The organism is Streptosporangium sp. NPDC002524 (assembly GCF_040295985.1).
Classification (GTDB): domain Bacteria; phylum Actinomycetota; class Actinomycetes; order Streptosporangiales; family Streptosporangiaceae; genus Streptosporangium.
Genome location: NZ_JBEOWK010000007.1, coordinates 230,687 through 286,155, shown reverse-complemented (window position 1 = coordinate 286,155; position 55,469 = coordinate 230,687). Strand labels below are relative to the sequence as shown.

The 55,469-nt window shown below is 71.9% G+C and carries 55 protein-coding genes, 3 tRNA genes and 1 pseudogene (2 of these 59 running past the window's edge); 20 read left to right on the top strand and 39 right to left on the bottom strand.

Going from position 1 to position 55,469, the window contains the following annotated elements; translation table 11 throughout:
• Positions 1-30, bottom strand: partial view of a phosphate acetyltransferase gene (pta, locus tag ABT053_RS14795; RefSeq protein ID WP_350969523.1) — the beginning only. The gene continues 2,013 nt to the left of window position 1, outside the view; the window shows 30 of its 2,043 coding nt (coding positions 1-30); the start codon lies at positions 28-30; its stop codon lies beyond the left edge, outside the window.
• 99 nt (positions 31-129) lie between these two features.
• Positions 130-888: an alpha/beta hydrolase gene (locus tag ABT053_RS14790; RefSeq protein ID WP_350969522.1), complete on the bottom strand. Its 759-nt coding sequence runs from the start codon at positions 886-888 to the stop codon at positions 130-132.
• Positions 889-1,149: 261 nt separating this feature from the next.
• Here ABT053_RS14790 and typA point away from each other — a divergent pair, with 261 nt between their 5' ends.
• From typA to ABT053_RS14775, 3 genes are all read left to right on the top strand, one after another.
• Entirely contained in the window at positions 1,150-3,003 is a 1,854-nt protein-coding gene (gene typA, locus ABT053_RS14785; RefSeq protein WP_350969521.1) for a translational GTPase TypA, read from the top strand.
• Between the two features lie 205 nt (positions 3,004-3,208).
• Positions 3,209-3,829, top strand: a complete 621-nt coding sequence (locus tag ABT053_RS14780) for a superoxide dismutase family protein (RefSeq protein WP_350969520.1) — start codon at positions 3,209-3,211, stop codon at positions 3,827-3,829.
• A gap of 27 nt (positions 3,830-3,856) precedes the next feature.
• Positions 3,857-4,006 (top strand): hypothetical protein, encoded by a 150-nt coding sequence (locus ABT053_RS14775; protein ID WP_350969519.1) that lies wholly within the window; start codon positions 3,857-3,859, stop codon positions 4,004-4,006.
• A gap of 245 nt (positions 4,007-4,251) precedes the next feature.
• Here ABT053_RS14775 and ABT053_RS14770 read toward each other — a convergent pair whose 3' ends face one another.
• From ABT053_RS14770 to ABT053_RS14760, 3 genes are all read right to left on the bottom strand, one after another.
• Complete coding sequence (locus tag ABT053_RS14770; protein ID WP_350969518.1) at positions 4,252-5,406, bottom strand: sensor histidine kinase; 1,155 nt, start codon at positions 5,404-5,406, stop codon at positions 4,252-4,254.
• The gene (locus ABT053_RS14765; RefSeq protein WP_350969517.1) at positions 5,403-6,059 is read right to left on the bottom strand and encodes a response regulator transcription factor; all 657 of its coding nucleotides are present in this window, start codon (positions 6,057-6,059) and stop codon (positions 5,403-5,405) included. Before ABT053_RS14765 ends, ABT053_RS14770 begins: the two co-directional genes overlap by 4 nt.
• A gap of 246 nt (positions 6,060-6,305) precedes the next feature.
• Entirely contained in the window at positions 6,306-6,482 is a 177-nt protein-coding gene (locus ABT053_RS14760) for a hypothetical protein (protein WP_350969516.1), read from the bottom strand.
• On the opposite strand from ABT053_RS14760, the gene ABT053_RS14755 reads away from it, so the two are divergent.
• On the top strand, positions 6,471-7,769 hold the full coding sequence (locus ABT053_RS14755) for a hypothetical protein (RefSeq protein WP_350969515.1): 1,299 nt from the start codon (positions 6,471-6,473) through the stop codon (positions 7,767-7,769). The two genes, ABT053_RS14760 and ABT053_RS14755, sit on opposite strands and share 12 nt — an antisense overlap.
• Here ABT053_RS14755 and ABT053_RS14750 read toward each other — a convergent pair.
• The 4 genes from ABT053_RS14750 to ABT053_RS14735 form a co-directional block, all read right to left on the bottom strand.
• Positions 7,711-8,163: a hypothetical protein gene (locus tag ABT053_RS14750; RefSeq protein WP_350969514.1), complete on the bottom strand. Its 453-nt coding sequence runs from the start codon at positions 8,161-8,163 to the stop codon at positions 7,711-7,713. The genes ABT053_RS14755 and ABT053_RS14750 overlap by 59 nt on opposite strands.
• Positions 8,160-8,708, bottom strand: coding sequence for an RNA polymerase sigma factor (locus ABT053_RS14745; protein ID WP_350969513.1), 549 nt, complete (start codon positions 8,706-8,708; stop codon positions 8,160-8,162). The genes ABT053_RS14750 and ABT053_RS14745 overlap by 4 nt, the downstream gene beginning before the upstream one ends.
• Before the next feature lie 108 nt (positions 8,709-8,816).
• Complete coding sequence (locus tag ABT053_RS14740; protein WP_350969512.1) at positions 8,817-9,731, bottom strand: polysaccharide deacetylase family protein; 915 nt, start codon at positions 9,729-9,731, stop codon at positions 8,817-8,819.
• Positions 9,732-9,986: 255 nt separating this feature from the next.
• Positions 9,987-10,565, bottom strand: a complete 579-nt coding sequence (locus ABT053_RS14735) for a helix-turn-helix domain-containing protein (protein WP_350969511.1) — start codon at positions 10,563-10,565, stop codon at positions 9,987-9,989.
• A gap of 85 nt (positions 10,566-10,650) precedes the next feature.
• Here ABT053_RS14735 and ABT053_RS14730 point away from each other — a divergent pair, with 85 nt between their 5' ends.
• Both ABT053_RS14730 and ABT053_RS14725 read left to right on the top strand, forming a co-directional pair.
• Positions 10,651-11,487 (top strand): EamA family transporter, encoded by an 837-nt coding sequence (locus tag ABT053_RS14730; RefSeq protein ID WP_350969510.1) that lies wholly within the window; start codon positions 10,651-10,653, stop codon positions 11,485-11,487.
• A 213-nt stretch (positions 11,488-11,700) separates the two neighbouring features.
• Complete coding sequence (locus tag ABT053_RS14725; protein WP_350969509.1) at positions 11,701-12,639, top strand: anti-sigma factor RsbA family regulatory protein; 939 nt, start codon at positions 11,701-11,703, stop codon at positions 12,637-12,639.
• Positions 12,640-12,814: 175 nt separating this feature from the next.
• On the opposite strand, the gene ABT053_RS14720 is transcribed toward ABT053_RS14725, so the two are convergent.
• From ABT053_RS14720 to smc, 3 genes are all read right to left on the bottom strand, one after another.
• Positions 12,815-13,411 carry a sigma-70 family RNA polymerase sigma factor gene (locus ABT053_RS14720; RefSeq protein WP_350969508.1) on the bottom strand — a complete coding sequence of 199 codons (597 nt, stop codon included), beginning with the start codon at positions 13,409-13,411 and terminating at the stop codon, positions 12,815-12,817.
• 638 nt (positions 13,412-14,049) lie between these two features.
• A complete protein-coding gene (gene ftsY / locus ABT053_RS14715; RefSeq protein WP_350969507.1) occupies positions 14,050-15,240 on the bottom strand; it encodes a signal recognition particle-docking protein FtsY in 1,191 nt (396 codons plus the stop codon).
• Between the two features lie 418 nt (positions 15,241-15,658).
• A complete protein-coding gene (gene smc / locus ABT053_RS14710) occupies positions 15,659-19,423 on the bottom strand; it encodes a chromosome segregation protein SMC (protein WP_350969506.1) in 3,765 nt (1,254 codons plus the stop codon).
• Between the two features lie 185 nt (positions 19,424-19,608).
• On the opposite strand from smc, the gene ABT053_RS14705 reads away from it, so the two are divergent.
• Positions 19,609-20,412, top strand: a complete 804-nt coding sequence (locus tag ABT053_RS14705) for an alpha/beta hydrolase-fold protein (protein ID WP_350969505.1) — start codon at positions 19,609-19,611, stop codon at positions 20,410-20,412.
• Positions 20,413-20,489: 77 nt separating this feature from the next.
• Here the strand turns inward: ABT053_RS14705 and ABT053_RS14700 are convergent, their stop codons facing one another.
• From ABT053_RS14700 to ABT053_RS14655, 10 genes are all read right to left on the bottom strand, one after another.
• Positions 20,490-20,684, bottom strand: coding sequence for a hypothetical protein (locus ABT053_RS14700; protein ID WP_344748163.1), 195 nt, complete (start codon positions 20,682-20,684; stop codon positions 20,490-20,492).
• Between the two features lie 192 nt (positions 20,685-20,876).
• Positions 20,877-21,152 (bottom strand): acylphosphatase, encoded by a 276-nt coding sequence (locus ABT053_RS14695; RefSeq protein WP_350969504.1) that lies wholly within the window; start codon positions 21,150-21,152, stop codon positions 20,877-20,879.
• The gene (gene mutM, locus ABT053_RS14690; protein ID WP_350969503.1) at positions 21,149-22,024 is read right to left on the bottom strand and encodes a bifunctional DNA-formamidopyrimidine glycosylase/DNA-(apurinic or apyrimidinic site) lyase; all 876 of its coding nucleotides are present in this window, start codon (positions 22,022-22,024) and stop codon (positions 21,149-21,151) included. Before mutM ends, ABT053_RS14695 begins: the two co-directional genes overlap by 4 nt.
• A 122-nt stretch (positions 22,025-22,146) precedes the next feature.
• Positions 22,147-22,830 carry a ribonuclease III gene (gene rnc / locus ABT053_RS14685; protein WP_329094214.1) on the bottom strand — a complete coding sequence of 228 codons (684 nt, stop codon included), beginning with the start codon at positions 22,828-22,830 and terminating at the stop codon, positions 22,147-22,149.
• Positions 22,831-23,094: 264 nt separating this feature from the next.
• Positions 23,095-23,274, bottom strand: a complete 180-nt coding sequence (gene rpmF, locus ABT053_RS14680; RefSeq protein WP_012894381.1) for a 50S ribosomal protein L32 — start codon at positions 23,272-23,274, stop codon at positions 23,095-23,097.
• 1 nt (position 23,275) lies between these two features.
• Entirely contained in the window at positions 23,276-23,827 is a 552-nt protein-coding gene (locus ABT053_RS14675; protein ID WP_350969502.1) for a YceD family protein, read from the bottom strand.
• A 66-nt stretch (positions 23,828-23,893) separates the two neighbouring features.
• Positions 23,894-24,370: a pantetheine-phosphate adenylyltransferase gene (gene coaD / locus ABT053_RS14670; RefSeq protein WP_344894246.1), complete on the bottom strand. Its 477-nt coding sequence runs from the start codon at positions 24,368-24,370 to the stop codon at positions 23,894-23,896.
• Between the two features lie 15 nt (positions 24,371-24,385).
• The gene (rsmD, locus tag ABT053_RS14665) at positions 24,386-24,991 is read right to left on the bottom strand and encodes a 16S rRNA (guanine(966)-N(2))-methyltransferase RsmD (RefSeq protein WP_350969501.1); all 606 of its coding nucleotides are present in this window, start codon (positions 24,989-24,991) and stop codon (positions 24,386-24,388) included.
• A gap of 455 nt (positions 24,992-25,446) precedes the next feature.
• The gene (gene recG / locus ABT053_RS14660; RefSeq protein ID WP_350969500.1) at positions 25,447-27,618 is read right to left on the bottom strand and encodes an ATP-dependent DNA helicase RecG; all 2,172 of its coding nucleotides are present in this window, start codon (positions 27,616-27,618) and stop codon (positions 25,447-25,449) included.
• Between the two features lie 68 nt (positions 27,619-27,686).
• Positions 27,687-29,273, bottom strand: a complete 1,587-nt coding sequence (locus ABT053_RS14655) for a DAK2 domain-containing protein (RefSeq protein ID WP_350969499.1) — start codon at positions 29,271-29,273, stop codon at positions 27,687-27,689.
• Positions 29,274-29,638: 365 nt separating this feature from the next.
• Here ABT053_RS14655 and rpmB point away from each other — a divergent pair, with 365 nt between their 5' ends.
• Positions 29,639-29,824, top strand: a complete 186-nt coding sequence (gene rpmB / locus ABT053_RS14650; RefSeq protein ID WP_012894387.1) for a 50S ribosomal protein L28 — start codon at positions 29,639-29,641, stop codon at positions 29,822-29,824.
• Positions 29,825-30,072: 248 nt separating this feature from the next.
• Here the strand turns inward: rpmB and thiD are convergent, their stop codons facing one another.
• The 3 genes from thiD to ABT053_RS14635 form a co-directional block, all read right to left on the bottom strand.
• Entirely contained in the window at positions 30,073-30,882 is an 810-nt protein-coding gene (gene thiD / locus ABT053_RS14645; RefSeq protein ID WP_350969498.1) for a bifunctional hydroxymethylpyrimidine kinase/phosphomethylpyrimidine kinase, read from the bottom strand.
• Between the two features lie 404 nt (positions 30,883-31,286).
• Complete coding sequence (locus ABT053_RS14640; protein WP_350969497.1) at positions 31,287-32,108, bottom strand: hypothetical protein; 822 nt, start codon at positions 32,106-32,108, stop codon at positions 31,287-31,289.
• Between the two features lie 366 nt (positions 32,109-32,474).
• Positions 32,475-33,431: a thiamine-phosphate kinase gene (locus ABT053_RS14635; protein WP_350969496.1), complete on the bottom strand. Its 957-nt coding sequence runs from the start codon at positions 33,429-33,431 to the stop codon at positions 32,475-32,477.
• Between the two features lie 51 nt (positions 33,432-33,482).
• On the opposite strand from ABT053_RS14635, the gene ABT053_RS14630 reads away from it, so the two are divergent.
• A complete protein-coding gene (locus ABT053_RS14630) occupies positions 33,483-33,716 on the top strand; it encodes an Lrp/AsnC family transcriptional regulator (RefSeq protein WP_344749082.1) in 234 nt (77 codons plus the stop codon).
• A gap of 132 nt (positions 33,717-33,848) precedes the next feature.
• A complete protein-coding gene (locus ABT053_RS14625; RefSeq protein WP_350969494.1) occupies positions 33,849-34,295 on the top strand; it encodes a DUF3515 family protein in 447 nt (148 codons plus the stop codon).
• A 116-nt stretch (positions 34,296-34,411) separates the two neighbouring features.
• On the opposite strand, the gene ABT053_RS14620 is transcribed toward ABT053_RS14625, so the two are convergent.
• The 4 genes from ABT053_RS14620 to ABT053_RS14605 form a co-directional block, all read right to left on the bottom strand.
• A complete protein-coding gene (locus ABT053_RS14620) occupies positions 34,412-35,521 on the bottom strand; it encodes a D-alanine--D-alanine ligase family protein (RefSeq protein ID WP_350969493.1) in 1,110 nt (369 codons plus the stop codon).
• Positions 35,522-35,571: 50 nt separating this feature from the next.
• Complete coding sequence (locus ABT053_RS14615) at positions 35,572-36,786, bottom strand: trans-sulfuration enzyme family protein (protein WP_350969492.1); 1,215 nt, start codon at positions 36,784-36,786, stop codon at positions 35,572-35,574.
• Between the two features lie 28 nt (positions 36,787-36,814).
• Positions 36,815-37,825, bottom strand: a complete 1,011-nt coding sequence (locus ABT053_RS14610) for an NAD(P)H-dependent glycerol-3-phosphate dehydrogenase (RefSeq protein ID WP_350969491.1) — start codon at positions 37,823-37,825, stop codon at positions 36,815-36,817.
• Between the two features lie 252 nt (positions 37,826-38,077).
• Complete coding sequence (locus tag ABT053_RS14605; RefSeq protein WP_350969490.1) at positions 38,078-38,800, bottom strand: lysophospholipid acyltransferase family protein; 723 nt, start codon at positions 38,798-38,800, stop codon at positions 38,078-38,080.
• A 67-nt stretch (positions 38,801-38,867) separates the two neighbouring features.
• On the opposite strand from ABT053_RS14605, the pseudogene cofC reads away from it, so the two are divergent.
• Together cofC and ABT053_RS14595 are read left to right on the top strand one after the other, a co-directional pair.
• Positions 38,868-39,527 (top strand): annotated as a pseudogene (gene cofC / locus ABT053_RS14600) (2-phospho-L-lactate guanylyltransferase); the annotation flags it as partial.
• Between the two features lie 254 nt (positions 39,528-39,781).
• Entirely contained in the window at positions 39,782-39,985 is a 204-nt protein-coding gene (locus ABT053_RS14595) for a hypothetical protein (RefSeq protein ID WP_350969488.1), read from the top strand.
• A gap of 88 nt (positions 39,986-40,073) precedes the next feature.
• Here the strand turns inward: ABT053_RS14595 and ABT053_RS14590 are convergent, their stop codons facing one another.
• From ABT053_RS14590 to leuC, 4 genes are all read right to left on the bottom strand, one after another.
• Positions 40,074-40,373: an HU family DNA-binding protein gene (locus ABT053_RS14590; protein WP_350969487.1), complete on the bottom strand. Its 300-nt coding sequence runs from the start codon at positions 40,371-40,373 to the stop codon at positions 40,074-40,076.
• A gap of 163 nt (positions 40,374-40,536) precedes the next feature.
• On the bottom strand, positions 40,537-40,791 hold the full coding sequence (locus ABT053_RS14585) for an SCO5555 family protein (protein WP_350969486.1): 255 nt from the start codon (positions 40,789-40,791) through the stop codon (positions 40,537-40,539).
• Entirely contained in the window at positions 40,770-41,357 is a 588-nt protein-coding gene (gene leuD, locus ABT053_RS14580; protein WP_350969485.1) for a 3-isopropylmalate dehydratase small subunit, read from the bottom strand. The genes ABT053_RS14585 and leuD overlap by 22 nt, the downstream gene beginning before the upstream one ends.
• A gap of 12 nt (positions 41,358-41,369) precedes the next feature.
• On the bottom strand, positions 41,370-42,746 hold the full coding sequence (gene leuC / locus ABT053_RS14575; protein ID WP_350969484.1) for a 3-isopropylmalate dehydratase large subunit: 1,377 nt from the start codon (positions 42,744-42,746) through the stop codon (positions 41,370-41,372).
• A 70-nt stretch (positions 42,747-42,816) separates the two neighbouring features.
• On the opposite strand from leuC, the gene ABT053_RS14570 reads away from it, so the two are divergent.
• Both ABT053_RS14570 and ABT053_RS14565 read left to right on the top strand, forming a co-directional pair.
• Positions 42,817-43,533 (top strand): IclR family transcriptional regulator, encoded by a 717-nt coding sequence (locus ABT053_RS14570; RefSeq protein ID WP_329085241.1) that lies wholly within the window; start codon positions 42,817-42,819, stop codon positions 43,531-43,533.
• Between the two features lie 293 nt (positions 43,534-43,826).
• Positions 43,827-45,569 carry a hypothetical protein gene (locus ABT053_RS14565; RefSeq protein ID WP_350969483.1) on the top strand — a complete coding sequence of 581 codons (1,743 nt, stop codon included), beginning with the start codon at positions 43,827-43,829 and terminating at the stop codon, positions 45,567-45,569.
• Positions 45,570-45,861: 292 nt separating this feature from the next.
• Here ABT053_RS14565 and ABT053_RS14560 read toward each other — a convergent pair whose 3' ends face one another.
• The 4 genes from ABT053_RS14560 to ABT053_RS14545 all read right to left on the bottom strand — a co-directional run bounded on the left by ABT053_RS14560 (position 45,862) and on the right by ABT053_RS14545 (position 46,990).
• Positions 45,862-46,374, bottom strand: a complete 513-nt coding sequence (locus tag ABT053_RS14560) for a PaaI family thioesterase (protein WP_350969482.1) — start codon at positions 46,372-46,374, stop codon at positions 45,862-45,864.
• A gap of 320 nt (positions 46,375-46,694) precedes the next feature.
• A tRNA-Glu gene (locus tag ABT053_RS14555) sits at positions 46,695-46,767 on the bottom strand.
• 13 nt (positions 46,768-46,780) lie between these two features.
• A tRNA-Glu gene (locus ABT053_RS14550) sits at positions 46,781-46,856 on the bottom strand.
• Between the two features lie 62 nt (positions 46,857-46,918).
• Positions 46,919-46,990, bottom strand: a tRNA-Gln gene (locus ABT053_RS14545).
• Between the two features lie 175 nt (positions 46,991-47,165).
• Between ABT053_RS14545 and ABT053_RS14540 the strand changes: the two genes are divergently transcribed.
• Positions 47,166-49,145, top strand: coding sequence for a M3 family metallopeptidase (locus tag ABT053_RS14540; RefSeq protein WP_350969481.1), 1,980 nt, complete (start codon positions 47,166-47,168; stop codon positions 49,143-49,145).
• A gap of 110 nt (positions 49,146-49,255) precedes the next feature.
• Positions 49,256-50,905, top strand: a complete 1,650-nt coding sequence (locus ABT053_RS14535) for a carboxylesterase/lipase family protein (protein WP_350969480.1) — start codon at positions 49,256-49,258, stop codon at positions 50,903-50,905.
• Positions 50,906-50,960: 55 nt separating this feature from the next.
• Here ABT053_RS14535 and gltX read toward each other — a convergent pair whose 3' ends face one another.
• Positions 50,961-52,292: a glutamate--tRNA ligase gene (gltX, locus tag ABT053_RS14530; protein WP_350969652.1), complete on the bottom strand. Its 1,332-nt coding sequence runs from the start codon at positions 52,290-52,292 to the stop codon at positions 50,961-50,963.
• A gap of 28 nt (positions 52,293-52,320) precedes the next feature.
• The gene (locus ABT053_RS14525; protein WP_344749100.1) at positions 52,321-53,097 is read right to left on the bottom strand and encodes a fumarylacetoacetate hydrolase family protein; all 777 of its coding nucleotides are present in this window, start codon (positions 53,095-53,097) and stop codon (positions 52,321-52,323) included.
• Positions 53,098-53,332: 235 nt separating this feature from the next.
• Here ABT053_RS14525 and ABT053_RS14520 point away from each other — a divergent pair, with 235 nt between their 5' ends.
• From ABT053_RS14520 to ABT053_RS14505, 4 genes are all read left to right on the top strand, one after another.
• Positions 53,333-53,827, top strand: coding sequence for an Asp23/Gls24 family envelope stress response protein (locus ABT053_RS14520; RefSeq protein ID WP_436760117.1), 495 nt, complete (start codon positions 53,333-53,335; stop codon positions 53,825-53,827).
• Between the two features lie 899 nt (positions 53,828-54,726).
• Entirely contained in the window at positions 54,727-54,909 is a 183-nt protein-coding gene (locus tag ABT053_RS14515) for an Asp23/Gls24 family envelope stress response protein (RefSeq protein ID WP_350969479.1), read from the top strand.
• On the top strand, positions 54,906-55,094 hold the full coding sequence (locus ABT053_RS14510; protein WP_344749107.1) for a hypothetical protein: 189 nt from the start codon (positions 54,906-54,908) through the stop codon (positions 55,092-55,094). The genes ABT053_RS14515 and ABT053_RS14510 overlap by 4 nt, the downstream gene beginning before the upstream one ends.
• Positions 55,091-55,469, top strand: partial view of an Asp23/Gls24 family envelope stress response protein gene (locus ABT053_RS14505; protein WP_350969478.1) — the 5' portion only. 296 nt of this gene lie beyond the right edge of the window; the window shows 379 of its 675 coding nt (coding positions 1-379); it begins with the start codon at positions 55,091-55,093; the stop codon falls past the right edge of the window. The genes ABT053_RS14510 and ABT053_RS14505 overlap by 4 nt, the downstream gene beginning before the upstream one ends.

Sequence of the window (55,469 nt, the reverse complement as noted above, 5' to 3'; positions counted from 1 at the left end):
CCCAAGACCCGCAACGTAGATGCTCCGCATGTGTCCCTTTCCTCGCCGCCGCCCGCCGCCGTCACATCCACATCGCCGTCCGGTCAATCCTCACGAGGCCGTCCGGTCAATCCTCACGAGGCCGTCCGGTCAATCCTCACGAGGATAGACATTCTCCGGATGACCGGACCGGGCCGCCGCCCATCTCCCGATCCGGCGGACCAGCTCCGGGGTGGCCGCCGACTCCGCGTGGCCGAAGCCGGGCTCGATCCACAGCTCTTTCGGCTCGTTCGCGGCCTCGTAGATCTGGTACGCGTGGTCGAGGGGGAAGAACCGGTCCGCGTCGCCGTGCACGACCAGGAGCGGCGCCGGTGAGATCTTCGCGGCGGCCTCGTACGGCGCCAGCGGCAGCGGGTCCCACACGCCCTTCATGATCCGGGTGCGCTTGCCCAGCCGCGCGGCCAGCCGCCCGATCGGCCGCTCGATCGCCCAGTGCACCTGGCGCATCGGCCTGGTTCCCCGGTAGTACCAGCGCGCGGGCGCGCTCACCGACACCACCGCGTCCGGGCCGCCCATCACCCCCGCGTGCCGTACGGCCACCGCCCCGCCCATGGAGAACCCGACGGTCACGACCCGCCGGTAGCCGACCAGCCGCGCGTGCCGCACCGCCGCCTCCACGTCGAGGATCTCCAGGTCCCCCACGGTCGAGTGGCCCCCCGAGCGGCCGTGTCCCCTGAAGTCGAACGCCACCACCCCGCCGAACCCGCTGAGCACGTGGGCGATGCGGCGCGTGGCGCGGTCCCTGAGCGATCCGGTGAACCCGTGGGCCAGGACGATCCCGAGGTCGTCCGCGCCGCGCGAGGGGGTGTGGGCGGCGTCTATCCGCAGGTTGTCCCGGGTTCTGAGCATTACGGGAAACGACGGTGCGAGAGGCATGGATCCGAGCTTAGGGAGTGCCGGAGGCCCTGCCACGCCTCGCCCGCGCCCCCGGCGCGGCCCGCTCCCGCCGTACACGCCAAGGGTCCCGGCAGGGGGGTCGCGAAGGTGTCCGGAGGGTGAATTGGCGCACTTCATCTGCCGGAGGCGTGAGAGCGATTGTCCGGATCAACTAAAATGGGAAGGCCGCACTGTCCGCGGCCAGCCTCCACGATCACAGAGTGAGACTCCATCATGCCTTTGAACAGCCGCGACGACCTGCGGAACATCGCGATCATCGCGCACGTCGACCACGGCAAGACCACTCTCGTGGATGCCATGCTCTGGCAGTCGGGCGCCTTCCGCGTCAACCAGGACGTGGACGACCGCGTCATGGACTCCAACGACCTCGAACGCGAGAAGGGCATCACCATTCTCGCGAAGAACACCGCCGTCAAGCACGGCGGCATGACGCTCAACATCATCGACACCCCCGGCCACGCCGACTTCGGCGGTGAGGTCGAGCGGGGCCTGTCCATGGTCGACGGTGTCGTGCTGCTGGTCGACGCCTCCGAGGGGCCGCTGCCGCAGACCCGCTTCGTGCTGCGCAAGGCGTTCGCCGCCAAGATGCCGGTCATCCTGTGCATCAACAAGGTCGACCGCCCCGACGCCCGGATCAAGGAGGTCGTGGACGAGGTCTACGAGCTCTTCATCGACCTGGACGCCACCGAGGACCAGATCGACTTCCCGATCGTCTACGCCTCGGCCAAGGCCGGGCGCGCCTCGCTCAACCGTCCCGAGGACGCGGGCATGCCGGACTCCGAGGACCTGGAGCCGCTGTTCGACGTCATCAAGAGCACGATCCCGGCCCCGGTGTACGACCCCGAGGCCCCGCTGCAGGCGCACGTCACCAACCTCGACGCCTCGTCCTACCTGGGCAGGATCGCGCTGTGCCGCGTCCACCAGGGCACCATCAAGAAGGGCCAGCAGGTCGCCTGGTGCCGCACCGACGGCAGCATCCAGCGGGTGAAGATCACCGAGCTGCTGATGACCGACGCGCTGGAGCGCAAGCCCGCCGAGGAGGCGGGTCCCGGCGACATCATCGCGATCGCCGGAATCCCGGACATCATGATCGGCGAGACCCTCGCCGACCCCGAGGACCCGCGCCCGCTGCCCCTGATCACGGTCGACGAGCCCGCGATCTCCATGACCGTCGGCACCAACACCTCGCCGCTGGTCGGCCGGGTGAAGGGCTCCAAGGTCACCGCCCGCATGGTCAAGGACCGGCTCGACAAGGAGCTCGTCGGCAACGTGTCGCTGCGCGTCCTGCCGACCGACCGCCCCGACGCGTGGGAGGTGCAGGGCCGTGGCGAGCTGGCGCTGGCCATCCTGGTCGAGCAGATGCGCCGCGAGGGCTACGAGCTGACCGTCGGCAAGCCTCAGGTCGTCACCAAGGTCATCGACGGCAAGGTCCACGAGCCGGTCGAGCGGGTGACCATCGACTGCCCCGAGGAATATCTCGGCGCGATCACCCAGCTGCTCGCCGTCCGCAAGGGCCGCATGGAGCACATGACCAACCACGGCACCGGCTGGATCCGCATGGAGTTCGTGGTCCCGGCCCGCGGCCTGATCGGCTTCCGCACCGAGTTCCTCACCGAGACCCGCGGCACCGGCATCGTGAACCACGTGTTCGAGGACTACGAGCCGTGGTTCGGCGAGCTGCGCACCCGCAACAACGGCTCGCTGGTCGCCGACCGGCCGGGCCCGGTGACCCCGTTCGCCATGCTGAACCTGCAGGAGCGCGGCGTCCTGTTCGTCCAGCCGACCACCGAGGTCTACGAGGGCATGATCGTCGGTGAGAACTCGCGCTCCGACGACATGGACGTGAACATCACCAAGGAGAAGAAGCTCACCAACATGCGCTCCTCGACGAGCGACACGACGGAGACGCTGATCCCGCCGCGCCAGCTCTCGCTGGAGCAGGCGCTGGAGTTCATCCGCGAGGACGAGTGCGTGGAGATCACCCCGGAGAACGTGCGCATCCGCAAGGTCGTCCTCGACGCCTCGACCCGCGCCCGGACCACCGCCCGCGCCAAGCGGACCAACTGACCAACTGACCCGTCTGACCCGTCTGACCCACCGCGTCACGTCCGCTTCACACCGTCCCGCCGGGCACACCCGGCGGGACGGTCTCGTCTTTGCCAGACGTGGCGGCGTGGTGACCTCGGCTCCCGGCTCCTCCTGGGGTAGGAACCCTGTACTGGCCGCTCCCCGTCACGGCAGGGGAGCCCAGGACTCGTACGGGGGATATCTCATGTTTCACAGGACCTGTCTCGCCCTGACCGTCGCGTTCGGCACGCCGGCGGCCGGGGCCGTACCGGCCGTCCAGGCGGCCTCGCGGACGCCCGGGATCTCACAGGGGTCGGCACCGTCGGCCAAGGCCGTCATCAAGAACACGGCCGGGAAGAACATCGGCTTCCTGCGCATCGACCACAGGCCGGGCGACAAGTCCAGGCTGACGGTCACCGTCACCGGCCTGCGCGCCGGGTACCACGGCTTCCACGTCCACGCGAAGGGCGTCTGCGACCCCGGGGCGATCGACCCGGTCACCCGCAGCCCCTTCGCCAGCGCGGGCGCGCACTTCACCATCCCGCCGACCGCGCACAGCGGGCACTCCGGCGACCTGCCCAACCTCCTCGTCGGCGCCGACGGCACCGGCGAGGCGACCGTCGTGACCGACCGCTTCCGGGTGGCGCAGCTCTTCGACGCCGACGGCAGCTCCGTCGTCGTCCACGCCCTCCCGGACAACCACTCCAACATCCCCGACCGCTACAGCCACCAGGGACCTCCGAGCGGTACCGGCCCGGACGCGGAGACCCTCAAAGCGGGAGACTCCGGCGGGCGCGTCGCCTGCGGCGTGATCACCAGGAACTAGCGGTCTCCAGCCAGTGGTTTCCAGCCAGTGGTCTCCAACCACCCTCCAAGTGCGGCCGGGCAGGATCTCGTACCGAAAGGGGGGATCATCACCATGCAGGTCATGACCGGCCGGACACACCTGGCCCTGCTGCTCGCGTGGCTGGCCTTCGCCGCGCTCGTAACGCTGCTCGGCTGACGTCCTTTCCGGTACGGCTCCCCCGGGGTGGCGCCGTACCGGACCGAACCGCCGGAAAGCCCGGGAAGCCCGGAAAGCCCGGGGAGCCCGGGGAGGGCTCCCCGCGCCGAGGGACCGGCCTCCCTTGAAAGACCCGCCTCACCCTCGAACCACGCACCCGACCCGCCCTCGAACCGCACACCCGCCTCACCTTCGAACCACGCACCCGGCTCGCCCGGCACCTGCGGGCACCCGAGGACCGGGCATCAGGAGTTCTCGCGCGGCAGCTCGATGGTGATCGTCAGGCCGCCCTCCTCCCGGGAGCCCGCGGCCACGGTGCCGCCGTGGGCCTCGGCGACGACCCGGACGATCGACAGTCCCAGTCCGCTGCCGCGATCGGAGCGCAACCGGTCGCCGTGGAGCCGCCGGAACGGCTCGAAGATCGTCTCGATCTCGTAGTGCGGTACGGGCAACCCGGTGTTCGCCACCACCAGCTCCACCCGGTCGGCGCGCTGCCGGGTGGTCACCCACACCTGGCCGCCGCCGTGGTTGTGCCGGATCGCGTTCTCCACGAGGTTCTGCACGAGCCGCTCGACCAGCACCGGCTCACCGGCGGTCGGCGCGGGGTCCAGCAGCCGGTGGATGGTCACCTCGCGCTCCCCCGCCTCCTCGCCCGCCAGGTCGAGCACGTGCTCGACCACGTCGGTCAGGTCGAAGGGACGGCGGTCGAGGACCGCCTGCTCGCCTTCCGTCAGGGCGAGCAGGCCGTCGATCAGCCTCTCGTGCCGGGCGTTGACCAGCAGCAGGGACTCGCCGAGCCGCTTGACGTCCTCGGTCGCGTCGGGCCGCCTCACCGCCACGTCCACCAGGGTGCGGTTGATGGTGAGCGGGGTGCGCAGCTCGTGGGAGGCGTTGGCGACGAAGCGCCGCTGGCCGTCGAAGGAACGGGCGAGGCGGCCGACGATGGTGTCGACGATGTCGACGAGCTCCTTGACCTCGTCGTCCGGCCCGGCGTAGGTGATACGGCCGGTGAGGTCGTGGCTCTGGGCGATGTGCCGCGCGCTCTCGGTGACCGACCTGACAGGGCGGAGCGCCCAGCCCGCGGCCCGCCAGCCGACCACCGTCGCGACCCCGGCGCCCCCGAGCACCGCGAGGCCGCCCACGGTGAGGACCTTGCTGATCGTGTCGGCCTGGTAGACGCGCCTGACCTGCGCGACCCGCTGCTCCGCCACCCGATAACCAAGATCGTCCGGCAGGTAGTGGGTGCCCCAGACCTGGATGTACCGGGGATGCCGCAACCCGTCGCGGGGCTCCAGGCTCTGCCGTACGAGGAAGGCGAGTCCCGCCACCAGGATGACGCCGAGGTAGAGGAAGACCGTGCCACAGACCACGGCGAACCGGAACCGAACGTTCTTCCTCATGGGATGCGGTATCCCACTCCCGTGACGGTCTCGATGACCGGCGGATCGCCGATCTTCCGGCGCAACTTCATCATCGTCGTCCGCACGGTGTTGGTGAACGGGTCGGTGTGCTCGTCCCACACCTTCTCCAGCAGCGTCTCGCTGGAGACCACCGCCCCACCGGCGCGCAGCAGCTCGGCCAGCACGCCGAACTCCTTACGGGCGAGCGGCACGTAGCGCCCGTCGCGGAACACCTGCCGGTGCGCCCGGTCCAGGCTGATGCCCGCCCGTTCCAGCAGCGGCGGGTCGGCGGGCCGCACCCGGCGGCCCAGCGCGTGCACGCGGGCCGTCAGCTCCTCGAACGCGAACGGCTTGGGCAGGTAGTCGTCGGCGCCGAGGGACAGGCCCGCCACCCGTGAGCGCACGTCGCCCGCCGCGGTGAGCATGATGATCCGCACGTGGGCCCCGTCGGCGACCACGGTCCTGCACACGTCGTCACCGTGTACGCCCGGCAGGTCCCGGTCCAGGACGAGCACGTCGTAGTCGTGGAGCCGCAGCCGCTCCAGCGCCGCCTCCCCGTCGTAGACGACGTCGACGGCGAGCGCCTCACCGCGCAGCCCCTCCGCGATCGAGTCGGCGAGCATCAGCTCGTCCTCGACGACCAGCACCCGCAAGACGCCTCCCCCGGCTCCGAATCGCGCCAGCGTGCCACAGACGGCATAACGCGGACATAACCGATTTCGGTGACGGCAAGATTATCGGCTGATCGCTGGACTGCTCCCACCGTGCCGGGAATTCCCCGGCCTCGGAACGGGGGATCATCCATGCTCACCTCACCCGGCGGGTCCCGGGTCCTGCCCGCCCCGCCCGGAAGGAACGGCCCGCGCGACCGGCTCCGCGCCCTCCGCGATCTACGCGGTCTACGCGGTCCCGGCGGTCCCGGTGGCCTTGACCGCCTCCGCACCCTCCGCGCCCGCCGTGGTCTCCGTGGTCCCCGTGGTCTCCGCGGTCTCCGTGACGCCCTCGGCGGCCACCGGCCGTTCGCCGTCGCGATCGTCCTGGCGGCGGGGCTCCGCGCCCTCGTCATGCTCGGCCACGACACCGCCCGGCTCTACTGGTACGACTCCTTCACCTACCTGAACACCGCCGTCCACCTGCAGCCCTCCGGCGCGTTCCACCCGGCCGGGTACCCCTTCTCGCTGCGGCTGCTGCTGCCCTTCCACAGCGTGGAGCTCGTCGCGGGCGTCCAGCACGCCATGGGCCTCGGCACCGGTCTGATGATCTATCTGGTGCTGCGCCGCCACTCGCTTCCCGGGTGGGGAGCCACCCTCGCGGCCCTGCCCGTGTTGTTCAACCCCGCCTTCCTCAGGCTCGAACACGCCGTGCTGTCCGACACCCAGCTCATCTTCCTCATCACCGCCGCCCTGACGGTCCTGATGTGGCGGACCAGGCCGTCGGCGCGGGCGGTCGCCGTGACGGGCCTGCTGCTGGCACTGGCCGGGCTCACCCGCACGGCCGCGGTGCCGCTGCTGGGGCTGGTCCTGCTCCACCTGCTCCTGCGGCGGGCCGGCCGGCGACAGGTGGTGGCACTGGCCGTCGCCGGGCTGCTGCCGCTCGCGGCCTACGCGGGCTGGTACCACCAGCACCACGGGCGGTTCGCGCTCAGCGGCTCCGACGGCGTGGCGCTGTGGGCGCGCACGATGACGTTCGCCGACTGCTCGGTGATCAGGCCCCCGGCGAGGGAGGCGGTCCTGTGCCCGAACGGCACCGTCGTCGACGCCGCGTCCGAGTACGTCTGGGCTCCCGGCGCCTCGCTCAACAGGTTGCCGGGAGGCCGGTTCGCCCACAACGACCTGGCCAGGTCCTTCGCGCTGCGCGCCATCGCCGCCCAGCCGCTGGACTACCTCCGCGAGGTCGCCCGCGACACCGCGCTCACCTTCGCGGCGACCCCGGTCCGCCATCCCCTGCGCGTCTCCCCCTCCCTGACGTTCCCCGTCGGCTCCTGGCCGCTGCCCGACTTCCCGCTGGTCGACCAGGTGCGCCGCGAGTACGACGGCGACGTCCGGGGGATGTCGTCGGTCGAGCCGTACGCGAGCCTCCTGGGCGCGTACTCCTACCCCGGCGTCCTGCACGGCCCGCTGCTCGGCGCGCTCCTGCTGCTCGGCGGCCTCGGGGCCGTGGGGCGGCGACGCCCGGCCCTGCTGCCGTGGACGGCGGCCGTCTTCCTGCTCCTCGCCCCGATCGCCGTGCTGGACTTCGACCACCGCTACGTGCTGCCGTCGATCCCGATGGCCTGCCTCGCGGCGGCCCTGGCCGTGGCTGGCCTCAGCCGCCGAGTTCGCGCCTGCGTCGCAGCAGGGCGGCGCGGTCGGCACGGGCCCTGAGCAGGACGGCCACCGCGAGCACGGCCAGCGTCGCGGCGACGGCGACCCCCGCCGTACCCGCCCAGGTGCCCCTCGTGGCCGCGACCGCGGCCGTCCCCGCCGTCAGCAGGCCCGTCGCGGCCACCGCCAGCCAGGCGGCGATCACCCGGTCGAGGGCGAACAGCGGCGTCCTGCGGGTCAGCGCCCAGGCCCCGTAACCGGCCCAGCCCAGGCCGAGCGCGACCAGCGCGCCGAAGGCCAGGTGCGTACGGCCAGGCAGGGCGGGCTCCGTGGCCCACAGCAGTCCGGTGAACAGCGCGCCGCCCAGGCCGCCGAGCAGTGCCACGACGTTGCCGATCCTGCGGCGCAGCGACAGCGGCCCCGACAGCCTGCCGATCATGTCCTCGGGGTTCATCTCCGGTATCCCCTCTCCGTGAGCCGGTCGCGCAGCATGCGCCGCGCGCGGGACAGGCGTGACTTGACCGTGCCGACGGGGACGGCGCAGACCTGCGCGCAGTCCTCCAGGGAGAGGTCCTGCAGGTAGAACAGGACGAGGACCTCCCTTTCCCTGACCGGCAGCCCCGACAGGCCCGCGAGCAGGTCGGCGCGGTCCACGAGGGCATCGGCGGGATCGCCGGGATCGCCGGGGCCGCCGGGACCGGCGGAGGCCCGCTCCTCCTCCGCCGGGATCTCGGGCCTGGCGTACTCCTCGCGGAGCCGGTCGGCCACCGCGCGTCTCGCGATCGTGAACAGCCAGGGCGCGAACCTGCCCGGCTCCTTCAGGCGCGGCAGCCCGCGCACCACGGCCACCCAGACCTCCTGGGCCACGTCGTCGGCCCGCGAGGGCCCCAGCATGCGCCGCACGTAGTTCCACACCGGATCGTGCCAGGTCCGCACCAGCTCGGCGAACGCCTCGCGCTCGCCGAGCCGGCACCGGACCACCAGCAGTTCGTCAGTCACCCTGCCTCCTCGCCCGGGACAGTCGGGAAACGGGCGCGGCGGGTTCACGCCACTTCCGCCGGTTCTCTTCCCGGCCCCTCCGTCACGCTTTCCGGACGGGCGCGCCCGTCACGGGCTGCTGCGCCGCCACGGGTTGCTGTAGTACTTCCTCCCGGGCGCGGGACGCCCACCGTACAGCTCGGACAGCGTCACGAACCTGTACCCCCTGGCGGCGAAGTCGTCCAGCACCCTGGGAACGGCCTGGACCGTGGAGTGGTGGATGTCGTGCATCAGCACGATGGAACCCGGCCCCGCCTCGGTCGCGCGCCGGGCGACGAGCGAGGAGTCGTGGTCGCGCCAGTCGAGCGTGTCGACGTCCCACAGGATCTGGGCGAGCCCCAGCTGGCGGCTCTCTGCCGCGACCCTGGAGTCGGTCAGCCCGTACGGCGGGCGCATGAGGATCATCGTGACCCCGGTCGCCTGCTTGACGAGCCACTGGGTACGGCCCAGCTCCTCCCTGATGGCGGCCTGTGACAGCAGGGGCAGCTGCGGGTGGGCCCAGGTGTGGTTGCCCAGCTCGTGCCCCTCGGCCACCATCCTGCGCAGGGTGTTCTCGCCCTCGCCGAAGGCCATCCGCCCGATGACGAAGAAGGTCGCCCTGGCCCGGTATCCGGCGAGGGTGTCGAGCAACGACTCGGTGTAGGCCCCCGGCCCGTCGTCGAAGGTCAGCGCCACGCACCTGATCCGTTCGCAGTTGATCCGGCGCGCCCGCGGGGAGACGGGAAGATCGCCCCGCCCCCAGTGCGGCCGCCCCGCGCCGGGGCCGAGCCCGGGGGTGGGGGCCGGGGCCGGGGTGGAAGCGGGGGCGGGGGGCGGTGCGGTCGCCGGTTCCACCGAGCCCACCAGGGTGATCGGGGAGGTGCAGCCCCAGATCGCGAACAGCAACGCCACCGGCACGACCCACACCCGCCACACCCGCATGCTTCCCCCCGAAAGCGCCGCGGGGACGGCGAGCGGCCCGGCCGGGTCCCCCCGCAAGATCATGACCGGGTATTCCACCAGGATGGGACATCAACGGCCGGTTGCCCGTACCGACGCGCCACTTCATGCCACATCCGGCGAGATGCTCCCCCTGGTGGCCATGTCTCACCCGATGCGGCCAGTTAGAGCTTTAAAGCCCCCAAGACCGGCGGAAACCCCGTAACGCCTCCCGGGCTCCCGGACTCCCGGACTCCCGGAGGCTCGCGGACCGCAAAACAGAGGTGTCGGGATCGGAGAGACGTCAGGGGCGAAAAGACCTCAGGAGCGGTCGGGCGTCTCCCGGGGCTCGGTCACGACCATCATGAACCGCAACGGCGTGTCCCCCTCGTTGGCGTACTTGTGCGGCCGGTCGGCGCTGAACACGACCGCGTCGCCCGTCTCCGCGAGGTGGCTCTTGCCGTACACCGAGAGGGTGAGCCGCCCCTCCAGGACGGTCAGCATCTCGCGCGTGCCCGGGGGGTGGGCGTCGCCGTCGTGGTGGTCGCCGGGGGCGAGCCGCCAGTCCCACAGCTCCAGGATGGCGGGCGCGTCGGTGCCGACCAGCAGCCGCGCGGTGCTGGACTTCCCGTGCGGGAAGGTGATGACGTCGGTGCCGCTGACCACCCGCACCACGGGCGTGTCGGCGACCTCCACCATCCGCGCGACGGTCACCCCGAGCGCGTCCGCGATGCGGGTGAGCGTGCTGATGCTCGGGTTCGTCCTGCCCTGCTCGACCTGGACGAGCATGCCCCGGCTCACTCCCGAGCGCGCGGCGAGCTCGTCGAGGGTCATCTGCCGGTGCGCCCGCTGCGCCCGCACGTTGTTGGCGACCGCGGCGGTGATCGTCTCTGGATCCATGAGTTCAGTGTAGTGAACTCGTTTTGCACTCCATTGCACTTCATATATTGTCCTCCCAGTACAGTCTATTGAACCGAGGTGGAACGTGACGGCTGTGGTGCTGGCGACGGCCTGCGCGCTGGTGTACGGCACCGCGGACTTCCTCGGCGGCCTGGCCACCCGCCGGTCGCGGGTGCTCGCGGTGGTGGTCCTCTCCCAGGCCGCCGGGCTGGCCGTGATCGTCGCGCTGCTGCCGTTCCTGCCGGAGGCTCCCACGCCCGCGGCCCTCGCCTGGGGCGCGGTCTCCGGGCTCTGCGGCACCGCGGGGATCGTGCTGTTCTACCGGGCGCTCGCCACCGGCGTGATGTCGGTGGTCGCGCCGATCACCGCGACCGTCTCGGCGGCGCTGCCCGTGCTGTTCGGGCTCGCCGTCGGGGAGCGCCCCGAGCCGGTCGCGCTGGGCGGCGTGGCCCTCGCGCTGCTCGCGGTCCTGCTGGTGAGCCGCAGCTCCTCGGACAGGAAGGCCAGCCGGGGGTACGGCCCGATCCTGGCCTCGCTCGCCGCGGGCGCGGGGTTCGGCGGCTTCTTCGTCATCGTCGCCCAGGCTCCGGCGGACGCCGGCATGTGGCCGCTGCTCGGAGCGCGCCTGACCTCCGTCACCTGCATCGCCCTGCTCGCGCTGGCCACCGGCCGCGCCCTGCGCCCCGGGCCCGGCACGCTGCGCGTCATCTTCGCGGCCGGGACGCTCGACATGGCCGCCAACGTGCTCTTCGTGCTCGCCCAGCAGCGCGGGATGCTCAGCCTCGTCGCCGTCCTGGTCTCGCTCTACCCGGCGAGCACCCTGCTGCTCGCCCGCCACTTCCTGGGCGAACGACTCAACACGGTGCAGGTGGTGGGAATCGGCTTCACCCTGGCCGCGATCGCGCTGATCGCGTCCGGTTGACCCCCGCCCTCGCCGCGCTCACCCTGACCGCGCCCGATCGAACCCCGTCCTCGCCGCGCTCACCCTGATCGAACCTCACCCTCGCCTCGCTCGCCCTGACCGCGCCCGATCGAACCCCGTCCTCGACGCGTTCGCGCTGATCGCGCCCGGTTGACCCGATGTCGCCGACTGACTCTGTTGTGTTGAGGCCGGACGCTTGTTACGGTCATCCCCGTGCAGCCCGAGCGGGCGTTCCTCGACTCCGGCGGGCCGTTCGCGCACACGGCTGTCGCGTACGGCTCCGATTCCGGTTTCCTGAGACTCGTCCAGCCCCTGATCGCCGGCGCCCTCCGCGAGGGCCGGCGGATCCTGGTCGTCGCGGGCGAGCGCGGGCTCGACCTGATCGGTGACGCCTTCGGCACCGACACCCGTCTCATCGACCGCCGCCTCGCCGGGAAGTGGTACGCCCACCCGACGCGGACCCTCGCCGCCTACCACGACTACATCCGGCAGCGGGAGCGCCCGCTGGTCCTCGGGGAGCCGGTGTGGTCGGGCTGGACCGAGCGGCAGGCCCGCGAGTGGATCCGCTACGAGTCGGTGCTCAACGCCGCCTTCGCCGCGATCCCGGTCAGCCTGTGGTGCCTGTACGACGAGACGCTGGCGCTCGACCACGTCCCGCGCACCCACCCCACCGAGCTGAGCGACGCCGGCCTGCGGCGGAGTGACCACTACGTCTCCCCGGAGCGGTTCGCGCTGCCGGGGGACGACCTCCCCCTCCCCGACCCGCCCCCGTCCGCGGTGGTCACCGACTTCACCCTGGAGGAGCTGGGACGGCTGCGCGCCCTCGTCACCGACCACGCGCACCGGGCGGGCGTACGGCGCGACCTGGTCGCCTCGCTCGTGCTGAGCGTCTCGGAGATGGCGGCCAACAGCGTGGAGCACGGCGCGGGACACGGCAGGGCGACCATCTGGGCGGACGGCGGCGAGATCGTGTGCGAGATCGCCGACTCCGGCGGCGGCGGCCTGGACGTCCCGCTGCCCGGCTACCTCCCGCCCGAGCCCGGGTCGCCGCGCGGCTACGGCCTCTGGATCAGCCGCCAGCTCTGCGACCTGGTCCAGGTGCGCGGCGTGGACGGCGAGCTGAGGGTCAGGCTCCACCTGACACTGGACTGACCGCCCGTCCCGCCCGTCCCGCCCGTCCCGCCCAGATACGCGCGCGCGTACGACCCGCCGTGGGCCGTCCCCACCGGTACGCGAAGGCGCCGGACACACGCGTACGGCCCGCACCCTCTACGGGTGCGGGCCGTACGCGAAGCCGGAAAACGGGAGAGGAGAGGGAGAACGGGGGTCAGGCGGCCTGGGCCTCCTCGGACACGCGGAGACCGGCCTCCTCGCGGGCGTAGTCCTCGAGCATGGTGCGGAGCTGGCGCCGGCCCCGGTGGAGGCGGGACATGACCGTGCCGATGGGGGTGCCCATCCGCTCGGCGATCTCCTTGTAGGCGAAGCCCTCGACGTCGGCCAGATAGACGGCCACCCGGAAGTCCTCGGGCAGGGCACGCAGGGCGTTCATCACCGCGCTGTCGGGCAGCTGCTCCAGCGCCTCGGTCTCGGCGGACTTGAGACCGCTGGACATGTGGGACTCGGCGGCGGCGAGCTGCCAGTCCTCGATCTCCTCGGTGGCCGAGAGCTTGGGCGAGCGCTGCTTCTTGCGGTAGTCGTTGATGAAGTTGTTGGTCAGGATGCGGTGCAGCCACGCCTTGAGGTTGGTGCCCTCACGGAACTGGTGGTACGAGGTGAAGGCCTTGGTGACGGTCTCCTGGACCAGGTCCTCGGCGTCGGCGGTGTTGCGGGTCAGACGCATCGCGGACGCGTAAAGCTGGCTGGTGACCGGCACGACATCACGCTCGAACCAGTCCTGGCGCTGCTCTTCCGTCATCGTGATCATTGGACCCCCCTCGTGCTCTTCCCCCCACTACCGCCCGGCAACGTCACGACGCACCCTTTCTGACGGCGTACCTGATGCTCGCAGGCACCTTGTAAGGGGGCCGTTAAAAGCTTTACGTGGTCAGGGGACTGATCTTTGGCTGTGCCAACGGCGGGTGCGACACGCTCTACAGCCGAACAAGTCTCAGTATCGTAACATCGTTCCCCTGATTCGGTAGAAGGTGTGTCCATCATCACATAACCCCAGGTAGAGGCCACTTTGGGGTCGCGATAAACGCCGATCGCCGCACCTCCGGAACCCGTCGCCGACCGGCCGCGGCCGACCGCCGGACCGAGGCCCGCACCCTGAGAAACTCCGGCACCCATCTCCACGTCTCCCCGCTTCCCACGCGTTGGGGACTTAATCTCCTCCTCAAGAGACGGGCCGGCACCCCCCTGCGGTTCACCCGGACGCCACGCCCGGTCCCCCTTCCCGTACGGCCTGATGGACGGCGGGAACGACTCGCCGATCATGACCTGGAAGCATTCGAACGGCCCGCCCGCGATAAGCGACGCTTATCGCGGGCGGGCCGTTCGTCGATCACGCGCCGGGCCGCCGAGGGCGGCGAGCCCCCGGGCCGCGGAAAGGGCGGGAGGGGCTCAGTCTCCGAGGAGCGCGTCCACGAAGACCTCGGGGTCGAACGGCGCCAGGTCGTCGGGCCCCTCGCCGAGGCCCACCAGCTTGACCGGGACGCCCAGCTCGCGCTGGACGGAGATGATGATGCCGCCCTTGGCGGTGCCGTCGAGCTTGGTCAGGGCGATGCCGGTGATGTTGACGACCTCGGCGAACACCTGGGCCTGGCGCATCCCGTTCTGGCCCGTGGTGGCGTCGAGGACGAGCAGGACCTCGTCGACCGTGGCCTTCTTCTCGATGACCCGCTTGACCTTGCCGAGCTCGTCCATCAGGCCGGTCTTGGTGTGCAGCCGCCCCGCGGTGTCGACGATCACCACGTCGGCCTTCTCCCTGATGCCCTCGGCGACGGCGTCGAAGGCCACCGAGGCGGGGTCGCCGCCCTCGGGTCCGCGTACGACCGCGGCACCCACCCGGTCTCCCCAGGTCTGCAGCTGGTCGGCGGCGGCGGCGCGGAAGGTGTCGGCGGCGCCCAGCACGACCTTGCCGCCGTCACCGATGAGGACGCGCGCCAGCTTGCCGGTGGTGGTGGTCTTGCCGGTGCCGTTGACGCCGACCACGAGGACCACCGCGGGACGCTCGCCGTGCGGCGTGGTGTGCAGCGTACGGTCCATGTCGACGCCGATCTGGGTGAGCAGCTGCTCCCTGAGCAGGGCGCGCGCCTCCTCGGGCGTCCGGCTGCCCAGCACCTTCACCCGGGTGCGCAGCTCCTCGACCATCGCCCTGGTCGGCGTCACGCCGACGTCGGCGGTGATCAGGGTCTCCTCGATCTCGTCCCACGCGTCGTCGTCCAGACGGTCGCGGGAGAGCAGCTCCAGGAGCCCCTTGCCGAGCGTGCTCTGCGACCGGGCCAGGCGGGCGCGGAGCCGTACCATCCGTCCGGCGGACGGCGGCGGAACCTCGATCACCGGCGCGACGACGGTGACCTCCGCGGGCTCCACCGGCTTGGCCGGCGGCGGCACGGTGGTCGTCGAGGCGTCGTCGTCCACGACCGTGCCGTGGCCCGGGGCCCGCGTCTCCTCGGGGATCGACGGCGCCCGGGGCGGTTCGACCCGCGGCGGCGCGGTCTTGCCACCCGACCTGAACAGCAGGAGCATGCCGCCCCCCGCCAACAGGGCGATGACGACGATGATCGCGATTATGCCGAGATAGGCTTCCACAAGAGCACAGTTTTCCAGACGCCCCGGGATGCTCCGACACCCCGGTGCTCCCGACCGGCCTGCGCTCCGTCACCGAGCGCCACCACACGGCCTCGCGGATCAGCGCTCTTCCTGGACAACTTGTCCCCCACCGGCCCCGCGCGCCCCGGAAAACCGCTTCCCCACCGCCCCCGCGCGCCCTGGACGACCGCCTCCCCGCCGACCCCGCGCTCTCCCGGAAAACCGCTCCCGCGCTCCTCGGAGAACCGCCACCCACCGGCCCCGCGCCCCGGACGACCGCCTCGCCGCCGACCCCGCGCTCTCCGGGAAAACCGCTCCCGCGACCCCGCGCCCCCCGGGGAACCGCCACCCACCGCCCCCGCGAACCCCCCGCCCCCGCCCTGTGCCTCGTGCCCCGGCGAGAACCGGGCTCCCCGGCTCAGACGGACTCGTGCTCCCTCAGGCGCTGGCTGATGACCTGGGTGACGCCGTCCCCGCGCATCGACACGCCGTACAGCGCGTCGGCGATCTCCATGGTGCGCTTCTGGTGGGTGATGATGATGATCTGCGAGGTCTGCCGGAGCTCCTCGAAGAGGGTGAGCAGGCGCTGGGTGTTGGTGTCGTCCAGCGCGGCCTCGACCTCGTCCATCACGTAGAACGGCGAGGGGCGCGCCTTGAAGATGGACACGAGGAACGCCACCGCGGTCAGCGACCGCTCGCCGCCCGACAGCAGCGAGAGCCGCTTGACCTTCTTGCCCGGCGGCCGGGCCTCGACCTCGACGCCGGTGGTCAGCATGTTCTCGGGGTCGGTGAGCAGCAGCCTGCCCTCGCCGCCGGGGAACACCCGCGTGAAGATCGTCTCGAACTCGCGGGCCACGTCCGCGAAGGCCGCGCCGAAGACCTGCTCGACCCGGTCGTCGACCTCCTTGACCACGAGCAGCAGGTCGCGGCGGGTCTTCTTGAGATCCTCCAGCTGCGAGGTGAGGAACGAGTGGCGTTCCTCCAGCGCCGCGAACTCCTCGAGCGCGAGCGGGTTGACCTTGCCGAGCTGGGCCATCTGGCGGTCGGCCGCCCTCGCCCGCTTGAGCTGCTCGTCGCGGTCGTAGGGAACGGGATCGCCGTCGGCCGTCGGGATCGGCTCGCCGGGACCGTACTCGGCGATGAGGGTGTCGGCCTCGACGCCGTACTCCTCCACCGCCCGGCCCTCCAGCTGCTCCAGGCGGAGCCGCTGCTCGGTGCGGGCCACCTCGCTGCCGTGCGCCCGGTTGACCAGCTTGTCCAGCTCGCCGGAGAGCTCCCGGACGCGGATCCTGACGGCCTTGAGCGAGGCGTCGATCTGCCCGCGCGCCCGGTCGGCCTCGTCGCGCTCGCCCGCGGCGGCCGCCAGGGAGGTCTCCAGCGCGCGCAGCGCCCGCTCGGCGCCCCGGACGACCGCCTGGGCCGTCAGGGCCTGCCTGCGCCGCCACTCGCGCCGCTCGGCCGCCCTGGAACGCTCCTCGCGCTCGCGCTCGGCGGCCCGCGTCAGCTCGTCGGCCCGGCCCTCGATGCCCCTGACCCGCTCCTCCGCCGTCCGTACGGCGAGGCGGACCTCCATCTCGTCCTGTCTGGCCGTCGCGCAGATCTCGGCGAGCTCGTCGCGGAGCTCGGTGGTGGGCTCGGTCTCCAGCTCCTCGGCGCCGACGGCCGCGGCGAGCCGCTCCTCCAGCTCGGCGAGCCCGGCCGCGTCACGGTCGCGCGCCTCCTCCGCGGCCCGTACGCCCCCGGCCAGGCGCTCGCACTCGTCGCGGGCCGCCTTGGCCGCGGCGCCCAGCTGGGCGAGCCGCTTGGCCACCGCGGCGACCCGCTGGTCGGCGTCGCGCTGCCTGGCCCTGACCCGGTCCAGGGCGGCCTGCGCGGCGTTCACCCCGGCCTGCGCGTTCTGCACGCCCGTCTGCGCCTCGGCGACCCTCGCCTGGGCGCTCTCGACCGCGAGCTGCGCCTCCGCCTCGGCCTCGGCGGCCTCCTCCAGCTCCGTTCCGGCCCGCTCGGCGGCGATCCCGGCCCCGGCCAGGTCCGCGGCGGCCTCGTCGAGGGCGGCCCGCATCTGGAGCGCGGAGGTGCCGCCCGCCGAACCGCCCTCGGCGGCGTGGGTGCCCAGCAGGTCGCCCGACCGGGTGACGGCCCGCAGCCCGGGACGCTGCTCGACCGCCTTCCTCGCGGTCGCGAGATCGTCGACGACCAGCACGTCCGCGAGCAGGTGGGCGGCGGCGGCCCGCAGCCCGGCGGAGACCGTGACCAGGTCGATCGCCCACTCGGCCCCGGCCAGCGGCACCTGCCCCTGTGAGCCCTGCGAACCCTGTGAACCCTGTGAGCCCGAGGAGCCCTGTGAGCCCGCCGGGTCCGCCGAACCCGCCGACCCCGACCCCGGCCCCGCCTCGCCCGAGGCGATGACGAGGGTGGCGTGGCCGCCCTCGTGGCCCCTGAGGAACTCGATCGCGTCGGCGGCGCTCTGCAGCGACTCCACGGCGACGGCCTCGGCGGCGGCCCCGAGCACGGCCGCGACGGCCACCTCGGCGCCGGGCCGCACGGACAGCATGGTCGCCACCGGGCCGAGCACCCCGGCCAGGTCGGCGGCGAGCAGCGCGGCGGCGCCGTCGGCGCCCCCGGCCAGGCCCATCTCCAGCGCCTCGAACCTGGCCTCCAGAGCGGCCACCTGGCGCTGCGCCTGCTGGTCGGTCTTGCGGGCGGCGGCGAGGGCGGCCCTCGCGGCGCCGAGCGCGGAGCTGGGGGCCGCGACGGCCGCCTTGGCCTCCTCGACCCCGGCCCTGGCCAGCTCGACGGACTCCCTGGCCTGCTCGACCGTCTCCAGGGCGATCTCCAGCTCCTCGGCGAGGGCGGGGTCGGCGGACGGCTCGGCCCGCTCCTGGCCGTCGTGCGCGGCCTGGGCCTCCTCCGCGCGCCGCTCGGCCTCCTCCAGCGAACGCCGCAGCCTGCCGATCTCCTCCTCGGCGGCCCCCGCCCGGCTGCGCGCGGCCCCGGCCTGGCCCCTCAGCCTGGCCAGGCCCTCGCGCCGGTCCGCGGCGGCCCTGGCCTCCGCGGCCAGCCTCCGCTCCTCGGCGGCGAGCGCGGCCTCGGTCTCGGCGCGCCTGGCCACCGCTCCGGCGAGCGACTCCCGCTCCCCTTCGAGCAGCTCGGCCAGGACCCGCTCCTGCTCGCGGACCTCCTCGGCCTCGCGTTCGAAGTCCTCGGGGTCGCGCCCGCGCCGCTCCACGGCGGTGTCGGTGGCGTTCCGGTGCCGCTCGGCGGCGAGCCCGGCCAGGCCCCTGAGGCGCTCGCGGAGGGAGGACAGGCGGAAGAACGTCTCCTGGGCGGCGGCGAGGCGCGGCTGGGCCTCGGCCTCGGCGGCCTCCAGCTCGGACTCGGCGACCTGGCCCTGCTCCAGCTCGACCTCCACCGCGGCGCGGCGGGTGAGGACGGCCTCCTCGTCGGCCATCTCCCGTTCCAGGGTGGTCCGCAGGGTGAGCACGTCGTCGGCGAGCAGCCGGAGCCTGGCGTCGCGCAGGTCGGCCTGGATGACGGCGGCCTTGCGGGCGATCTCGGCCTGGCGGCCCAGCGGCTTGAGCTGGCGGCGCAGCTCGGTGGTGAGGTCCTGGACCCGGGTCATGTTGGCCTGCATGGCGTCGAGCTTCCGAAGCGCCTTCTCCTTGCGCTTGCGGTGCTTCAGGACGCCCGCGGCCTCCTCGATGAACGCCCTGCGCTCCTCGGGCCCCGCGTGCAGCACCTGGTCGAGCTGGCCCTGCCCGACGATGACGTGCATCTCGCGGCCGATGCCGGAGTCGGACAGCAGCTCCTGGATGTCGAGCAGGCGGCAGGTGTCGCCGTTGATGGCGTACTCGCTCTGGCCCGCCCGGAACATCAGGCGGCTGATCGTCACCTCGGTGTAGTCGATCGGGAGCATGCCGTCGGTGTTGTCGATGGTCAGCGTGACCTCGGCGCGTCCCAGCGGGGCCCGCGAGGAGGTGCCGGCGAAGATGACGTCCTCCATCTTGCCGCCGCGCAGCGACTTGGCGCTGTGCTCGCCCATCACCCAGGCGAGGGCGTCGACCACGTTGGACTTGCCGGATCCGTTGGGGCCGACGACGGCGGTGATGCCCGGTTCGAACCGGAGCGTGGTGGCGGAGGCGAAGGATTTGAACCCGCGCAGGGTAAGGGTCTTGAGATACAACGAAACCCCCCATCCACGGCGCGGCCGCGCCGGCCGGCGTGTCACACGCCGTGTCCCGGGCGCCGGTGAACGCGTCTTGCCTTGTCAGCCCACTGTCAGCCCACGGTCAGCCCACGGCTTCGGTCACGCGGGAAGACTACCGTTCTTCACCCGCGCCCGCCCGCGCACCGCCTATGGTGCCCTGCATGGACGCGGAACGCGGTGGGGGCGAGGCTCCATCACACCCATCGGGCGGCAGGGGTCTCCTCAGGCGGCGCGCCTTCCTCGTGGGCGGCGGGCTGGCCGCGCTCGGCCTCGGCGGCGCCGCCCTGGCGGCCGGGCCCGAGGGCTTCAGGGACGCGTACGCCCAGATCGTCTGCGGCGCGGTCCCCGAACCCCCGGTGACCTCGCCTGGAACGCTCCAGCGCAGCCGAGTCGACCGGCGGCGCGTGATCGTCGGGATGCCGCCGGGAGCGGGGGACGGGCTTCCCGTGGTGGTGATGCTGCACGGCGCCGCGGGTGACGCGCGCACGCCGTTCGACGTCTACGCGATCGACCGCTATCTGGCCGCGGGCGGCGGGCGTTTCGCGCTGGCCTCCATCGACGACTGGCCCTCCGCCGACATCCCGGGCACGCTGCTGCCGTACCTGACCACGAACGGGATGAACACCACGAGGATCGGGCTGATGGGCTGGTCCGCCGGAGGCGCCGGGGCGCTGAGGCTCGCCGCGGAGCTGGGCCCCGAACAGGTGGGGGCCGTGGTCGCGGCGTCGCCCGCGGTGAGCGCGGCCCAGGCGCCGCTGCGCGAGCTCGTGGACATCCCGGTCTGGCTGGGGTGCGGCGAGCGCGACGCGTGGGCTCGGCAGACCCAGACCATGCTGAAGGGCCTGAAGGCACTGGGTGCCACGGCCGAGGGAGGGATTACCGAAGGGTGCCAGGACACGGCCTACCGCCGCAGGGTCTTACCCGAGCAGCTGGCCTTCCTGGCACGGCATATAGGACGCGCGTGACGGTTGTGACGCGCGTATCGATATGACAAGGGACGCCCCAATGAGGCGTCCCTGGACTGTGTGTTCCGCCCCGGCCTCTAGGTGAGGGCCGGCTCGCGATCCTGCAGACGGTTGAACTCCTCGTCGCGGGTGCCGGCCGCGAGTTCGTCGTTCTGGGCCTGGAGCCGGGTGAGCTCTCCCTCGAGATCACGGATGCGCTGCTGGAGGCGACGCATTTCCGAGACCATACGAGGGTCGGGACCGCCGACGTGGCCGAGTAGAGCCTTCGCCATAGTAAAGGGTCCTCCACGCTGAGTGACCAGACTGGTTCGCGCACTTCTTTTACCGCGGGAGGGGTGCGCGTGGTTCTTTATCAAGAGTCGCACCGGTGAGGGAGACGGTCAAGTTGAACGCTCCGGATGGATGCACCAGTAGGCACTCTCGACGGTCAACTATACCTTATTTTGGGCGGTTTGGGGAAGTGGTCAGCGCTCGACAAAACCCTGGAGACCGCCTTTGGTCTCGCTCCAGCGTTCGACGACCCCGTCGACCCGGCCGGGAGTGTGCCCGTCCCTGAGCAGGGCGAGCAGCGCGGCGCACGACTTCTCCGGGCCCTGCGCGACCACCTCCACCCGGCCGTCATCGGTGTTGCGCGCCCAGCCGGTCAGGCCGAGCTCCAGCGCCCTGGCACGCGTCCACCAGCGGAAACCCACACCCTGAACGTGCCCCCTGACCCAGGCCGTCAACCGCACGTCCGTCACGCCACGGCCCCTCTCGGCCTGGGCTGGCAGCGGGGGCAACTGTAGGAGGAACGGTTCATGAACGATTCGCGGACGATCGGGGCGCCGCACCGGGAGCAGGGTTCGTCGCGCCGACCGTAAACCGCGAGGGAGCGGTCGAAGTAACCGCTTTCCCCATTGACATTCACGTAGAGACTGTCGAAGGATGTGCCTCCCTCGGACAGGGCTGCGGACATCACCTCCCGGGCCGCGGCCAGCAGCTCGGCCACCTTCGGCCGGGTCAGCGTCGCGGTGGGGCGGGCGCCGTGCAGCCTGGCCCGCCAGAGGGCCTCGTCGGCGTAGATGTTGCCGACACCGCTGATCAGCGACTGGTCCAGGAGAGCCCGCTTGACCTCGGTCTGGCGGGCGCGCAGCCGGTGGGCGAAGCCGTCGTCGTCGAAACCCTTCTCGAACGGGTCGGCCGCGATGTGCGCGATCGGCTCGGGCACCGCCCGGCCGCCGGCCTGCGTCATGCCGGTCACCAGCACGTGGCCGAAGGTCCGCTGGTCGACGAAGCGCAGCTCGGGGCCGCCGTCGGTGAAGGCGATCCGGACGCGAAGGTGCTTCTCCGGCGCCGAGTCCGGCTCCACGACCAGCAGCTGGCCGCTCATCCCGAGGTGCGCCAGGATCGCGTCGGAGCCGTCGGAGCCGCCCAGGGGCAGCCAGAGGTATTTGCCCCTGCGCTCGGCGGGGCCGACCGTGCGGCCCTCCATGCGGGCGGAGAACTCCACGGCGCCGGGGACGTGCCGCCTGATCGCCCTAGGGTGGAGCACCTCGGCGCGGGCGACGACCCGGCCGGAGACCCATCGCTCCAGGCCGCGGCGTACCACCTCGACCTCGGGCAGCTCGGGCATGCGTCCCCTCCTCTGGCGACTCGGCTCGGATCGGCTCAGCTTGACTCGGCTCAGCTCGGCTCGGGGCGACTCGGCGCGGGCCGGAGTGACTCGGCGCGGCCCGGCGCGGCCCGGCCGGCCGGTCAGCTGGCCTCGCGCCGCTCGCGGTCCTCGCGGATGCGGTTCCAGGCGGCCTCGGCGGCCTGCTGCTCGGCCTCCTTCTTCGAGCGCCCGGACCCCGAACCGTACGCCTCGCCGCCGACGCGGACGACCGCGGTGAAGGACTTGGCGTGGTCGGGACCGCTCTCCTCGACATGGTATTCGGGCACGCCGAGCGACTCGGACGCGGTGAGCTCCTGCAGGGAGGTCTTCCAGTCGAGCCCGGCGCCGAGCGAGGCGGAGCGGGTGATGAGCGGGTCGAAGAGCAGGTGGACGACGCGGAACGCCTCGTCCAGGCCCCTGTTCACGTAGACCGCGCCGATGAGCGCCTCAAGGGTGTCGGCGAGGATCGAGGACTTGTCGCGGCCTCCCGTGCCCTCCTCGCCCCGGCCGAGCCGCAGGAAGCGGCCCAGGCCCAGCGAGCGGGCCACGTCGGCGAGGGCGCGCATGTTGACCACCGCGGCCCTGAGCTTGGCCAGCTGCCCCTCGGGCAGGTCCGGGTGGTTGCGGTAGAGGGTGTCGGTGACGACCAGGCCCAGCACCGAGTCGCCGAGGAACTCCAGGCGCTCGTTGGTCGGCAGGCCGCCGTTCTCGTACGCGTAGGAGCGGTGCGTCAGCGCCCGCTCCAGGATGGCCACGTCAAGGCGCACCAGAAGGAGGCGCTCCAGCTCTTCCTTGACGAACTCGACGGCGATCGGCTTGACACTCGTACCCACGGCTTCTCCTCGCACGTTCTCTCAGCGAATGCGCGATGGCGAAGGAAGGAACGAGAGATGCCCGAAGATGTGGTGGGCGCCGGGAGGGCACGCGTTTCACCGCGAACCCCGGCGTCCACCACAGCCGCGGGCGGACCGCCATCGCAGGGGGTGCAGACGGTGACGCCGACCGGGGCCCGTGGAGGACCCGGCCGGCATCCGTCGGTCAGAATGCGATCAGGCGGAGGGCTCGATCACCTGACGGCGGTTGTAAGTGCCGCAGGTCGGACACGCCACGTGCGGACGCTTCGGCGAGCGGCACTGGGGGCAGCTCACGAGCGAAACCGCGGCGGCCTTCCACTGCGACCTGCGGGAGCGAGTATTGCTCCGCGACATCTTGCGCTTGGGGACAGCCACGTCAGCTCTCCTGATCGTTGTTATGTTCCGGAATCAGACCTTGCAACTTCGCCCAGCGGGCGTCGACCACCTCGTGGCCGTGGTCAGGCTCGGCGTCCGCCAGCCTGACCCCGCACTGCACGCACAGCCCGGTGCAGTCTTCACTGCAGACCGGGCTCAACGGCAGTGTGAGCACCACCGCGTCGCGAAACACGGGCTCGAGGTCGAGAAGCTCACCGTCGAGAAGCGAGTCACTCTCGGCAGCATCCTCTGCCGAGTAGAAGAACAGCTCCTGGAAGTCCACCTCGGTTAGCGAGGTGACCGGTTCCAGGCAGCGTGCGCACTCCCCCCGCAGTGGGGCCTGCGCAGTGCCCGTGACGAGCACACCCTCCATGACCGCCTCAAGCCGGATGTCCAGCTCGACGTCGGCGTCCTTGGGGACGCCGATCATGTCGACGCCGATGTCCGCCGGTGCCGGGAGAGCGAGATTCATCCGGCGCATCGACCCCGGTCGCCGCCCCAGGTCATGGGTCGAGATCACCCATGGGGCTCGGGGGTCAAGGTGCTGAGTCATTCCGCTCTCATTAGGCATGGCGCATCATCGCCGTCGTGCAAGGCCGAAATAAGAGAATAGCAGGGCCTAGCCCCTGAGCCGTTCGACCAGGAGTTCCTGCACAAGATCAGGAACCAGCCCGGCCACGCTCCCGCCGTACTTGACGATCTCCTTGATGCGGCTGGACGACAGGAAGGAGACCTCGGGCCCGGTGGCCATGAACAGGGTCTCCACCCCGGACATCCGGTAGTTGAGCTGCGCCATCTGGAGCTCGTAGTCGAAGTCGCTGACCGCGCGCAGGCCCTTCACGATGGCGGGGATCTCCTGCTGCCTGCAGTAGTCGACCAGGAGGCCGTGGAACTTGTCCACGCGGACGTTCCCGTACTCCTTGGTGACCGTCTGGAGCGTCTGGATGCGCTCCTCCACCGTGAACAGGCTCTTCTTCTCGATATTGATCAGTACGGCCACGACGACCTCGTCGTACTGCCGGGAAGCCCGGCCGATGATGTCCAGATGACCGTTCGTGACGGGATCGAACGATCCCGGACAGACAACGCGACGCAAGGCGGACCCCCTGCTCTAAGGATTCCCGGCGGCGCGACCGTACCAAACGGACGCTTCGCCGTAACGACGGACCCTCTCCTCTTCGTACCCCGGGGGCCAGACCAGATCCTTCCCCCTGCTCTCCCGCTCCACGGCGACCAGCGCGTCCTCGGCCAGCCAGCCCCGGTCGCGCAGCAGCCCGAGCACCGCGTCCACCTCCTCGGCGCCCAGCGCGTACGGCGGGTCGGCGAGGACGAGGTCGTACGGTCTCCCGGCGGCCTCGGCGGCTCGGGCGTCTCCGGTGCCTCCCGGGCCCCTGGCCAGCAGCCGCTCCACCCTGTCGGCGGCGACCTCGGCACCCGGGAGTCCCAGCGAGGTGATGTTCTGCCTGATCGTCCGGATCGCCTTCGCGTCCGACTCCACGAGAAGCGCGTGCTCCGCCCCCCGGGAGAGCGCCTCCAGGCCGAGCGCCCCGGAGCCCGCGTAGAGGTCGAGCACCCGGCATCCCTCCAGCGGGCCGATCAGCGACCCCACGGTGGAGAAGATCCCCTCCCTGGCCCGGTCGCTGGTGGGGCGTGTCCCCCGTCCCGGCGGCACGGCCAGCCGCCGTCCCCCTGCGCTTCCCGCGATGACTCGGCTCACCCGGCCATCCTCTCAGTGCCGCTCCCGCCGCCGTTCACGCTCCTGTCCCGAGGGGGGCGCACGCAGCACCGGCGTGTCGCGACGCATCACATAACCGCAGGTCAAAAGGGTCCTGGTAGGTGATCTAGGTCAAGAGTGGGCAAGGAGTGGCGACGAAAGCGTAAGGGTCGTTCCGTCCGGTGCCGGTCCCTTGCATGATGATTCCTGCGGCCTCCAAGTGACCCAGGGGGAGGCCGACCGGCGTGATCGTGAGCCCTTCCGCACGCCGGTGCTCTCGGCACCTGACCCGGGAGTGGGCCCAAGCGGGGACGGCATTCGGGGGGAGGCCGTCCCCGCAGTTGGGCACCGGGACCGACCTCCCGCCGGGAACCGTGAGAACGGGCACCCCGGGCGGGCGGCGCACCGGCGGACGTCCCCGCGCCGGGAAAACCCGGACACCCCGTGGTCTCGCCCCTTCAGGTCTTCTCCAGGTATTCGGCCCGCTCGTCCGCGAGGAGCCTGTCGATCTCCGCGCGGAGCACGGGATGGCCCGCCAGCTCGGGGTCGGCCTCCAGCATGGCCTCGGCGTCCAGGCGCGCGGCGTGGATGACGTCCTCGTCGCGGAGGAGCCTGAGCATCTTCAGCGACGATCTGCGCCCCGACTGGGCCACACCCAGCACATCACCCTCCCTGCGCTGCTCCAGGTCGACACGGGACAGCTCGAAGCCGTCCAGGGTGGCCGCCACGGCGTCGAGCCGCGCCCGCGCCGGCGTGCCGCCCGGGGAGTCGGTGACAAGCAGGCACAGTCCGGGCAGTCCGCCGCGGCCGACCCGGCCGCGGAGCTGGTGGAGCTGGGAGACGCCGAACCGGTCGGCGTCCATGATGACCATGACCGAGGAGTTGGGGACGTCGACGCCGACCTCGATGACCGTGGTCGCCACCAGCACGTCGATCTCCCCCCGGGTGAAGGCCCTCATCACCGCGTCCTTCTCCTCCGGCGGGAGCTTGCCGTGCAGCACCTCCGTACGGAGCCCGTGCAGCGGCCCCTGCGCGAGCGTCTCGGCCACGTCGAGCACCGCCAGCGGCGGCCTGCGCTCGTCGTCGGCCTTCGACATGTCGCCCTCGTCGCCCTCCAGGTCGCCGATGCGCGGGCACACGACGTAAGCCTGGCGGCCCAGCTCGATCTCCTCGCGCAGCCGTGTCCAGGCCCGGTCGAGGAAGTGCGGCTTCTCCGCGGCGGGGACCACGTGCGTGGTGATCGGGGCGCGGCCGGAGGGCAGCTGGGAGAGCGTGGAGACCGTGAGGTCGCCGAAGACCGTCATGGCGACGGTGCGGGGGATGGGCGTGGCGGTCATGACGAGCACGTGCGGGCGGCCGCCCCCGGCCTTCTCGCGGAGCGCGTCGCGCTGCTCGACGCCGAAGCGGTGCTGCTCGTCGACCACGACCAGGCCGAGGTCGGCGAACTGGACGCGCTCCTGCAGGACCGCGTGCGTGCCGACGACGATGCCCGCCGCGCCCGAGGCCGCGTCGAGCATGGCCGAGCGGCGGGCCGCGGCGCCCAGCGAGCCGGTCAGCAGGGCGACCGCGGTGCCGCCGAACATGCCGCCGGTGGCCAGGTCCCCGAGCATGGCCGAGATCGACCGGTGGTGCTGCTGGGCGAGCACCTCGGTGGGGGCGAGCAGCACGGCCTGCCCTCCGGCGTCGACCACCTGGAGCATCGCCCGCAGCGCGACGATGGTCTTGCCCGCGCCGACCTCGCCCTGGAGCAGCCGGTGCATGGGGTGGGGCAGCGCCAGGTCCGCCGCGATCTCCTCGCCCACGTCGCGCTGCCCCTCGGTGAGCTCGAACGGCAGCCGCCCGTCGAAGTCGGTGAGCAGCCCCCCGGAGGTCGCGGGCCGGGGCGTGGCGGGCCAGGAGGCCGCGGCCATCCGGCGCTGCAGCAGCACCGCCTGGAGCAGGAACGCCTCGTCGAACCTGAGCCTCTTGCGCGCCCTGGCCACGTCGGCGTGGTCGCGAGGACGGTGGATCGCCAGCAGCGCCTCCGACAGGCCGGGGAGCCGGTGCCGGGCGCGCAGCTCCGCGGGGAGCGAGTCGTCGAGCTCGCCCATCGTGTCGAGGACGACGCCCAGCGCCCTGCGGATGGCCCAGGGCGTCACGTCCTTGCCCGCCGGGTAGATCGGCACGAGCGCGGCGGCGAACTCCTCGGCGCCCGTCTCGCTCTCCTCGATCATCTCGAACTCGGGGTGGGAGAGCTGCCACTTGCGTTTCTCGCCCTGGCCGAAGGCGCCGACCTTCCCGGCGAACATGCCGCGCCTGCCCGGCTTCAGCCGCGTCTCCGCGATGTGGGACGTCTTCCCGAAGAACGACAGGTAGATCTTGCTGCCCCGGGCGTCGACGACCTCGACCTCCAGCCAGGTGCCGCCCTTGTTGCGCATCGGCCTGCGCATCGCCCTGGTGACCTCGCCGACCACGGTGACGTGGTCGTCGACCTTCAGGTCGTCGAGGTCGGTCAGCTCGCCCCGCTCGGCGTAGCGGCGCGGGTAGTGCCGCAGCAGGTCGCCGGCGGTGCGCAGGTCGAGAACGCTCTCCAGCAGCTTGGCCGTCTTGGGGTCGAGTGCCTTCGCCAGCGGCTCGTCGAAGCTCGTCACCCCCGTTTTCTACCGTGCCCAGGCGACAGAATTCACCCGCCACGGCGCACCCGCCGGCCGGTACCGGCTCATTCCACCCCGATCAGCAGCGGGTAGCCGCCCTGGCCGCCCTCGTACGTGACCACCTCGACGTCCGGCCTGGTCCCGGCCAGATGGTCCTGTACGGCGCGGGCGAGCCCCTCGGGGGCGTCGGCGCCCTCCAGGAGGGTCACCAGCTCGCTGCTGGAGGACACCATGCGGCGTACGACCTCCAGGGCGGTCGCCGCCAGGTCCGTGCCGATCAGGGCGGCGTCGCCGTCGACCACCCCCAGGATGTCGCCGGGGGCGGTCAGGCCCGCGCTCGTCATGACCTCGCGGTCGGCCACCCACACGTGCCCGTGGCGGGTGTGCGCGGCGGCCTCGGTCATGGCCACCACGTCGTCGTCGAAGCGGCGCAGCGGGTCGTGGACGGCGAGCGCCGACAGGCCCTGCACCGAGGCCCTGGTCGGGATGACGCCGACCACCAGCCCCTCCTCCCTCGCGATCTCCGCGGCGGCGGCCGCGACCTCGCGCGTGTCGCTGTCGTTGGGCAGGACCACGACCTCGGACCCAGCCTCGCGGACGGCGGCGAGCACCGCCGCCAGCGGGGGGCTGGAGCCGGGCTCGCGCCGGACGACCACGGCTCCCGCCTCCTCGAACACCGCCGCCAGCGCGGGCCCCGCGGCCACGGCCACCACTCCCCGCCCCCGCGCGACCGGGTGGGTCCTGCCCGAGCCGACCAGGTACGTCACCCTGATCCGGTGCGGGCGGCCCCGCCTCACCGCCGCCTCGATCGCCGCGCCCGCGTCGTCCACGTGGACGTGGACGTTCCACAGGCCGTCGCCGCCCACGACCACCAGCGAGTCGCCGAGCGCGTCGAGCTCCTCGCGCAGGGCGGCGACCTCCTCCTCCCCGGCGTCCAGCAGGTACATGACCTCGTAGCCGGGTCCCTCCCCGCTCTCCCGGGCCCGCGCGGAGGTCTCCGGGACGATCCGGTGCGCCGGGGCGGGGATGTCCACCCGGCCGGTGTAGGAGTCGGTGACGACCGCGGCGAGGCTCTCCAGGATGATCGTGAGGCCCGCCCCGCCCGCGTCGACCACCCCGCCGCGGGCCAGCACGTCGAGCTGCCCCGTGGTACGCCGGAGCGCGGAGCGCGCCTCCCCCGCCGCCCTCCTCGCGACCGAGGCGAGATCCTCCCGCCCGTCGCGCACCGCCGCGGCCACGGCCGCCAGGACGCTCAGGATCGTGCCCTCGACCGGCCTGGACACCGCGGCGCGGGCCAGCTCGGCGGCTCTGACCAGGCCCCGCCCGAGATCGGCGCCGCGCCCCTCGGCCTCCCTGAGCACCTCGGCGAGGCCGCGCAGCGCCTGGCTGACGATCACTCCCGAGTTGCCCCGGGCGCCGAGCAGCGCCCCCTGCGCGAACGCCCGCCAGGTGGCCTCGGCCCCGGCGTCGTCGGGCAGCCCGTCGAGCGCCTCGGCGGCGGAGAGCATGGTCAGGTGCAGGTTGGTGCCGGTGTCGCCGTCGGGCACGGGAAAGACGTTGAGCGCGTCGATCTCCTCGCGCGCCCTCCCCAGCGTCTCGGCGGCCAGCCGCGACCATCTGCGCACCGCGAGCGGGTCGAGAACCTGCAGCATTCCTGCCCTCCTGTCCGCCTGCTCCCTGGCTCCGGCTCCCGCGCGTGTCCGCCGGAGGACGCCCGCACCGGCCTCACCGGCCTTACTGGCCTTACTGGCCTCACCGGACTCCAGACCTCTCCGGTTCCGCTCCTCCGGGCCGCCCTTCCGGTCCGCTCTCCGGAGGAGAGCCGCCGTGACGTGTCCCGGAATGCGCTACGGTTGCCTCCGGAGATTATCCCCGTTCGACCGTTCACGGCGGCTCGCGTTCGCGTGCAGGGCCGGACATCGGATATCCTCGTGTGGCCAGCCGGTCGTCCCGGCGTGCCCGATGACCGCCGCCAGTGCGGCGGATCGAGCCTCTCGACTGATTAAAGGAGCGAACCGTGGCTTCCGTCTGCGACGTTTGCGCTAAGAAGCCGACCTTCGGCAACAACGTCTCCCACTCGCACCGCCGCACCCGCCGCCGCTGGAACCCGAACATCCAGCCCGTGCGCGCAGTGGTGAACGGCACGCCGAAGCGGCTGAACGTGTGCACCTCCTGCATCAAGGCCGGCAAGGTCACCCGCTAGCCAGACCTCCACGAAGCCCGCCGTCCCGTTCGATGGGGCGGCGGGCTTCGCCGTTCCCTGCCGGGCTTTCGCCCCGTCCTGGAACGGAGAGTCTCCCTCCAGGAGACCGTCCGTTCGGGAGGACCGTCCCGCTCAGGAGGCCCGGTTCGGGGACGCGGTTCGGGGACGCGGTTCGGGGACGCGGTTCGGGAGACCGTCCTCTTCGGAGGACGGTCCCGCTCGGGAGGTACGGCCCAGCAGAACGCGGGTCAGGAGGCGCGCAGGCGCCAGGCGTGGTCCACGGGGCCGATGCCCGACCCCAGGGGGAAGCCGTGCGCGATCGCGCCGGTGACGTACGCCTTCGCCTTCTCCACGGCGGCCGGGACGTCCTCGCCGAGGGCGAGGTAGGAGGCGATCGCGGAGGCCAGGGTGCAGCCCGTGCCGTGGGTGTGCCGGTTGTCGTGGCGCTCCGCGGTGAAGCGGAACTCCCGCGTGCCGTCGGTCAGCAGGTCGACCGGGGCCCCCGGCAGGTGGCCGCCCTTGACGAGCGCCCACGCGGGCCCGAGTTCCAGGACGGCGTCGGCGGCCCGGCGCAGGTCGGGCTCGTCCTCGACCTTCACCCCGGTGAGCTGCAGGACCTCCCACAGGTTGGGGGTGACCACCGTGGCGGTGGGCAGCAGGCGCGTCTTCACCGTCTCCACCGCCTCGGGGGCGAGGAGCGCGTCGCCGTGCTTGGAGACCCCGACGGGATCGACCACGACGGGCACGTCCAGCCCCGCCAGGACCTCGGCCACCGTCTCCACCAGCACCGGTGAGGCGAGCATGCCGGTCTTGACCGCCTGGGCCCCGATGTCGCCGAGCACCGAGTCGAGCTGGGCGCGTACCGCCTCCGGGGGGAGCTCCCAGTAGCCCTGCACGCCGACCGAGTTCTGGGCGGTCACCGCGGCGATCACGCTCATGCCGTGCACGCCGAGGGCGAGCATGGTCTTCAGGTCGGCCTGGACACCCGCGCCGCCTCCGGAGTCGGAGCCGGCGACGGTCAGCACGCGAGGGGGGGTCGAAACGGTCATGTTCTCCATCCAACCAGCCCCTCTCCGGCCCGCGAAGCGCTCCCCCGGCCTCCCGCCCCGCTCCCGTGGACCGGGACGGCTTCCCGGCCAGTGCGCGACCGGCCCTCACCTCACCTTGCCCCGCCCGGTCCGGCCGGGTTCCCGTACGTCAACAGCCCCTCAGGTGCCCCCGGCCCGTTCCCCGGCACCCCAGCGGTCCCTCAGGCGCTCCTCGGTCGTTTTCCGACACCGAGGGACCCCCGCATCTCTTTCGTCGTTCTAGGACGAATGTGCTGCTTTTAGGAGAGACCGGGCGACCAGTCCGGACTCGGGCGGGCTGGATGCGGCTGAACGGTTCGAACGGCTCCAACACGGCTCAGCGGTTCGACCGGCCCTGTTCCGGTGACGTTCCAGACATGCCGGTGACGCGCCGGTCAGGAGACGGCGCACTCTCCCTGGTCGCTCTGGCAGCTTCGCGGGATCTCCGCGTCGCCGCTCGCGGTGAAGGTGACGCGGAGCTCCTCGTCGGCCCCCAGGCCCTCCGGCGACTCGATCAGCAGGCTGTCGCCGACCTGTTCCCAGTCGGCCCCGCTCACGGCGGTGACCTCCCCGCTGACCGGCACGCTCACCTTGAGGTGCTCGACGTTCTCGCTCGCGGCGACCACGAGCTCGACGGTGTAGCTCCGCGACCTGTCCCTCACGATGTCCGCGCCGACCGTGATCGCGGCGCCTCCGGCGAGCGGGAGGGCGCTGGAGGCCGTCTCGCTGGGCACGGGATCGGGTCCGGTGCTGCTCAGGGGCTCCTCGGGAGCCTGTGTCCGGTCACCGACGATGAGGGGCTCGGAGGTGAGGGTGGGCGTGGGCTCGTCGGCGGGCTCGTCGGAGGACGACGACTCGTCGGTGTCCACCGGCGCGCGGGTGGCCTTCCGCGTCGGCGTGGGCCGGGGAGTGGAGGTGCCTCCGCCTCCGCCACGAGTGGAGGTGCGTTCGGGGGCCGGGGTGGATTTCGCCCTCCTGTCACCCGGCTTCGGCGTCTCGTCACCGGCCTCCGAGGGCTCGTCCTCCGGCACCGCCTCCTCCGCGGGCTCCTCCGTCACGGGCTCGTCGGCGGTGTCGGCCTCCGGCACCGGCTGGTTCGACGCCGCCGCGACGCAACCGGCGGGCGGGCAGTCGGCGGGGCTCCCCGAACCGGCCAGGGCCCTGACGCCGACCACGGTCCCGCCGAGCACCACGGCCACCGCGGCGACGATCAGCACCGTCTTCTTGATCCTCCCGCCGGGCCGCTCCTCGTCCTCGGGCCACGGGTCGAACGTGGGAGAAGCGCCGGACGAGTCGGACAGCTCGGGCTCCGAGCTCCATCCCGACCCCAGGAAGCCCGTCCGGGTCTCAGTAACTACCGACTCCTCGGGACGGAGCCGGCGCCCGATCGGTTCGTCCCCCCAACCTGGTTCCGGAGCGGACTCCGGCTCGCGTTTACCCCGGTTCGGGGAAGCCTCGTCCCCGTTTCCACCGTGGCGGCCCATATGGCCCCTTTCTCGAAGGGAATCTCGACCGCCCATCTTCATACCAGTTAGATAAACGTTTGTCGCAATTTTCACACATGTCGCAGGAAGTGGTAAGCATCACTCCCGGAAGTGGTCCCAGCCCCCGTGGTCGAGCAAAACGCCCTTGACCTGCACACCTTCCCCCTCGATGACGTGGCCCACCACGTTCCAGCCCTCCGGGAGCCGTACGTGGGCCGGGAAGGTCGCGGCGAGCGCGTGGTCGTCGCCGCCGGAGAGCACCCAGTCCAGCGGATCGACGCCGAGCAGCCGGGCGGCCTCGCGCATCGCCGGCGGAGGGGTGAACGCCTCCGGGTCGAGGACGAGCGCGACCCCGGCCGCCTCGGCCACGTGGCCGAGATCCTGGAGCAGGCCGTCGCTCACGTCGAGCATCGCCGTCGCGCCGAGCCCGGCGGCCTCCGGGCCGCGCGCGTAGGGAGGGCACGGGCGGCGGTGGGCGTCGATCAGCTCCACCGGCCCGGACAGGCCCGCGCGCAGCAGCGCGAGCCCGGCGGCGGCGTGCCCGAGGCGGCCCGCGAAGGCGACCACGTCGCCGGGACGGGCTCCCGACCGCGTGACGGGCGCCCGGCCGCCCAGGTCGCCCAGGGCGGTCACGGAGACCACGACGAGGTCGCAGCGGGTGACGTCGCCGCCCGCCACACTCGCTCCGACGAGGTCGCACTCGTCGCGGAAGCCGTCGGTGAGCTCGTCCAGCCAGCCGGTGGTGACGTCGGCGGGCATCCCGAGGCCGACCACGAGGCCGGTGGGGTCGGCCCCCATCGCCACGACGTCGGAGAGGTTCTGCGCCGCCGCCTTGCGGCCGATGTCGTAGCCACTGGACCAATCGCGCCGGAAGTGCCTACCCTCAATCAACAGGTCAGTCGTCACGACGACCCGCCCGTCGGGAGCGCTCACCACCGCGGCGTCGTCCCCGGGACCGAGCAGTACAGTCCCACCTTGCGGCAAACGTCCGGCAATACGTGCAACAACCCCGAATTCGCCGAGATCTCCGACTGTGATGACACACCTCCTGTTCATCACAGGGTACGGTGGCCCTTCGGCACTGATCCAATCGCCCGGGAGGTCGTTATGGTGCAGGCCTATATCCTCATCCAGACCGAGGTCGGCAAGGCTGCGAACGTGGCTTCGGCGATCTCCGGCATCTCGGGTGTCACGCAGGCGGAGGACGTCACCGGACCGTACGACGTGATCGTGCGCGCCGAGGCCCGGAACGTCGACGAGCTGGGGAAGCTCGTGGTGGCGCAGATCCAGGGTGTGGAGGGGATCACGCGCACGCTGACGTGTCCCATCGTGCACATCTGAGGCCACCCGCGAGGCCACACCCAAGCCCGTACCCGAGCCCGCGCGTGAGTCCGTACCCGAGCCCGCGCGCGGGTTCGCGCCGGGGCTCGCGTCCGGGTCCCCGAATCCGCATCCGATCGTCTGGAACGTGACATGCCACTGCGGTCCGCCCGTCTGGCGGGGGGCGCCTGCGCCCTGCTGATCCTGGCGGGGTGCGGCGGCGCCGTCCGGGTCGAGCCGCCGGTCCCCGAGGGGCCCGCCGCCGCCGCGTGCCGGGTGCTCGCCGAGCGGCTCCCGGGCAGACTCGACGGCGCGGACCGTACGGAGTCAACGCCCGCCTCCCCCTACGTCGCCGTGTGGGGGGAAGCGCGCATCGCCCTGCGCTGCGGGGTGCCGCGGCCGGTGACGATGGCACCGACCGACCAGGTCCCCGAGATCGACGGGGTGGCGTGGTACGCCGACCCGGCCAGGCCGACGCTGTTCACCGCGATCGGCAGGGAGGCCTACGTCGAGGTGACGATCGCACGGGAGCACGTCCCGCAGAACGTGCTGGTCGACCTCGCGGCCCCCATCAAGAGCGCCCTGCCACAGACCGGCTGAGCGTCCCGTTGAGAACGCTCCGCCGCGGACCGCCGGGCTTCCTCGTCAATAGCGCTCCGCCGCGGAACGGCCGGGCGTCCGTGCCGAGAGCGCCTCGACCTGACCGGCCGGGCGTCCTACCGCAGGCCGGGCGAGCGTCCGAGGGCGAGCTGGATCAGCCGGTCGACCAGCTCGGCGTAGGGCACCCCGGTGGCGGCCCACAGCTGCGGCGCCACCGACATCGCGGTGAAGCCCGGCATGGTGTTGATCTCGTTGACGATCAGCCGTCCCTCGGGGGTGTAGAAGAAGTCGACCCGCGACAATCCCTCGCAGCCCAGTGCCTCGAAGGCGCGGACGGCCATCGCCCGCAGCTGCTCGACCGTCTCCTGGGGGAGGTCGGCGGGCACGGTCAGGGACATGTCGTTTCCGATGTACTTGGCCTCGAAGTCGAAGAACTCGTGGTCGCCGTGGACCAGCACCTCCCCGGGCAGGCTCGCCCTGGGCGCCTCGTCGCCCGGCGACTCCAGCACCGCGCACTCGATCTCGCGGCCCGTGACGGCGGCCTCGACCAGCACCTTGGGGTCGTGCTCGCGGGCGAACTCGATGGCCCGCTCCAGCTCCTCCAGGGTCGCGGCCTTGGAGATGCCCTGGCTGGACCCGGCGCGCGCGGGCTTGACGAAGACCGGCCAGCCGAGCTCCTGGACCTCCTTGAGGATCCGGCCCCGGTCGGTCCGCCAGTCGCGGTCGCGGATCGTGACGTACGGGCCGACGGGCAGTCCGGCGGCGGCGAGGACCAGCTTCATGTACGACTTGTCCATGCCGACCGAGCTGGCCAGCACCCCGGAGCCGACGTAGCGGACCCCGGCCATCTCCAGCAGTCCCTGGATCGTGCCGTCCTCGGCGAAGGGGCCGTGCATGACGGGGAAGACGACGTCGACCTGGCCGAGCTCGACGGGGATGCTGCCGGGGTCGTACGCCACCAGCGAGCCGCCGCCGGACGCCAGCGCCAGCGTCGCGCCCGCCGCGTCGACGGCGGGCAGCTCACCGCTCTCGATCCCGTAGCGCTGCTCCCCCGAGGCGAGCACCCAGCGGCCGTCCGTGGCGATCCCGATGGGGACCACCTCGTACTTGGATCTGTCGATGGCCCCCAGCACGCTTCCCGCCCCGAGAATGGAGACGGCGTGCTCGGAATTGCGACCGCCGAAGACGACGGCGACCCTCGGCAGAGGTTCGTGCTGCTCACTCATGATGACCGAATGTACCCCCTGTTAGGGGGCAATCCGGCTGTTAGACGCGCCTACCTACCCGATGCGGGTAGTGAGTCGAGGGCCTGGGTGACGTCCATGATGAGATCCTCGGCGTCCTCCAGCCCGACGGAGAACCTTACCGCCGCCGCGTCGATCCCCGATTCCGCGCCGGGCCGCCGATGGGTGGCCGAGGCGACGTGCGCCGCCTTGGTACGGGTCCCCCCGGCGGAGGTGGCGATCGAGACGAGCTTGAGCGCGTCGGCCAGGGCCACCCCCGCGTCGTAGCCTCCGCGCGGGGTGACCGTCACGCAGGCGCCGTACCTCGTGCCCTCGGGGCCGGAGTCGAACAGGTGCCTGGCGAGCTGGTGGCCGGGGTGTCCCGGCAGCCCCGGGTAGTCGACCCGGCGTACGGCGGGATGCTTGGCCACGGCGGCGGCGAAGACCATCGCGGTGGAGCACATCCTGCGGACCCGCAGCGGCAGGGTCTCCAGCCCCCGGCGCAGCAGGAACGCGTCGTCGGGAGAGAGGGTGCCCCCGGTGTCGATCCTGACCTCGCGCAGCTGGGCGATCAGGTCGGGGCGGCCGACCGCCACGCCCCCGGCGCAGTCGTCGTGACCGCCGAGGTACTTGGTCGCGGAGTGGATCACCAGGTCGGCGCCGTGTTCGAGGGGGCGGCACACGATCGGGGTGGCGAAGGTCGAGTCGACCACCAGCAGCGCCCCCGCGGCGCGGGCGATCCGGTAGAGGCCCCGGATGTCGGAGACGGCCATGGTGGGGTTGGACAGCGTCTCCGCGTAGATGATCTTCGTGTTGGGTTTGATCGCCGCCTGGACCCTGGCCAGCTCGCCGTAGCCGACGAAGTCCGCGCCGACCCCGAACCTGGCCAGCACGTTCGTGATCAGCGAGTGGGTCCCGCCGTACAGCGGGGCGGGGGCCACGATGTGCGCGCCCGCGCGCAGGAACGTCATCAGGACGGCGTTGACGGCGGCCATCCCCGAGGCGAACGCCTGCCCCGCCACGTCCTCGGGCGCCGCGGCGCCCTCCAGGGAGGCCACCGCCGTGGCGAACGCGGCGGTGGTGGGGTTGTCGATCCGGCCGTACGCGTAGCCGGAGCTCTTCTCGTCGAACACCTCGGCGTACTCGGCGGAGTCGCCGAAGCCCCACGCGGAGCTGCGCCACACGGGAATGCCGAGGGGAGGCTGCCGGGGCGTCTCGGGGGCGGGCAGGTGCACCGACCGGGTGTTCTCGCCCTTGCGCCTACGCATCCGTCTGTTCATCGACCACGCTGTCCGTTCACAGGCCGTACCGTTCCGGCTTGGGAGTCCGTGACATCAGGAGCACCCCGGCCTCGCTGGGGGGCATCGCGTCGTGGACGACGGCCACCACCACCTCGGTGATCGGCATCTCCACGTCGTGCTTTCTGGCCAGTTCGAGCACTGACTCGCAGGATTTGACCCCCTCGGCGGTCTGTTTCGTCGCGGCGATGACCTCCTCCAGCGTCATACCTCGCCCGAGATTCTCCCCGAAAGTACGGTTCCGCGACAATGGGGACACACAGGTCGCCACGAGATCGCCCATACCCGCGAGGCCCGCGAAGGTGTGCGGGTCGGCGCCGAGCACCGCGCCCAGCCGGGAGATCTCGGCCAGCCCGCGCGTCATCAGCATCGCCCCGACGTTGTCGCCGAGCCCCATCCCCGCCGAGATGCCGACCGCCAGGGCGATCACGTTCTTGACGGCCCCGCCGAGCTCGACCCCGATGACGTCGGGGTTGGTGTACGGGCGGAACCAGGGCGGCAGGTAGCAGGCCGCCTGGAGGCGCTCCATCGCCCGCTCGTCCGTGCAGGCGACCACGGTGGCGGCCGGCTGGCCCCGGACGATCTCTCCGGCCAGGTTGGGGCCCGACACCACCGCGACCCGCTCCTGGGGCACCTCGGCGACCTCGCAGATCACCTCGCTCATCCGCTTGGTGGTACCCAGCTCGATGCCCTTCATCAGGCTGACCAGCACCGCGTCGGGCGGCAGGTGCGGCTTCCAGCGGGTCAGGTTCTCCCGCAGGGTCTGGGAGGGCACCGCGAGCACCACGAAGTCGGCGCCGTCGAGGGCCTCGGCGGGGTCGGTGGTGGCGCGCAGCGTCTCGGGCAGCGCCACGCCCGGCAGGTAGTCGGGGTTCTCGTGCCGCCGGTCGATCGCCTCGACGATCTCCGGCTTGCGTCCCCACAGCGTCGTCTTGGTGCCCACCCGGGCGAGGATCATGCCGAAGGTCGTCCCCCACGACCCCGTGCCGAACACGGCCGCCTTGGTCATCGGTTCTCCTCGGGCCTGGGAACCCCCGCCTCGGAGCGGGGGAGAGAACGCGGTGCGGCGCCGGCGGCGCGGGTGTGGTCGGCGACGCCCCCGCCGCCTGGCCGGCGGAGAGGCGGGACGCCTGTGGAACTGCTGTGGAACCTCAAGGGATCTCTCCTGGCGGGCGACCGGCGGTGAATCGGGAACTCTCACGGGCGACCGTGGGAATCCCCTCCCTTCGGGGAGGGGAGGTGTCAACACCGTACGCCGAAGTCAGTTGTCGGACGGTCGCCTGAACGGCGTCTCGGGGGCCTTCTCCCCGCGGATCTCGGCCAGCTGGGCCGTGATGGCCGCCATGATGTCGGCGGTCGCCTCGCGCAGGACGTCGGCGGAGACGGGCTCTCCCTCGTTCCCCGCGTACTTCGACAGGTCGACCGGCGGCCCCGTCTGCACGCGGAAGGTCTTGCGCGGCAGCAGGCGGGGCCTCCTGGCGCCGTACGGCAGGATCTCCTGGGCTCCCCAGTGGGCGACGGGGATCACCGTCGCGCCGGTGGCCAGCGCGAGCCTGGCCGCGCCGGTCTTGCCCTCCATCGGCCAGAACGCCGGGTCGCGGGTGCAGGTGCCCTCCGGGTAGAACATCACGCACGCCCCGGCGGCGAGCCGCCGCCGCGACTCCTCCAGGGAGCGCGCCGCGTCGGCGCTTCCCCGGTAGACCGGGATGGCCTGCAGCGCCCTCACCAGGGAGCCGACCAGCGGCACCGAGAAGAGGCCCGACTTGGCGAGGATCACCGGCCAGCGGCCGTGGTTGTAGAGGAAGTGCGCGATGAGGATGGGGTCCAGCCACGACAGGTGGTTGGTCACCATGATGATCCCGCCCGACCTGGGGAGACGGTCGCTGTGCCGCCACTCCTTCTTGACCAGGAGCCACGAGATCGGCTTGACGATCGTGACGGCGAAGGCCACCCAGAATCGCGAAGGCCATCCGGGGCGTCTCATGGGCTCCTCCATATGAGCGGGGTGCGCCCCAAGTCTCCCGGTTGGCTCCCGGGGATGTCGAGGCGAGATGCTTAAGGCTATGTCTGCTTCGGAAAGCTCCGGCTGGACCCTCGTCGTCCCGGTCAAGACGCTGGTCGCCGCCAAGACCCGGCTGTCGGCCGCGGCGGGGCCGCACCGGGCCGCGCTGGCCGTGGCGATCGCCTGCGACACCGTCGAGGCGGCGCTGAGCTGCGCGCTCGTCGCGCGGGTGGTCGTGGTGACGGGCGACCCGGTGGCCGCGAAGGCGCTCGCCGAGGTCGGCGCGCACGTGGTCGGCGACCCGGAGGAGGGGCTGAACGCCGCCCTGCGGCACGGCGCCCGCGAGGCGGTGCGGCTGGCGCCCGGCGACCCCGTCGGCGCCCTCCAGGCCGACCTCCCCGCCCTCCGCCCGGCGGAACTGGCCCGCGTGCTGGCCGCCGCCGCGGAGTCCGGCCAGATGTTCCTGCCCGACGCCGCCGAGATCGGCACGACCTTCTACGGCGTACGGCCGGGGGTGCCGTTCACGCCGGGGTTCGGCGGCGAGTCGCGGGAACGACACCTGCGGCGCGGCGCCAAGGAGCTCCGCGTGGACGGGGTGGAGTCGGTCCGCCACGACGTGGACACCCCGGACGACCTGCGCCTGGCACTCGCCCTCGGCGTCGGCCCCCGCACGCTGGCGATGGCGAGGAGGATCGCGGGGCCGGGCCCGGACGGTTCGAGCCTGGACGGTTCGAACCCGGAGAGGTCGAGCCCGGACGGGTCAAGCCCGGAGGGGGCGAGCCTGAAGGGGGCGAGCCTGGACGGTTCAAGCCCAGAGGGGTCAAGCCCGGACGGTTCAAGCCCGGAGAGGGCGAGCCCGGAGAGGGCGAGCCCGGAGAGGGGCGAGGGCCGGAGGGCGGGTCGCGGATGAGGCGGGCGCGGCGGGCGGGGGACGGGCGCCCGGACGGAGGTTAGGCTGGGCGGGTGCAGGCGACGGTGCGCATCTTCGACCCGGCGACCCGGTCGGGGTCGGTCTTCCTGGACGACGGGACCGAGATCCCGTTCGGGGCGGCGGCGTTCGACGCGGGGCCGCTGCGGCTCCTCAGGTCCGGCCAGCGGGTCAACATCGTGATGGACGGCGACGACATCACCTACGTTACCCTCTCGACCTTCCCCGTTCCCGGGTAGACGGGTCCGGACGGACCCCCTGGAAGACCCCGGGAAAGCCGGACGCCCGGCCTCCCGTCGCGGGAGTCCGGGCGCCTGTGCCCGAGGCCTACCTCTTCTTGGACGCCTTCTTGCCGCCGGTGTTGACGAGTTCCTTGAAGTCGGAACCCGGCCGGAACTTGGGCCCCCAGCTCTCGGCGACGCGAATCTCGGCCCCCGTCGAAGGGTTGCGGGCGGTGCGGGCCGGCTTGTGCACCATTTCGAAAGCGCCGAACCCCGTGATCGAGACCTTGTCGCCACTCGCGACGGCGGTCTGGATGGCGTCGAGCACCGCGTTCACGGCCTCGGTGGCCGTCTTCTTGTCGCCCACCCGATCCGCGATGGCGTCGACGAGTTCCTTTTTGTTCATAAGGTTGCTCCCCCTGCTTACCGATGTCCGGGAGTGGGTCACGAGGCAGAAAACCCGTCTCACCCGATTTGTCACGGCGAGGGGTCTCATCACAGATCTCTCATCAACGATCACGATGAGAAACCCCTTGCCCGCTTGAAATTAGGGGACGGAGCCGTATGACTCAATCACCTTCCGCAATGTTTCCAGTGCTTGGCGTATCTGAAACCACGACATCAATACTGAGAAGGAACAAATCAAGACGCCCGGCGGCGTGTTCGAGGTCGCGTTTGGCCAAATCGCAGATGGCCAGAAGGCGCCGGGCGAGACGTTTTCTCTCCTCGGCGGGGACGGGCAGGGACCGGACGCGGCGGTGCGCCTCGCGCAACCGCCACGCCAGCTCGTGTTCTGAACTCGTCAGACGGTCGTCGGCAGCCATGGCTGCCGACCATTCTCGTATGCCCCTATGGCGTCGGCGTTGCGCAGGGTCAGCCCGATGTCGTCCAGGCCCTCCGTGAGCCGCCAGCGCGTGTAGTCGTCGATCTCGAACGCGGCGACCTCGGCACCCCAGCGGACCTGGCGTTCTCCCAGGTCGACGGTGATCTCCAGGGCTGGGTCCGCCTCCACCGCGGCCTGCAGGGCCTCGACGGTCTCGCCCGGCAGGACGACCGGGAGCAGACCCATCTTGGTGGAGTTATTACGGAAGATGTCCCCGAAGCGGGCCGCGATCACGACGCGGAAACCGTACTGCTGCAGGGCCCAGACCGCGTGCTCGCGGGAGGAGCCGGTGCCGAAGTCGGGTCCGGCGAGCAGGATCGTGGCGCCCTCGTGGGCGGGGTTGTTCAGCACGAAGCCGGGGTCCTCGCGCCAGGCGGAGAACAGGCCCTTCTCGAAACCGGTCCGGCTGACCTGCTTGAGCCAGACGGCGGGGATGATCTGGTCGGTGTCGACGTTGCTGCGGCGCAGCGGCACGGCCCGGCCGGTGTGGGTGACGAACGCTTCCATCGCGAGGACTCCTTACAGGTCGGCGGGCGCGGTGAGCTTGCCGGTGACGGCGGTCGCGGCGGCGACCTGCGGGGACACGAGGTGCGTACGGCCGCCCTTGCCCTGGCGGCCCTCGAAGTTGCGGTTGGAGGTCGAGGCGCTGCGCTCGCCGGGGGCGAGGGTGTCGGGGTTCATACCCAGGCACATGGAGCAGCCGGCCTCACGCCACTCGGCGCCCGCCTCCTTGAAGACCTCGTGCAGCCCCTCCTGCTCGGCCTGGAGCTTGACCAGCATCGAGCCGGGCACGATCAGCGTGCGCGTGACGACCCGGCGCCCGCGCAGCACTTCGGCCGCGGCGCGCAGGTCCTCCAGGCGCCCGTTGGTGCAGGAGCCCACGAAGACCGTGTCGACCTGGACCTCGCGGAGCGGGGTGCCCGCGGTCAGGCCCATGTACTCCAGGGCGCGGGCGGCGGCCGCCGGGTCGTCGGTGTCCTCGGGACGCGGCACGGACGTCCCCAGCGGGGCACCCTGGCCGGGGTTGGTGCCCCAGGTGACGAACGGGGTCAGCGTCGAGGCGTCGATCTCCACGACGGTGTCGAAGGCGGCGTCCTCGTCGGTCACCAGCGACCTCCAGTACGCGACCGCGGCGTCCCAGTCGGCGCCGGACGGGGCGTGGGGACGGCCCTTGAGGTATTCGAAGGTGGTCTCGTCCGGCGCGATCAGGCCCGCGCGGGCGCCCGCCTCGATGGACATGTTGCAGACGGTCATCCGGCCCTCCATGGAGAGCTTGCGGATGGCCTCGCCGCGGTACTCGACGATGTATCCCTGGCCGCCGCCGGTGCCGATCTTGGCGATGATCGCCAGGATCAGGTCCTTGGCCGTGACGCCGGGCGGCAGCTCGCCGGAGACCTCGATGGCCATCGTCTTCGGCCGGTAGGCGGGCAGCGTCTGGGTGGCCAGCACGTGCTCGACCTCGGAGGTGCCGATGCCGAACGCGATGCCGCCGAAGGCGCCGTGGGTGGAGGTGTGAGAATCACCACACACGATCGTCATGCCGGGCTGGGTCAGGCCGAACTGCGGCCCGATGATGTGGACCACGCCCTGGCCCGCGTCGCCCATCGGGTAGAGCCGGACACCGAACTCCGCGCAGTTCTTGCGCAGCGTCTCGACCTGGACCCGCGACACCGGGTCGCTGATCGGCCCGCGTACGGTCGGGACGTTGTGGTCCTCGGTGGCGATGGTGAGCTCGGGGCGCCGGATGGGGCGATTGGCCAGGCGCAGGCCGTCGAACGCCTGCGGGCTCGTGACCTCGTGAATGAGGTGCAGGTCGATGTAGAGCAGGTCGGGTTCTCCTTCAGCGCGTCGCACGACGTGCTGCTCCCATACCTTCTCCGCGAGCGTGCGGCCCATGTCGCCTCCTTGCGATCGGCTGTCCCACTCCCACTTGCTTTCTCATATGTCGAGACGGCAGTATCGGTGTATGGACAACTCTAGCGGAGTCGGCGTACTCGACAAGGCCGTCCTCGTGCTCAACGCCCTCGAAGCAGGCCCGGCGTCCCTCGCGCAGCTCGTTCAGGCCACCGGCCTGGCACGGCCCACGGCCCACCGGCTGGCCGTCGCGCTGGAGCATCACCGGATCGTCTCCCGCGACACACAGGGCCGGTTCGTGCTGGGCCCACGCCTGTCCGAGTTGTCCACGGCCGCCGGCGAGGACCGGCTGCTCGCCGTCGCCTCCCCGGTCCTCACCCAGCTCAGGGACCTGACCGGGGAGAGTGCCCAGCTTTACCGTCGCCAGGGCGACGAGCGGGTCTGCGTGGCCGCCGCCGAGCGCGCCAGCGGGCTGCGCGACACCGTGCCGGTCGGCTCGGCGCTGCCGATGCTCGCCGGTTCCGCGGCGCAGATCCTGCTCGCCTGGGAGGAGCCCGACCGCCTGCACCGGGGCCTGCGCGGGGCCAAGTTCACCGCGGCCACGCTGGCGAGCGTGCGGCGCAGGGGCTGGGCGCACAGCGTCGGCGAGCGCGAGCAGGGCGTGGCCAGCGTCTCGGCGCCGATCAGGGGCGCGGGCGGCAAGGTGGTCGCCGCGGTGTCGGTCTCCGGCCCGATCGAGCGCCTGACCCGCACCCCCGGCCGCCTGCACGCCGCCCCCGTGGTCACCGCCGCCGAACGGATCACCGAATCGATGCGCCGCGCCAACTGAGCGCCTGCCGGAGGACCGCCTGGGGACTCAGCCGAGGACCGGCCGAGGACCGGCCGAGGACCGGCCGAGGACCGGCCGAGGACCGGCCGAGGACCGACTGCAGGTCGGCTGGAGGACCGCGCTTGGGGACCCGGCCGAGGGTCGGTTGGAGGAGCGGCCTGGGGGCGGCTGACAGCGAACGGGCACGCCGAGGCGGCCGGATCACCCGACCGGAGGGCCGTGGTGGTTGACACCGGCCCACCGGAGGGCGATATGAGGAGGCGAGCACCCCTCCGGCCCCCTAGGCTGGGAAGGTGACAGATCGCATCGAGGCAGCCGCGGCTGAACTGCGTCCCCTGCTCCAAAACTTCATCCTCTGGGCGCGTGAGAACGCACCCGGCAGCGATTCCAATCTGGTCGGCTCTGTCGCACTCTGGCACCGCCTGATCGCCTCCGACGACGTCGGCCGGTGGAAGCAGTCCGACCTGCGCACGGTGCTGCTCGACCGGATGCCACAGGTCGTCGAGGACCCCGACGCGGCCGCCGACGGCATGGTGCCCGCGATCCGCGCCTACCTGACCTTCCTGTCGGAGTCCGACCGCCTGGCCAAGGGCTCCGCCTCGCTGGGCGACCTGCTCGCCGAGCTCGACCGCCTCGAGGACGACTTCGTCGACGCCATGGAGGACCTCGTCGTCGAGGACGACGACGAAGACGACGAGGAGTACGACGAGGAGTCCGAGGGGCTCGGCGACTTCGAGCCGTTCGCCGACGAGCTCTCCGAGCTGCCGACGATCCGGCTCCGCCCGGACGGCGAGCTGGCCGCGGCCACCCGCGGGACGACCCTCATCGCCAAGGCCCGCGACCTCGCGGTCTGGGTCGGGACCGAGCGCCGGGTGGGCGAGACGAGCCTGCTCGACGACGCCGAGATCGTCGAGGCCCTGGGGGTCCTGAAACTTCCGGTCCCCGAGAAGGGCGACGCGTCGCTGGCCGACTCCGTCCCCGCCCTCTGGAACATCTGGAACCTCGCGATCGACCTCGACTTCCTCCAGCCCGAGGGCGAGGACACGGTCAGCGTCGACGCCGACACCGCGGAGTGGCCCTTCGAGGAGGACGACGACGCCCTCGACGCGTGGATGGCGGGCCTGCACTCCATCGACTACGGCGACCCCGAGCTGGAGGACGAGGAGGCCACGATCGCCCTGTCCGGGCTGACCAGGGCCCTGCTGGTCCGGGTGCTGCTCGCGACGGGCTCGAAGCCGCTGGCCGAGCTCCGCACCGAGCTCGCCGAGGCCGCCGCCGAGTACGACGACCTGGGCGCCGAGGCCTGGTCCGCCGCCACCGCGCAGTACGGCGACCCGCTCAACCCCGTGCTCGACTGGCTCGCCGGATACGGCATGGTCGAGGTGGAGCACGACCAGGTGCGGCTGACGCCGCTCGGCATGGAAGGCGTGGTCCACCTCGTGGACGACGCCGACATCGAGCTGGACGCCCGGCCCGCCATCGACGCGATGACGGCCCTGGACCTGCTCTCCTTCGGCGCCGAGCTTCCCGAGGAGGAGGCCGACGCCGAGTTCGCGGCCTGGATGGAGCTGCGCGCCCCCGAGCAGGCCGCCAGGGACCTGCTGGAGGCCGCCGCCGAGGACGACGCCGACGCGCTGATCCGGGTCCAGGCGGCCAGCATGGTCGGCTCGCTCGGCGACGTGGCCGTGCCCGCGTGGCGGGAGGCCCTCGACGAGCCGTCCCTGCGCCCGTACGCCGCCACCCACCTGGCCCAGCTGGGCGTCGAGGACGCCCCCACGCCCACCCAGGCCGACACCCACTGGCTCATCCTCGACATGCTGACCATCTCCGCCGGTCTCGGCCGCCCGGAGTTCGTCAGCAGCCTCGACGATATCGGCAACGTACCGAACCTGGTCAGCCTGCTCGAAGTGATCTGGAAGGTGCCGCACCCGCACCTCGAGGAGCTGCTGGAGGCGATCGGCAAGGCCCACCCCGACAAGCAGGTGGGCAAGGCGGCCAAGCGGGCCCTGTTCAAGGCCCGCTCGGGCCAGAACTAGCCTTCCGGTCCCGCTCCGGAGCCACGGACGACCGGCTCCGGAGCAGGCCCCGGCCCAGCCCTGCCCTCAGCCCTCCCCCCGCCCCGGCCTCTGCCGTGGAACGGCCGGGGACGGCCGGGGACGGCCGGGAACGGCCGGGGACGGCCGGGAACGGCCGGGGACGGCCGGGAACGGCCGGGAACGGCCGGGAACGGCCGGGGACGGCCGGGAACGACTGGGGACGACTGGGGACGGCCGAGAAGCGCCTGGGGACGGCCAGGGACGGTCAGGGACCGCCCGGGACGGGATCGGCTCAGCGCAGCGGGAAGACGGCGCAGGTCGTGGTGGCGTGGGCGTACAGCTTGCCGTCGCCCTCACCCACGATCCGCGCCTCCGCGGTGGCGACGGTCCGGCCCACGTGCAGGGTCCTGCCCTCGCAGCGCAGCGGCCCGGTGCTCGCGTGGACCGGCCGGACCATGTTCACCCCGAGCTGGACGGTCGTGTACGCCTTGCCGGGCGGCAGCTCCGTCATGACCGCGCACCCGAGGGCCGAGTCGAGCAGGGTGGCGAGATAGCCGCCGTGCACGCTTCCGAGCGGGTTGTAGAGGTGCTCGCCGGTCTCCCCCACGAAGACCGCCAGGCCGCGCTCGACGTGGGTCAGCCGGAAACCGAGCGTGCTCGCGATCGGCGGCGGGGGGATGCGGCCGTCGGCCAGCCGCTCCAGGAACTCCAGGCCCGACAGTTCCGCCACGTCGGCGGGGAGTGTCGGCGGCGCCCACGAGTGGGTCCGCGAGATCGTCGGCTGGGTCTGGGGCGTCGTCGACATGGGCTCCACCATCGCGAGGGGTCATACCTGGGTATGGATTACGTACTCTGCACAGTAGGTGATGGGCCCGGCCGCCGGGGAGGGCGCCCCGCACTCCTGGATTCGCACTCCTGGGCCGTACTGCCGGGCCCGCGCTCCTGGATCCGTACGCTGGATCCGCGCTCCTGGGTCCTGTACGTCTGTACCGCCAGGCCCGCCCGAGCGCGGGGAAAGCGCGGGAGCGGAAACACGAAGGCGGGCCCGGAACGGGAGGCGCGGGAATTTCATGAAATCCGGAAATGCGAAAACCCCGGAAGCGATCGCTTCCGGGGTTCGCGATGTAGCCCCGACCGGATTCGAACCGGCGCTACCGCCTTGAGAGGGCGGCGTCCTAGGCCACTAGACGACGGAGCCTTGCGAGAGACAGTGGTAGTCCCGACCGGATTCGAACCGGCGCTACCGCCTTGAGAGGGCGGCGTCCTGGGCCACTAGACGACGGGACCCTACACACTGTCATCAGATTCGGAGGGGACCGAATCTGCGGCATCTTCCAGAGAAGATGCAGCTGGGGTACCAGGACTCGAACCTAGAACAACTGAACCAGAATCAGCCGTGTTGCCAATTACACCATACCCCACCGCGCTGGACCCCCTTGCGGGACTCGCTGGCGACTCCGAAAGAATAGCCCAGGTTGGGGGTCAAGACCAAAACGATTGCCGTCGGCCGAATCGCGGTATCACCCGGCTGCCGCCACCAAGGTCCACTGTGTAACGCTGCTGGAGAGATCCGGCCGCACGTGAGGAGTTCCCGCTTTGACCGACAACCCGTTCTTCACCCCCAGCCAGCTGCCCTACGGACTTCCGCCGTTCGCCCTGGTCAGGGAGGAGCACTACCTCCCGGCCTTCGAGCGCGGCATGGCCGACCAGCTGCGTGAGGTGCGGGAGATCATCGAGAATCCGGAGCCCCCGACGTTCGCCAACACGATCGAGGCCCTGGAGCGCTCGGGACGGATCCTCAACCGGACCGTGACCGTTTTCTTCAGCGTCTCCGCCTCCGACGCGACCGACGGCATCCGGGAGATCGAGACGGAGGTCTCCCCCAAGCTCACCCAGCACGCCGACTCCATCCGCCTGGACCGCTCCCTGTACGCCCGGATCAAACAGGTGACGACCGACGACGCCGAGGAGGCGTGGCTGCTGGAGAAGTACCGCGTCGACTTCGTCAGGGCCGGGGCCGACCTGTCCGAGGCCGACCAGGAGCGCCTCAGGGAGCTCAACGAGGAGCTGAGCAGGCTCGCCACGACCTTCTCCCAGAACCTGCTGACGGCCTCCACCGCCTCCGCCCTGGTCGTCGATGACGTCAGGCTGCTGGATGGGCTCTCCGAGAGCACGATCAAGGCGATCGAGAAGGACGGCTCGTACGTCCTGACGCTGTTCAACCACACCAACCAGCCCTCTCTGGCGGAGCTGACCGACAGGGAGACCCGCAGGAGGCTGTACGAGCTGTCCACGGGCCGGGCTCCGGAGAACTTCGAGCTGGCGGCCAGGGTGGCGACCCTCCGCGCCGAGCGGGCGGCGCTGCTCGGCTACCCCAGCCACGCCGCCTACTCCGTCGCCGACCAGACGGCGAAGACCACCGACGCCGTCGAGGAGATGCTCGGCAAGCTGGTGGGCCCGGCGGTGGCCAACGCCCGCCGGGAGGCCGAGGCGCTGAGCGAGCAGGCCGGCTTCCCCATCGAGCCGTGGGACTGGTCCTTCTACGCGGAGCGGGTGCGCAAGGCCCGCTACGACTTCGACGGGGCCGACCTGCGCCCGTACTTCGAGCTGGACCGGGTGCTGCGCGACGGGGTCTTCCACGCGGCGGGCGAGCTGTACGGGGTCGTCTTCTCCGAGCGCGACGACCTGGCCGGGTACCACCCGGACGTGCGGGTCTTCGAGGTGTTCGACGCCGACGGCTCGCCGCTCGGGCTGTTCCTGTTCGACGCGTACGCCCGGCCCACCAAGCGCGGCGGGGCCTGGATGAACAACCTGGTCGACCAGTCGCACCTGTTCGACGAGCGGCCCGTGGTGATGAACAACCTCAACATCACCAAGCCCGCCGAGGGGCCGACGCTGCTCACGTTCGACGAGGTCAACACCGCCTTCCACGAGTTCGGCCACGCCCTGCACGGCCTGTTCTCCGACGTGCGCTTCCCCCGGGTCTCCGGCACGGCGGTGCCGCGCGACTTCGTGGAGTACCCCTCGCAGGTCAACGAGATGTGGGCCACCTGGCCGTCGATCCTCGCCAACTTCGCCAGGCACCACGAGACCGGCGAGCCCGTGCCCGCCGAGCTCCTGGAGAAGATGAAGGCCGCCGAGAAGTTCAACCAGGGCTTCAGCACCGTCGAGTACCTCGCGGCGGCGCTGCTCGACTGGTCCTGGCACAAGCTCGCGGCGGGCGAGACCGTCGAGGACGCCGAGGCGTTCGAGAACGCGGCCCTGGAGCGGGCCGGGATCGCCTTCGAGCTGGTCCGCCCCCGCTACCGGACCAACTACTTCGCGCACATCTTCTTCAGCGGGGTGGGCGGCTACAGCGCCGGCTACTACTCGTACATCTGGAGCGAGGTGCTCGACGCCGAGAGCGTCGACTGGTTCAAGGAGAACGGCGGCCTCGGGCGCGGGAACGGCGACCACTTCCGCTCCACCCTGCTGTCGGTGGGCGGCTCGCGGGACGTGATGGAGGCCTTCCGCGACTTCCGCGGGCGCGACCCGCGCATCGAGCCCCTGCTGAAGCGCCGCGGCCTGCTGACCTAGCCCCCCTGCCCGCGTGGCCCTTCGTCCATCGCGGGGGTGCGGGAAACCGCACCCCCGCGATGGGCGCAGGGACAGTGCGCGCGACGCGTCCGGCGGGCATCGTAAAGGTCATGAAACGACCACGGAACAGGATCAGCGCCGCGCTCGTCGCCGGTCTGGCGGGAGCCCTGCTGCTGGGAGCCGCCGACCCGGCCGCGGCCGGCGAGGCGGCTTCCGCGGGGGGTACGACGGTCCGTACCGACGCCGGGTGGGTGAAGGGCGCGGAGACCGGCGGTCAGCGGCTCTTCCAGGGCATCCCGTACGCCGCGCCGCCGGTCGGGGAGCTGCGCTGGCGGTCGCCGCGGGCCGTCGCCCCGTGGCAGGGGGTGCGCGACGCCACCGCGCCCGGCAGCCGGTGCGCGCAGACCGCCGACGACTGGGGGCTGCCCGCGAGCGAGGCGGAGGACTGCCTCTACCTCAACGTGACCGCGCCCGCGCGAAGCGGCGGGAACCGGCTCAGGCCGGTCCTGGTGTGGCTGCACGGCGGGGGCCTGACGAGGGGCGCGGGCAGCGACTACGACGCCCGCAGGCTGGCCGGCCGGGGCGACGTCGTGGTGGTGACGGTCAACTACCGGCTGGGGATGCTCGGGTTCTTCGGCCATCCCGGGCTGGAGAACTCCGGGGCCTTCGGGATCGAGGACCAGCAGGCGGCCCTGCGCTGGGTGCGGCGCAACGCGGCGGCGTTCGGCGGCGACCCGCGCAACGTCACCCTGGCCGGCGAGTCCGCGGGGTCGCACTCGGTGTGCGCGCAGCTCACCTCCCCCTCGGCGGCGGGGCTGTTCCACCGGGCGATCACCCAGAGCACCCCGTGCGGGGCGGGGAGCTTCGACGGCACCCCGCTGAGGCCGGTCCTGGATCTGCCCCTGTGGCTGCCCAAGGTCTCCTACGAGGGCTACGGGCAGTATCTGGCCGCCCTGCTGGGGTGCGCCGACCCGGGGACCGCGGCCGCCTGCCTGCGGGGCAAGCCGGTGGCCGACCTGCTCACCCAGGACCCCCTCCCGCTGCCGGGGTACGGCAACGCGGTGCTGCCCGAGGACCCGGCGAAGGTGCTCCAGGAGGGCCGCTTCCACCGGGTGCCGGTGCTGACGGGCATCACCCGGGACGAGGGCACGCTGTTCGCTCCGCTGATCTCCCAGGGGCCGATGACGGCGGAGGGCTACGAGGCCGCCGTCAACACCAGGTTCGGCGCCGCGGCGCCCGAGGTCCTGGCCCGGTACCCGGTGGGCATCCACGACGGCCCGCCCTTCCAGGCGGTGGCGGCCATCATGAGCGACCTGGACTGGGCCTGGCCGGCGCGCGACACCGACCTGCTGCTCGCCCGGCACGTGCCGACCTACTCCTACGAGTTCACCGACCGTACGGCGCCCCCGCTCTTCCCGCTGCCCCACGGGATCAGGCCGCTCGCCGCGCACGGCTCCGAGCTGTCGTTCCTGTTCGGGGTCGGCTGGGAGTCCGCTCCGCTCACCCCCGCGCAGCGGCGGCTCGGGGACACGATGATCGACTACTGGTCGAGGTTCGCCGCCACCGGCGACCCGAACCGGCCGGGCCTGCCCGCCTGGAAGCGCGTGCGCCCCGCCGACGGCACGCCGTACGTGCAGGAGCTGTCGCCGGGGCGGGGCGGCATCAAGCCCTTCGACCGCGCCTCGGCCCACAACCTCGCCTTCTGGGACGACCTCGCCTCGCGGGGGACGGGGGCCGGGCGGGGCGCGAAGGCCGGATGAGGACCGGATAGGGGCCCGGAGCCCGGTCCCGATCCGTGAGGCGAGGTCCGGCCGGTCAGGCCTGGAGCTTCGCGAGGGCGGCGCGGAGGCGCTCGGCGGAGCGCTCGCGGCCGAGGACCTCGATCGACTCGAACAGCGGCAGGCCCACGGTCCGGCCGGTGACGGCGACGCGCACGGGGGCCTGGGCCTTGCCGAGCTTGAGGCCCTGTTCGAGGCCGACCTCCTCCAGCGCGGTCTTCAGCGACTCGGGGTCCATGTCGACCGTCTCCAGGCGGGCGAGATAGCCGGTGAGGATCTCCACGGCGGAGTTCTTCATCGCCTTGTCCCACGAGGCCTGGTCGAAGACGGGTTCGTCCAGGAAGAGGAAGTCGACGTTCGCCGTGATCTCGGACAGCACCGCGATGCGGGTCTGGGCGAGCTCGGCGACCCTGGCGAAGGTCGCGCGGTCCCAGCCGGGCTCCAGCCACGGCTCGCAGCGGGCGGCGAACTCCTCCAGGGGCAGCGCCCGGATGTACTCGCCGTTGAACGCGCGGAGCTTCTTCTCGTCGAAGAACGCCGAGGAGGGGTTGACGTCCTCCAGCTTGAACAGCGGCACCATCTCCGCCCAGGGCATGATCTCCCGGTCGTCGCCGGGGCCCCAACCGAGCAGCATCAGGTAGTTGACCATCGCCTCGGCGAGGTAGCCCTCGTCGCGGTAGGACTCCAGGGCGACCTTGTCGCGGCGCTTGGACAGCTTCTGGCGCTTCTCGTTGACGATCACCGGCACGTGCGCCCAGGTGGGCGGGGTGACGCCGAGCGCCTCCCAGAGCAGCTGCTGCTTGGGCGTGTTGGACAGGTGCTCCTCGGCCCGGACCACGTGGCTGATCCGCATCTCGACATCGTCGACGACGTTGGCCAGCACGAACAGCGGGGAGCCGTCGCCGCGCGCGACGACGAAGTCCTCCATCGCGTTGTTGGGGAACTCGACGGTGCCGCGGACCAGGTCCTGGACCACGGTGACGCCCTCGTCGGGCGTACGGAAGCGGACCGCGCCCTCGGTCAGGCCCCGGTCGCGGCAGAAGCCGTCGTAGCCCTGGTGCTCGGAGCCGGTGCGCGCCTTCACGTCGTCACGCGTGCACGTACAGTAGTAGGCCCGGCCGCCGGTGACGAGCCCGGCCACGGCCTCGCGGTGCTGCTTCTCGTACGACGACTGGAAGTAGGGGCCCTCGAAGGCCGGGTTGTCCGCGTTGACGCCGATCCAGGCGAGTGCCGAGATGATGCCCTCGGTCCATTCGGGGCGGTTGCGCGCGGCGTCGGTGTCCTCGATGCGCAGCACGAACCTCCCGCCGGCCTGTTCGGCCAGGGCCCAGTTGAACAGCGCGGAGCGGGCGCCGCCGACATGGAACATGCCGGTCGGCGAGGGGGCGAAACGAACCCTAATCACGGGAGACCACCCGGTTGCTGAGAGTGCCGATTCCTTCGATGAAGACGCTGACCTCGTCGCCGACGTTGAGCGGGCCGACCCCCTCGGGGGTCCCGGTGAGGATGACGTCACCGGGGATCAGGGTCATGACCGCGCTCACGTGGGCGATCAGCGCGGGGATGTCGTACATGAGCTTGGAGGTGCGCGAGTTCTGCTTGATCTCGCCGTTCACCGACGTGACGATGCCGACGTCGCCCGGGTCGAGCTCGGTCTGGATCCACGGCCCGAGCGGGCAGAAGGTGTCGAAGCCCTTGGCCCGGGTGAACTGGACGTCCTTCTTCTGCAGGTCCCGCGCCGTGACGTCGTTGGCGCAGGTGTAGCCGAAGATGACCTCGTGCGCCCGCTCGCGGGGCACCTCGCGGCAGAGCCTGCCGATCACCACCGCCAGCTCCCCTTCGTAGTCGACCCGCTGGGAGAGCGTCGTCGGGTAGGCGATGGCCTCGCCCGAGCCGATCACCGAGGTCGACGGCTTGAGGAAGACCAGCGGCTCGTCGGGGACCTCGCCGCCCATCTCGTGGGCGTGGTCGGCGTAGTTCTTGCCGATCGCGACGACCTTGCTGGGCAGCATGGGCGCGACCAGCCTGACCTGGGAGAGCGAGTATCGCTCGCCGGTGAACTGGATCGGCCCGAACGGGTGACCGGAGATCCCGGAGATGAACTCCTCCCCCGGGCCTCCCTCGACCACCCCGAACCCGACACCGTCTCCTGTGGAGAACCTCGCTATACGCACACGACAAGGCTAGTCGCGCTCGGGGTCCCGCCGGACCGTGCCAGCGTCTCCCCGTCCCAGTGCCAGGGAAGCGCGCACCATATACGACTAAAAATGTCTACAAATCCGATTTTATCGATAGCGCCATGTTTGCTCCAAGAAAAGCTATGTCCTGATTTATAGGCATATGAGGGGTATGACCGCCTGAGAGGCATCGGGGAGGCCAGAAGGCCTTCCTACGGGGGAAGGAACGGACGTGACCGAATCCAGCACGGTGAACAGGCCCAAGGGCGACGAGGCCACGGTGCCCAGGGCACGCACCGACAGTCCCGGATCCCAGGGTGGCCTGGTCACCTCCAAGGGGACCACCACCATCGACAGCGGGGTCGTATCGAAGATCGCGGGCCTCGCGGCCAGGGAGATCCCTGGCGTGCACAACATGGGCGCGGGCACCGCACGCGCTCTCGGCGCGGTACGCGGCATGGTGGGCGCCGACAAGAGCGCCAACCAGGGAGTCTCGGTCGAGGTGGGCGAGCGGCAGGCCGCCGCCGACCTGGAAGTGGTCGTCGAGTACGGGATCGCCATCCCCGACCTGGCCGCCGCCGTACGCCGCAACGTGATCATGGCCGTCGAGCGCATGACCGGGCTCGAGGTCACCGAGGTCAACATCAAGGTCTCCGACGTCCACATGCCCGGCCAGGACAAGGACAGGCAGGAAGAGTCGTCCGAGTCGGAGCCCCGCGTCCAGTGAGCGGCCCGGCAGGCGGTGCGGCGGGACCGGGCCGCGAGCCCGGGGACCCGGCACGCGAGAGCGCGACTCCTCCGGCGCCGGCGGATCCGGACCGCGAGACGACCGCGCGGCACGGAGAGCCCGGCGGCGAGACCACCGGGCCCGCCCGGCCGGGAGAGCCCGGCCGCCGGACGACCCCGCCCGCGCGGCGGGAGGAGTCCGGTCGCCGGACGCCCATGCCCCCGCGACCGGAAGAGACCGGTCACGGGACGACGCCCGCGCGGCCGGGAGAGCCCGGCCACGGGACGACCACGCCCGCGCGGCCGGAAGAGTCCGGCGGCGGGGCGACCACGCCTCCGAGGGGTGGGGGGCCCGGTCGCGAGACGGCCGCCCCCGCGCGCGGATCGGGGGAGCCCGCCAGGACCTCCGTCCCGACACCGGCGACGGCCATACCCGCGCACCGGCCGAACGATCCGTCTCGCAAACCGGCCGCCGTACCCCGGCAGAAGGCCCCGCCCGCGCGCGAGCCGGAGGGTCCCGCCCGGAGAGCGGCCGTCCAGGGCCGGGAGACCGGTGGCGGCTGGGAGACCGGTGGTGGCCGGGAGACCGAGACGGGCCGCAACCAGGAACCAGGTCGTAGCCAGGAACCGGGTCGCGGACAGGAACCAGGCCATGGTCAGGAACCAGGTCGCGGCCGGGGGGCCGGGGAGACGGTAAGGCCCTCGCGCGAGGCCGGGGAACCGGCCCGTGGGGCGGCCACCGCGACCCGGCAGGCGCCGGAGCACGCACGCGAGACGGCCGCGTTCGCCCGCGAACCGGAGGACCCGGCTTTCAAGGCGTCCGCCCTCGCGCACAGGATCACCGACGCCGTACGGCGCTGCCCCGACGTCGTGGACCTGTCGGGCGGGCCGTTCGGGACCGTGGCGACCTATCTGCCCGGTGAGCGGTTGCCCGGGATCGCGCTGCGCGAGGACGAGGTGGAGGTCTCGATCGTCGTCAGGATGGGCCGCCCGCTACCGGAGATCGCCGACGAAGTGCGAGCGGCGGTCGCTCCGATGGTGGGCGATCGGCCGGTCAACGTCCATATCGGAGGTTTGAGATGAGTAATTTCCCAGTGTGGTCCGTAGTCGGCACGATCGTCGGCGTCCTTCTGGGCTTCGCGGCGGCCTTCGGCGGCCTGGGCGCGTTCCTGCTGGTGCTCGTACTGGGCGCCGTCGGGTTCCTCATCGGCCGATTCGCGGAGACCGGAGAGGTCGACCTGTCCCGGCTGGCGGCGAGACGTCGATGAACACCCCTGTCGAGCACCGTCCCACGTCCTCGGGGACGTCCGCGGATCCGGACCCCCCTGCCTCGCGGCAGGCGGGCTCCGCCCTCGCGGAGACCGGGCGGTCAACGCGATCCGCCGTCCCCGCCCAGCCGTCGCGGCAGGCCGTACCGGCCGAACAGCGTGGCAGGACCGACATATCCGACCGGGTGGTGTCGCGCATCGCGGCCCGCGCGGCCGGAGAGGTGGCACGGGTACGGGAGGTCGGCGAGCGGGGGCCGCTGTCCTTCCGGGGCGGCACCCGCGCCACCCTCGACGGTGAGCTCACGACGCTCCGGCTGGACGTGACGGTGGAGTACCCGGCCCCGATCCGCGAGGTGGCCGAGGAGGTCAGGCACC

Coding starts and splice junctions, on each gene's coding strand:
- ABT053_RS14735 (WP_350969511.1), bottom strand. CDS start 10,565: ATGGATCCAGAGACGATCACCGCCGCGGTCGCCAACAACGTGCGGGCG.
- ABT053_RS14770 (WP_350969518.1), bottom strand. CDS start 5,406: ATGAGGAAGAACGTTCGGTTCCGGTTCGCCGTGGTCTGTGGCACGGTC.
- ABT053_RS14570 (WP_329085241.1), top strand. CDS start 42,817: ATGGACAACTCTAGCGGAGTCGGCGTACTCGACAAGGCCGTCCTCGTG.
- gltX (WP_350969652.1), bottom strand. CDS start 52,292: ATGTTCCATGTCGGCGGCGCCCGCTCCGCGCTGTTCAACTGGGCCCTG.
- ABT053_RS14755 (WP_350969515.1), top strand. CDS start 6,471: ATGCTCGGCCACGACACCGCCCGGCTCTACTGGTACGACTCCTTCACC.
- typA (WP_350969521.1), top strand. CDS start 1,150: ATGCCTTTGAACAGCCGCGACGACCTGCGGAACATCGCGATCATCGCG.
- ABT053_RS14625 (WP_350969494.1), top strand. CDS start 33,849: ATGCCACTGCGGTCCGCCCGTCTGGCGGGGGGCGCCTGCGCCCTGCTG.
- ABT053_RS14740 (WP_350969512.1), bottom strand. CDS start 9,731: ATGATCTTGCGGGGGGACCCGGCCGGGCCGCTCGCCGTCCCCGCGGCG.
- ABT053_RS14510 (WP_344749107.1), top strand. CDS start 54,906: ATGAGTAATTTCCCAGTGTGGTCCGTAGTCGGCACGATCGTCGGCGTC.
- ABT053_RS14790 (WP_350969522.1), bottom strand. CDS start 888: ATGCTCAGAACCCGGGACAACCTGCGGATAGACGCCGCCCACACCCCC.
- ABT053_RS14630 (WP_344749082.1), top strand. CDS start 33,483: ATGGTGCAGGCCTATATCCTCATCCAGACCGAGGTCGGCAAGGCTGCG.
- ABT053_RS14535 (WP_350969480.1), top strand. CDS start 49,256: ATGAAACGACCACGGAACAGGATCAGCGCCGCGCTCGTCGCCGGTCTG.
- ABT053_RS14750 (WP_350969514.1), bottom strand. CDS start 8,163: ATGAACCCCGAGGACATGATCGGCAGGCTGTCGGGGCCGCTGTCGCTG.
- ABT053_RS14675 (WP_350969502.1), bottom strand. CDS start 23,827: ATGACTCAGCACCTTGACCCCCGAGCCCCATGGGTGATCTCGACCCAT.
- ABT053_RS14605 (WP_350969490.1), bottom strand. CDS start 38,800: ATGAGACGCCCCGGATGGCCTTCGCGATTCTGGGTGGCCTTCGCCGTC.
- ABT053_RS14620 (WP_350969493.1), bottom strand. CDS start 35,521: ATGAGTGAGCAGCACGAACCTCTGCCGAGGGTCGCCGTCGTCTTCGGC.
- ABT053_RS14635 (WP_350969496.1), bottom strand. CDS start 33,431: ATGAACAGGAGGTGTGTCATCACAGTCGGAGATCTCGGCGAATTCGGG.
- ABT053_RS14700 (WP_344748163.1), bottom strand. CDS start 20,684: ATGGCGAAGGCTCTACTCGGCCACGTCGGCGGTCCCGACCCTCGTATG.
- ABT053_RS14720 (WP_350969508.1), bottom strand. CDS start 13,411: ATGATCACGATGACGGAAGAGCAGCGCCAGGACTGGTTCGAGCGTGAT.
- ABT053_RS14590 (WP_350969487.1), bottom strand. CDS start 40,373: ATGAACAAAAAGGAACTCGTCGACGCCATCGCGGATCGGGTGGGCGAC.
- ABT053_RS14615 (WP_350969492.1), bottom strand. CDS start 36,786: ATGCGTAGGCGCAAGGGCGAGAACACCCGGTCGGTGCACCTGCCCGCC.
- ABT053_RS14610 (WP_350969491.1), bottom strand. CDS start 37,825: ATGACCAAGGCGGCCGTGTTCGGCACGGGGTCGTGGGGGACGACCTTC.
- ABT053_RS14705 (WP_350969505.1), top strand. CDS start 19,609: ATGGACGCGGAACGCGGTGGGGGCGAGGCTCCATCACACCCATCGGGC.
- leuC (WP_350969484.1), bottom strand. CDS start 42,746: ATGGGCCGCACGCTCGCGGAGAAGGTATGGGAGCAGCACGTCGTGCGA.
- ABT053_RS14655 (WP_350969499.1), bottom strand. CDS start 29,273: ATGCTGCAGGTTCTCGACCCGCTCGCGGTGCGCAGATGGTCGCGGCTG.
- mutM (WP_350969503.1), bottom strand. CDS start 22,024: ATGCCCGAGCTGCCCGAGGTCGAGGTGGTACGCCGCGGCCTGGAGCGA.
- ABT053_RS14560 (WP_350969482.1), bottom strand. CDS start 46,374: ATGTCGACGACGCCCCAGACCCAGCCGACGATCTCGCGGACCCACTCG.
- leuD (WP_350969485.1), bottom strand. CDS start 41,357: ATGGAAGCGTTCGTCACCCACACCGGCCGGGCCGTGCCGCTGCGCCGC.
- ABT053_RS14585 (WP_350969486.1), bottom strand. CDS start 40,791: ATGGCTGCCGACGACCGTCTGACGAGTTCAGAACACGAGCTGGCGTGG.
- ABT053_RS14780 (WP_350969520.1), top strand. CDS start 3,209: ATGTTTCACAGGACCTGTCTCGCCCTGACCGTCGCGTTCGGCACGCCG.
- thiD (WP_350969498.1), bottom strand. CDS start 30,882: ATGGAGAACATGACCGTTTCGACCCCCCCTCGCGTGCTGACCGTCGCC.